We start from the raw sequence: 57671 nt of genomic DNA on the forward strand, positions 1-57671 counted from the left end.
CCGCTTACCAGGAGCAAAAAACGTAATGCAATTATTATGGGAAAAAGCAAAAGATTTCCTACAGCGCGCATTTACTGTAATCTTGTTGGCAACAATTGTCGTATGGTTCCTGCAAAGCTTTAACGTTCACTTGAATCTTGTAAATGATTCTGCAGACAGTATGCTGGCGATTATCGCTGGATGGCTTGTACCATTATTCAAACCGCTCGGCATGGGAGATTGGCGCATTTGTACTGCATTAATCAGCGGATTTATGGCCAAAGAAAGTGTTGTATCAACATTAGGTGTATTGTTCGGAGGAAGTATTAGCACAGTATTATCGTCAGCAACTGCTGCCTCCATCCTTGTATTCAGTCTGTTGTATACACCATGTGTAGCCGCAATTGCTTCTGTCAAAAGAGAACTTGGCAGCAGATGGGCAGTCGGCGTTGTAATCTGGCAGTGTGTAATTGCCTGGGTTGCTGCATGGATCGTACATGTGATTGGAATGGTAATTTAGAGCCTGGAAGAACCATTTGGGGACGGGGGTTAATGGCTTTTTGCTACGCAAAAAAGCCATTAACCCCCGTCCCCAACTGGCTCTCCCGTCCCCAACCGGCTCTCCAACTTATAGATACTTCTTAAGATTCTCTAAAACACACCTATACGCATTTGCATACATATGTACACCTTCTATCGTATACTCCTCTTTTAAATTTCCATTTGCATCTGTCAATCCATTATTCACATCGATATATGTATAGCCAAATTTATCGGCCAGTTTTTTGACTTCTTCGTTAGCTATCGGTATATTTGTATTATTTCGATTTTTAAACATCGTTCTACCCCATTCCCCCTCTGGCAACGGAGCATCCTCTTTTACAGGATAATATGCCATCATATACACCTGTGTTTCTGGCAATTTTTCTTTAATTTGCACCAGAATCTTCTCATAATTTGTTATGGTATGTGTAAGTGCTTCCTCAAAAGAAATCGACGGATTACTAATATCATTTGTTCCAATATTAATAAAAATCTTAGACGGCTCTGTACCAAACACCTGAACATCCATGTTTTCTAACATATCATCTGTTGTGAACCCGCCAACTCCGCGGTTGTAAATAATATAATCCATTTTCTCAGTCATTAACAATTCGTTTATCGGAAACTGTTCCATCAATGATGACCCTGTAAAAAGGATTTGTCCCTTTACAACCGTTTCATTTAAAATACGGTATTTGTCAATTTTATCTTTCTGCTCCTTCTTAAAAAAACCTTGAATCACATCTAACTCACTCATAATTTTCCTCCTTCATTTTCTTTAACTCCGGCATCACAATTGCCAGCATTGTAATAAAACACAAACTTCCTCCAATTACATTTGATATCGGTTCTGCTAAAAACACACCTCTTGTTCCCATGTGAAATGTATATGGAAACAAATATGTTAATGGCACGACTATAAATACTTTTCTAAGTAACGAAAAGAAGATTGCCTGTTTCTTTTTATTTAATGATTTAAATACCGTCTGTCCAATATATTGCAGATCCATAAATATAAATGCTGCAAAATACAACTTCAATGCTTCTACGGCATCTACCAGTAATTCTTTATCCGAACTGAAAATTCCGATTAAAAATTCCGGTGCAAAAATAATCACACTCCAAATGATTGCCGTATAAATAAGAATCATACAAGTCATTACTCTAATTGCTTTTCTAACACGTTTTGGACGCTGTGCTCCATAATTGTAGCTTAAAATTGGAGAGGTTCCTTCATTCATAGCATAAATTGGTGTCTCTACCATCTGCCGGATGCTTGATACAATTGTCATCACTGATATATAAACATCCCCTCCGATACCTGACAGCACACTGTTGCAACATATTGTTACTAAACTATTTGTCAGCTGCATAATAAATCCTGCACTACCAAGACTCACGATATTTTTTGCATCTGCTCCACATACTTTCCATTCTGCCTTGGAGAGCATTCGAACTTTTAGCTCCGATTTCTTTCTTAAAAAATAAAATACATATGCTGCTGATAAAGTCTGTGAAATAATCGTTGCAATTGCAGCTCCTTGTATTCCTAAATGCAATCCAAATATAAATAATGGATCCAAAATTAAATTGGCAACTGCTCCAATTGTTACAGACAGCATGCCTGATGTAGCATAACCTTGTGCATTAATAAACGGATTCATCCCTGTTGCAATCATGGATGGTACTGTTCCTATCAGATAAATCATCATATATGGATACGCATAAGATAACCCTTCCTCTGATGCACCAAATAATACCAGTATCGGACTTGCAAACAACATGCCGATTACCATCAATACCACTCCACAAATGCACATCATTGAAAATGATGTATTCATAATTGTTTCAGCCTTTTTTGTATCTCCTTTTCCTCTATTAATAGAAAATAAAGGGGCACCGCCACTTCCGAACAAGTTACTGAATGCTGTGATAATCACAATAATTGGAAAACATAAGCCCACCGCTCCGAGTGCTGTTGTTCCGACTTCTGGAATTCTGGCAATGTAAATTCGATCCACAATATTATACAAAAGACTCAATATCTGCGCCACCAGCATCGGTAAGGCCGCACCTAAAATATTTCCTGTAATTGTTCCGTGTTCAAAATCAATTCGTTTCATACTCTCATTCCTTTTTTGCTTTCTTTCCTTGACTCCAAGTATAACACAGATTAAAATATATAAAAAATATTGTTTTTATATAGCAATGCAACAATATTTATATGCCTTTTTCAATAGGAGAAAATTATATGGAAATCAAACAATTAGAATACTTTCATGCAATTGTAGATGAGGGAAATGTCAGTGCTGCCGCCAGAGCTCTGCACATGACACAACCACCATTAAGCTACCAGATGAAAATGCTGGAAGAAGAATTACAAGTACAGCTTTTTATCAGAGGTACAAAAAGAATTACTCTAACCGAAGCCGGTAAAGTGCTCTATGCCAGAGCCACCAGTCTGCTTACTATGACGGATATTACCAAACGTGAAGTAATTAAGGCAAGCCAGTCTGCTACTCTCCATATTGGTCTGACACCTTCCAGTGTTTCCATTATGTCTGATTACTTAGTTCGTTTTGCTTCAAAATATCCTGATATTCACTTTGATATACATGAAGGTTCTACATTCGCTTTAAAAAATGAATTAGAAAATGGCCTGGTAGATATTACAACACTTAGAACACCGATTGTGTTAAATGAATGCAACACCAGCGTTTTACTACAGGAGAATTTAGTAGCAATGGCAATCCCTGGCTTTTTTGATATTGGATATACAAATATTTCATTAAAAGAACTATCACAAAAATCCTTGATACTTTCTCATCGCTATCGCAAATATATTATATCTGCTTTTGAAGATAATGGATTAACTTGTGACATATACTGCGAATGTGAAGATGCCAGAACCGCCATAACTTTGGCCGAACATGGTTTAGGGGTTGCCATCCTCCCTTCTTCCATGAGAGAACTCAACCCCTGTCTTTATGCTTATTCTATTAAGGATACGAACCTCTCGACAGAAATTCTCCTTGCCTGGAGAGATGAGCGAATTCCGGTTGAGGTAGAAAAATTTTTATCTGAATTAAAATAACTTACAATTTCACGTCATTATGTTTTAAAATTTCTTTCACTTTTTCTTCTGTCATATCTGTAATCTTTGCAATTTCTACAAGAGGGTATCCTGAATTGCTCATATTTAATATGATTTTTCTTTTACCCTCCTGTAAAAGAAACTCTATTCTGTATTTGCACGACTGTGTTATAATATTTGCGAAAGGTGGAATTTTCATGAATACATACTATGCTACACATTATTTTAATTTCAAAAATATTGGAGTCTACCTGCTAGCCTCTCTTCTGGGACTTATCATTGTAATTACAATTGTCCTATGCATTGCTAAATTGCAAATGCATAAAAAGTTGCAAGATGATTCTTTAACTACTCGTAAAATACGTCGTTTAAATCGCGAACATCAGGCGAAAGAGCTCACTATTATCGAAAGTTTTTTTGAAATGGTATTTGCCAGCACTTCAATTCTCATCTTTTTATCATTATACTATATTCTTGATGAGCGAATTCCTGCAGTCTCTGTGTATTGGGAAAAATACCAGGATTTATTGTTGTTGCTGTTTCTCTGCTTCTCTGTCATCCTAAACGGATGGCTTGATATTGTACTTGTTCCTCTGGAAGAACTTGATTCCGATCAGAAGGCTTCCATACGTCTGGTTTCAACCTTCTATATTATATTGATTTTGCTATACATCAAATTCATTTACAATGATGATAACTATGATTCACTCATGATGTATTTTATTACACTCGCAGTCGGTCGTTTTATATACTTCGATTTTACAATGCACGATTTTTTAAGTACGATACACGGTTTTGTCCAACAACTTCCTCTACTGATATTAATGGGAGCATATTCTGGTTTCATTTGCTGGTTCGGGTTTTACAGTGGATTCCTACTCACATCAAATGGAGTAATTGTCAGTACTTTACTGGCACATTTATTTATGATCTGTTCTATCTATATTTTAGATAAAACAAAAGTTTTCCGACTCCTCTTGTAAGTTATTTTTAATTATTCACAGAGTTCACAAAATCATATTTGATTTTTCACATTTTCTTCACAGTTTTCCACGTTTTTCTCTTGACACGCGGTGCTATAATAAAACTGTAACAAGGAAATAGAACTTAACAAAACCTACTTATAGAAAAAAGTTGAAGGCTGCTAAGCGTGATTCAGTATTTGGAGGAAAAGATAAATGAATACTTTAAAAGCTGAAAAAAGAAACATGACAACAAAAGCCAAAAAACTTAGACGCGAAGGATTTGTAACCGGTAATCTGTTCGGTCGCGAGATGACAGAATCCATTCCATTGCAGATGGACAAACGTGCTGTTGACCAGCTTCTAAAAGACGAAGGAAAAGGTGGTCAGGTAATGCTCGAAGTTGACGGACAGACTTATGATGCACTTATTAAAGAGGTCGATTATAACCCATTGAAAGGTTATGTCGATGAGATTGATTTTCAGGCATTAGTAAGTAATGAAAAAGTTCACTCTACTGCTGAAGTACATCTGATTAATCTTGAGAAACTTGCCGCCGGTGTTCCACAGCAGATGCTGCATGAGATCTCATTCAAGGCACTTCCTGCTGCACTGGTAGAAAAAGTTGAAGTTGATGTCGGAGACCTAAAGGTCGGCGATACGATTCGTGTATGCGATCTGCCAATTGCTCAGGACAAAGACGTCGATCTGATGACTGATGCTGAAGCTACTGTAGTTACAATTACAGAGGTTCACGTATCTGCTGCCGATGCTGCTGAAGAAGCAGATGAGGAAGCTGCTGAATAATAAATACGAGATTTAAGCGCAGGGTAATTTATCCTGCGCTTAATATTTCTAAATATTTATATATTTTCTTTACTATCATCGTATAACTGATTTACAAATCGGCTAAACTCTGATTTTTTCCACACAACCGGCACCGGATACAAAGGATTTCCCTCTTTCTCTGCCCACCTGGCAATCTTTGAAATATCCTTTTTCTGAATCATATCCGGATATTTTGGAATCCCCATCTTTTCGTTCATCTTATCAATCCATTGAAGAAATGCCTCTGCCTTTGACTGTGTGCCAGCGTCCTCTGCTTCGATACCGCAGACATCACATAGCTCCGCTAATTTTTCATGCACAGCACTTCCATATGCCCTCATAACCTGCGTCAGTAACATCGCCATCGCCAATCCATGGGGGACATCATATAGTCCACTTAACGTATGACCTATTGCATGAACATATCCTACACTCCCTCTTGTAAATGCTCTTCCTGCATAAAATGCCGCCTGCTGCATCTTCTGTCTGGCTGTCAGATTCTCTCCATCCTGATACGCTGTATACAGATTGTCATAAATATATTTTACAGCCTGCCTGCATAAATCTCGCTCAAATTCTGTATTGTATTTATCATTCGTATACGCTTCTACTGCATGACATAATGCGTCCATTCCCGTTACTGCTGTAACAGAAGGAGGTAATGCAACTGTCAGTTTCGGATCTAAAATAACCACCTTTGGCATCAGACATAAATCGTTAATTGCTGCTTTATGATGTGTTTTTTCTTCTGTTATCACTGCCGCGATCGTAGTCTCCGAACCACTTCCGGCAGTTGTCGGAACTGCAATAAATAATGGGATCGGTCTTAATACCTTAAATACCCCCTGCAATTGTCTTATTGATTTTCTTGGACGGGCTATTCTCGCACCAATTGCTTTTGCACAATCCATTGGAGAACCACCACCGACTGCAATAATACAACTACACTTTTCTCGCTTAAATATCTCTACGCCGTGCTCTACTTCCGTATCTGTCGGATTTTGTGAAACGTCATCAAAAATATAATATGACAAATTTTCCTGCTGCAATCTTTTTTCTAATTCATCCAACAGCCCTCGTTTATGAATATTAGGTCCTGTCACGATTAAAACATTAGACAGCTTCTTTTTCTTTAAAAACTCTGGAAGCTGCAAAATAGATCCCGCGCCTTTTAATATCTTTGGCATACGCCAAGGAATTATATACATTGCAGCCTTCATACAATTTTGATATATGCGACAGTATATTTTTGTAAAATTGATAAGTCACATCCCCCTTCTTTTTTTGCTCTATCCTAGAGTAAACATTTATGTTAATATCATACGCTATAAAGAAGGGAGACGGCAACCGGATTTCCTGCCTTATGCAATAAAAGCGTTTACGTTATTGTTAAAAAATTTATATAGAATCGTTCCAATTCATCCTTCCATATCTCAGTGCCATTCCATAAATCTCTTTCTGCAGCTTAACAGACAATTGTCTTGTGTTAACTCTCCATTTCCAGTTCTTTCCGACTGTCGATGGCGTATTGATACGGCTCTTGTTATCCAGTCCTAAATAATCCTGCATCGGAATCACACAGAGTTTTGCACTACTTCTCATAATCAGGCTAATGAAAGACTTGTATAATTCCTTGTCCGGTGTTGCCTGATCACAAAGATATTCTCTTGCAAGTTTCTGTTCATCCTTCGTAATACTGCTCCACCATCCAACGATTGTCTCGTTATCATGAGTTCCTGTATATGCGACACTATTTACCGGATAATTATGTGGCAAATAATCATTCGCACATCCAGAATCTCTGGAATCAAATGCAAACTCCAGAACTTTCATTCCAGGAAATCCGCTGTCTCTTACCATATCTCGTACAGAATCCGTTACATAACCCAAATCTTCTGCAATGACCGGTTTCCATCCAAGTGCCTGCTCTACTTTACGGAACAAGTCAATTCCCGGTCCTTTTTCCCAATGTCCGCCAATCGCATTTTCTGCTTCATACGGAATAGAAAAATATTCGTCAAACCCACGGAAATGGTCAATACGTACGACATCATACATATTGAACACATAGCGAAGTCTTGAAATCCACCATTCGTAGCCGGTGCTTCTATGATAATCCCATCGATATAACGGATTTCCCCACAACTGTCCTGTTGCCGAAAATCCATCCGGCGGGCATCCTGCTACTGCTACCGGAACATTTTCAGAATCTAACTGAAACAGTTCTGGATGTGCCCATGCATCAGCACTATCCATCGCAACATAAATCGGAATATCTCCAATAATTTTAATACCTTTGCTGTTCGCATAATTCTTCAGCTTCATCCATTGTTCATGAAATTTAAACTGCATATACTGTTGAAATTCGATATCGTAATAGAGTTCTTCCCTGTAATAGTCCATTGCATTATTCCAACGAAGTCTGATATCCTCTGCCCACTTCGTCCACTCTACATCATCAAATCTTGCCTTTACTGCCATAAATAATGCATAATCTGCCAGCCACCAGTTATTTTCTGCAACAAATTTCTGGTAATCCGGATTCTCGCTGATATTACTTCTCTCATATGCTTTTCGAAGCAATGGGTAGCGCCCTTTATAAATTTTCTCGTAGTCTACTTTATTTTTTGTTGTCCCCCAATTTACTTTATCGCACTCTTCACGAGTCAGCACTTTTTCCTCAATCAGCTCATCCAGACTGATAAAATATGGATTCCCTGCAAATGTAGAGAAAGACTGATACGGCGAATCTCCGTAACTGGTCGGACCAAGAGGAAGTATCTGCCAGTAACTCTGTCCGGCTTCCCTTAACCAATCTACAAATTCATATGCACTTTTTGAAAAACATCCAATGCCGTATTCAGATGGCAAACTACTGATTGGCATTAAAATACCTGCAGCTCTTTCATTCATTTTTAATCTCCCTTTCTTTTAAAACCTTTAATTAAACTTCTATCATGACTCCATAGTGATCGGATACAACCGGATAAACCTTTCCATTACAAACAACCTTTGATGAATGAACTTGTTTCTCCTGATTACAGAAAATATAATCGAGTCTCTTTTCATTTTTCAGATTGCTTCTGCCATCGGATTCACGCCAGCCATCAATTTCTTCTTCCACCGTAATACCATCATCCTTTTCTTCTGCTAACACATATGTATCCTTCCATCCACTGTTACAGATTAATTCGTAACCTTCCCCTTTTATATTATCCAGACTGTTAAAATCTCCCATAAGCCATATCGTACTTTCTGCAAATTCTACATCACTAAGTATCTGTTGCATCTTTTTGTGCAACCGTTTGCATTAATTATAGTCAGAATTTTATGATATTTCAATTCTATTTTCTAATATCGCATTTCTTTCTCTTTTTTCCACAATTTACCATTCTTGTTTTTGTGCATTTTTCTAGTTTCATTTTTGTCATTTTGAAATATCATACAATTTATTATCTATGCTTTTGTTACTATTGCTCAACATTTCCGTCTTTTCATTTTCAGCTCTTTTGCATAACTCATGCAATTTCTTATGCAATGCATTTGACATTACTATTTTCTTTCTTTAAAATACTATTTATAACTTATACATGAAAACGAAAGGCTTTATTTATGACAGTGACAATTAAAGATGTGGCAGCTTTGGCAGGTGTATCTCCTTCTACAGTATCCAGAACCTGTAAAAACAACCCTTCTATCAGCAGTGAAACAAAAGAAAAGGTTCGAAAAGCAATGCTCGAGCTTGGATATGAACCAAATTTCCAGGCTAGTAACCTTGCTTCTCAAAATTCACGAACAATAGGGATTATCCTTCCTGCGTCTGCACGTGAAGTATACGAAAACTCATTTTATCTTGAAGCAGTTCGCGGTGTCAGTCATTACTGTAACCAAAAACAATACATGACAACAATTGTAACCGGACAGGACGAAAACGAAATATTACAAGCAGTCCGCTCCATGTCGAGAAGTGGTAAAGTAGATGCGTTTATCGTTCTGTATTCCAGAAAAGATGATCCTGTTATCGACTATTTATTTAATGAAGGATTGCTATACAGTCTGATTGGAAAAGCTACACAATACACAAATCAGAGTATATATATTGATAATGATAATCTGCTGGCAGGGCAGGAAGCAACTGAATACCTCTACCAGCTCGGTCATCGTCGCATTGCATATCTGGGTGCTGACAGCAATCTCATTTTCTCTGCTGACAGAAAATCCGGTTACCTGCTCGCACTAGCAAAACATGGACTTCCGATGCGGTCTGAATACTGTGTAGAAGTTGCAAATGTATCACAGAATAATACCGAAGAAATTTCTGCGTTATTATTACAATCTGAACCACCAACCGCAATTGTAGTAAGTGATGATATTCTTGCTGTTTCTCTGGAACGAGTATGTCTGCAGAACAAGCTGTCGATTCCGGAAGATTTATCAATCATCTCCTTTAATAATTCATTATTTGCAAGATTGACTTCTCCACAGCTCACATCCATTGACATCAATTCATGCCAGCTGGGAATTGAAGCAGCCTCACAGATTATTAATCATATTGAAAATCCCGGATTGGTTGCGACAAAGATTATCGTGCCACATCATTTGATTGAAAGAGACAGTTGCTGTAAGATTTCTGGAGAATAATTTTTCAGACTTTTATGCTCCCCTTATTAGATACACATCCTATTAGACTTTGTGGCCTGACCCACATAAGCAAAAATAGATAAGAGAGTTTCGATTTGCGTTAATGAAATCAAAACTCTCTTATCTACTATATTTTCTTCAAAAACTTTTCTTTCTGAATCTCCACTAATATAATATCGGGTCCGATTTTCCTGATACATGCAAATGGGATAATATATTCCGAGTCCACGCCAAATATCCCACATACTTTTCCTGGACCTGGAACGATAATTGCTTCTATCTGTCCACTGCACAAGTCAAAATCTATATCTACTACACATCCTAACACCTTACAATCGCAGGTATTAATTACTTCTTTTTCTCGTAATTCACATATGCGCATCGTGTCACTCCTGCATATATCACTTATATTATTATATGCAACAATAAAAATTTTGACACGGCAGCATTTTTTACAGTTCTAGAACAAATGATAAATAAAACTATTCCGCAACTCTAAAACTTTTCAGAATTTCTATTACTTCTTTTTCTTCTTTTTATATTATTTAATGCGTTTTTCATTTCTTTCAATGTAATTTATAAAATCTTCTATTATGATTTTTTCGTCATTGTCAAATTTAACATTTGGATTAAAGTAATATTGGAATTTGTCAATATCCTTACTGGAAGATTCAGCACCATCTTCCAATGATTCTGGATATATATCACTTGATATAATATTAACAGATGTCTCGTATTGTATGGATTTTAATATGCACTCAATTGTATTCTCTCTTTTACAAAATCTAAAACACGTCAATTCATATTTTCTATTTGGATTAGACTGCAATGTAACGCAAAGATAACTAAATATGTTTCTCGCATTTTCAAAGTTATCTTCCTGAAATGTCGTAATTCTTGGATTATGACGCAAAGATTTTCCTCGACCTTTTACATAATTAATCTGCTTCTCTTCCAATTGTTTTTCTAATTCTTTCTTCAAAACTCCTAATTTATCGGATATAGCTTGTGATATAGCTTCTGCCCTTTTCAAATCTTCAGGCATCAAATGATAATTTCCCGTGCTTTTATCCACCATAAAATTTTCTTTCTGTGACACTTTGTATGGCACATCTTCTATTTTGCCTTCTTCTACTACCCACAATTTGTACTCCATCTAAATTTTCTTCCCCTCTTTTAATTTATCACCAAATAATTATATATTCTTCCATTCCGCTTCCTTAAATCCAACCAACATCTTATCTTCCGTCACCAACAATGGCCTCTTCACTAGCATCCCATTTGTCGCCAACAATTTCAATTGTTCATCTTCACTCATCTTCGGAAGCTGGTCCTTCAGTTTCAGCTCCTTATACAGCATCCCACTGGTATTAAAGAATTTCTTTAACGGCAAGCTGCTCTTCTGATGCCATTCTTTCAACTCTTCATATGTTGGATTCTCTTCAACAATATGCCTCTCCGTATACTTTATCTCATGACTGTCCAGCCATTTCTTAGCCTTCTGACATGTAGAGCATTTTGGATACCAAATAAATAACATCTTGCTTTCCTCCCATCCTTAATTCATTTGATTTCATTATACTACATTTCTATTATCAAATCAGCCAACTTTTTATCATATAATTTTTTTCTAAAAAACAACTAGTGGCGACAGCTTTGAAGCTGCCACCACTTAAAATTATATAATTAATTTCTTATAAATTTTATATCTAATTTTCGATTATCCGCATAAACACTATACTTTCAAGTATTTTGAAGTATAGAAAAAACTCATTTTACCACGAATTTACCACGATTGAATGAGCCTTGATATGACCTATAAAATAACACCCAAAAGACATCATTACACCTAAATGGTGTCTTTTTAAAAAGCAGTCAATCCTAAAACTAACTGCTTTGTGTATATGGATATGAAATTGTAAACTAGAAGCTGTTTATTTTTTCTTTTTAGGTTTTGGCGTTGGTAGTTCATCATACATCACATCAAATACCCCCGTCAGAAAATCTTTATTATCAACTTCTTCCACCAATAACATTTCTTTGGCGTTTTCGTATGGAATTTCATAAGTAACTGTCGGCATATAAGAAATTGCAGACTTTGTTGGTTTTACAAGTAACCTATCATCATATATACCGCCAACGATTTTTCCACGATAATAAATAATAAATTCTCCCATCATTGCACGATATGTTATTTCTTGTAATTCTGATAATTGTTCTAAAACAAATTGTAAATAATCTTTACTTGAAGCCATTTCCAACCCTCCAATCTTGAATTTTATTATTCCAATGCTTTCTTTAAGTCCAGAACAAATTGCTTTTGTTGTTTTTTCAAATAGGTTTTTACAAAAGGTTTCATAAACCACTTTTTAGGTATCACATTTTCTGTAAAGTCTATTTGTGTTTCATTCCCTTTGTCTATAAAAACACCAATCCAATGACCTTTCATGTTGCTATTCTCCATATCAAATTCCCAGCGTTTATATGGTTCTGCAACGGTAACGGTAAATGTAGTAGCATATCCATTTTTTGTGTATTCAATAAATTGTTTGTCATTTATTATTTCTGTTTTGCTCAAATCACTTCGCCATGAGTTATATTTATCAACAGCTAAAACAATGTTCCAAACTTTTTGAATATCATTACTAATAATTGTATTTATATTTGAAATTGCCACTTTTTCATTTCCCCTTTTCAAACTGGAATTTGTCTTACAACAATTTATATATGCATAAAAAGCAATATATTTATGAAAACACCCTAAATCCAAAATCTACTCAATTCATTTTTCCTTACATAAAATGTTCTCGTATATTTCACTTCCTCACCAAGTGTTTCCCCTATCAAAACTTCAAAATCATTGATATCAAATTCTGGAAAGAATGTATCTCCATCTTCAATATTTAAATCTACTTCTGTGATATACATTTTATCTACTATTTGCAAAGCTTCCTTAAATAGTCCATATCCACCAGATATGTATACATCTCGTCCTTTAGCCAATAATAATGCATCTTCTAATGATTTAACTGAAACTAAATTATCTCCTTGATACTCTGTTGTGGTGGAAACAACAATATTCATTCTATTAGGCAACGGATGACCGATTTCTTCATAAGACTTTCGCCCCATAATAACCACATTACCCGTTGTTAACTCTCTAAATTGCTTTTGTTCTCCCTTTATTTTCCATGGTATATTACCATTCTTGCCTATAACATTATTCTTTGACCTCGCAACAATCAAACCTATCATCTATTTCATCCTCCATAATATGATGTCGTACCTGTGATTCCATCAAGTGCACCACATCTTAACAAACTCAAAATTATCTCGAACTAACCAGCTCGACAAATTCAAGTTTGTCGCTTTCTTCATATCCACATTATATCATTTTCATATCTGCACCACAATAAAATTTTATGCACCGATAATCTTACTGAACAGCTCTAACAAACACCATTTCATCACTCCAATCTGAAATTTAGGTATGAAAAAAGCAGTCAATCCTAAGACTAACTGCTTTGTGTATAGAGATATGAAATTGTGAAATAGAATTTGCCTATTTCAAATCAAAAAGAGAATTTTCATAGTCCTTTACATAGTATCGTATATTTTTACGCCCCTTTTGAATAATGGTATGTCCCTCTGCTTCTAATTTTTCTTTCTGTGCTTCAATACCATTTGGATATTTAGCATTTAATTCTCCGTTTGCTTTTAATGTTCTCCAATAGGGTGTTTCATCTTCGGAACGCTGATAACTCGCCCACGCTACAATAGAAACAAATATACCCGCTGTAATCGGCTCTGTAAAATCTGCACCACTCAATTTTGCAAAGTGTTCTCGTATTTTTCCAACCGTAATCACTTTACCATACGGAACTTTTTTCATTACTTTGTCATAGTCAATCGGGGGAGCAAAATACATTTTGTTTCCACCATATTTCTCAATACTTTTCTGGTCTATGATAATTTGAAATTTTGGCATATCCTTACTATCATGCAACATAGCATTAAAATCTTTTTTATCTTCATTTGCCATTTGTGCCACCTCCTACTTTAAGGATAGTCTGTTTCTTATTTCCATGCAATGAGGCTGTTTGAAAATTATTAACACTTTCAAATTTGTCGCTTTCTTCATATCCATATTATAACAGTTCCATATATCCGCCACAATAAAAATCAGCATACCCTTAGCATTTATGGAACAAAAATGCACACTTTTTCTTTCTTCCTCTTGATTACCCCACAACAGAAAAGAAAAAGCCCTGTCAAGAGCCTTGCCACCATTGGTGGTGCTTTGCACTCTTTACTGGGCTTTTTGTTTGCTGTATCTTCCATGCAAGAGGAAATTAAAGACCTCTGTTCCATTTCGCCTTTAGATAATCTTCATAGTCTGCTTCATTGAAGTCTACTTGTGGAGAAGTGTCGGGAATGTTGTTTCTGTTGTCTATATCCGCAAGCTGACGAAATATCCAATCATCATAAGGGTCATGGTATTTATACTCTTTGGGCTGTTCTCTGTATCGGTCTAACCCTCGCATTTCCTTATGTACTTTTATCATGCGTTCCAGTTTTTGACGCTGTATCAACTGCTTGATTTCCATAAGTTCTTCCAACTCCGTAACCTCATTGGTAATGTAGTTATGGATATACTGTATGAGTTTATATGCCTTGTAAAATGTGCATTCTTTTTCATCATCGAAAAATTCATTTTCAGACAGGTAATCTAAGGAAACATTGAAGTCTTGTTCCCGTTTGATAATATCCATGATATAGGGCTCGGTGTGGTCAATATACTTCCATTCTCCCGACAATAATTCATTGGGTGTTACTCCCAGCACGTCCATTATCTTTTCCAGCGTATCAAAGGTAGGATAATTCACGCCACGTTCAATCTTGGAAAGGCTCTGCATATTGATACCGATTTTGTCCGCAAGTTCCTGTTGTTTCATTCCTCTATGCTTTCTTATGGTCTGTATGTTCTCTCCTAAGAAACTGATTTTCTTTTCGTAATGCTCCATGACTTAGTATAAACACTCCTTTCATTGCTTTTCTTGGTATTTATAAGCATATCATACTTAATATATATCTAAAAGTCAACAAAAACTTCTTGACAAGTAATTCTAATGGCGTTATTATCGTATCAGATAGAGTGATTAAGCACGCTAGGGTCAATCACACGCTTGAGTAAGCATAGAAAAGATGTATTTTCATTTTGATAGCATGAATAAGCATAGACTATCAGACCGAAAATAAGGTTTCTGACTGGGGCTGTTCCGTTTAGCCACGAGCCTTACAAGGCTCGTGAGCGTTAAGAACGGATCAGACACAGGAAGAAAGGGAACGCCTTTAGGCGTTCATAAAGGGCGTATATGTAACACCGCCCTGCGCATACATGTCATAGTACCTAGAAACTGTGATAAATAAAGGAAAAAACACAATTTTTACCCCGCAAAAAACGGGACATACGAAAGGAGTAATGCACTATAACTACACACAAAAATTTATCCGTTAAGATTGATTACATCAGCATTGTATTTGAAACGGCAACTGCTGAAGATGTCATCATGCACATTTTAGGTTTACCGACTGACATTTTCAATGTCTATCCGGCAAGCATTAAATACAAAACCTATCAAGCACGCTGGCAGATTGGAGATATTTATGTATCGGGCGACGCAAGAAAAACAGAGGATAACCCACAAGGGTTAGGCTGTTATCTTGTTATGACCGGCAGAGGGTGTGATGATATTTTCCGTATTCTCGACAGTAGGAATTGTACTTTTGGGGATATGTTCAAACATTGTGAGCGAAGATACGGACAGGATAACTTCCACTTCACAAGGCTTGATATTGCCATTGATGATAAAAACGAAAAGCCATTTTTTACCATAGAGCAGATAAAGAAGAAATGCGAAAAAGAGGAATTTATCTCGAATAGTGAGGGCTACCACTTTGACGAAAGCAAGTTTGATGATTTCGACACCGCAAAGACTGTTTATATCGGTGCTGGTAAATCGGGATTGTCCTACCGCTTTTATGATAAGGATAAGGAAGTCTGTTCAAAACATAATAAGACGCTTGAGGAAGTCGGCAGTTGGAAACGGACAGAAATGCAACTGCGTGATGATAAGGCTCATGCTTTTGCCATGACATTCAAGGAAAGACCGCTGGAACTTGGAGAACTGGCTTTCGGTCTATTGGCAAACAACCTACGCTTTGTCGTACCAAACAGAAACGAAAGTAATAAGAGCAGATGGAAAACTTGTCGGTTTTGGGAACGCTTTTTAGGGGCTGTGGAAGTCTTAAAACTGCAAGTACCAAAACAGCAAAATTCCCTTGAAGAAACACAGCAATGGCTCACAGAGGGTGGCGTGATTTCCGCTGTCAAAAGTTTTTACTTCTTGGAAGAACATGACGCATTAGGCGGACTGGAAAAAGTGGGAACTATGCTTGATAAGGCAAGATACAGCAATTCCCTTTCCAGTAAATTAACCGCCCATTTACAGAGGATAAACCGCACCGACCTTATCCCCTATATCCAGTATGACACGAAACATGGGAAAGGGGGTATCTGATGAATAACAACGATATTCCCGTATGGGAAAAATACACCCTTACCATTGAAGAAGCGTCAAAGTATTTCCGTATCGGAGAAAACAAGTTAAGACGCTTAGCAGAGGAAAACAAGGACGCTGGCTGGCTCATTATGAATGGCAACCGCATACAGATTAAACGCCGACAGTTTGAACAGGTTATTGACAAATTGGACGCAATCTAATGCAAATGAGCCTTGTATGTGTTATGATGAACACAAGTCATATCAAGGCTCTTTCCAACAAGGAAAGGAGCAGACACCATGAAAGAAAAAAGACGGGATAACAAAGGTCGTATCCTGCATACTGGAGAGAGCCAACGAACAGACGGGAAATACTTATATAAATATGTAGACGCATTTGGAAACACAAAATATGTGTATGCTTGGAGATTGACACCCACAGACCCGACACCAAAGGGAAAACGGGAAAAACCCTCACTTCGTGAACTGGAACAGCAGATAAGACGGGATATTGAGGACGGTATCGACAGCACAGGCAAGAAAATGACGCTTTGCCAACTCTATGCCAAACAGAACGCACAGAGGGCAAATGTGAAGAAAAGCACAATAAAACAACGGGAACAACTCATGCGGTTATTGAAAGAGGATAAGTTAGGTGCTAGGAGCATTGATACGATAAAACCCTCTGACGCTAAAGAATGGGCGTTACGCATGAAAGACAAAGGCTTTTCCTACAATACCATTAACAACCATAAACGCTCGTTAAAAGCGTCATTCTATATCGCCATACAAGACGATTGCGTAAGGAAAAATCCCTTTGATTTCAAGTTAAGTGAAGTCCTAGAAAATGATACCAAAGAGAAAGTTGCATTGACAGAGGAACAGGAACAAGCCTTACTCTCATTCATCAAGACGGACAATGTGTATCACAAGTATTATGATGATGTGCTGATACTGTTAAAAACAGGACTTCGTATCTCGGAACTGTGCGGACTGACAGTAGCCGATATTGATTTCAAGAATGAAGTTGTGATTATCGACCACCAGTTACTAAAGAGCAAGGAACAAGGCTATTATATTGAAACGCCTAAGACGAAAAGCGGAATAAGGCAAGTACCATTAAGCAGAGAAACGATACAGGCATTTCAACGGGTTATGAAGAAACGCCCAAAGGCAGAACCATTTGTGATAGACGGACGGGGCAATTTCCTATTTGTCAATCATAAGGACAAGCCAAAAGTTGCGATTGATTACAACGCCTTATTTGTCCGTATGGTAAAGAAATACAACAAGCACCACAAGGACAATCCCTTGCCACATATCACACCGCATACGCTACGCCATACGTTCTGCACAAGGCTGGCAAGCAAGAACATGAACCCAAAAGATTTACAGTATATCATGGGGCATTCAAACATTAGTATCACAATGAATTGGTACGCTCATGCGTCCATAGATACCGCAAAATCAGAGGTTCAGCGTCTAATTGCATAGAAGTATTTACCACGATTTTAACCACGCTTGATAGCGAAAATATAAGAAGATAGACCTAGATATGTGAGGTTTACCACAAAAGCAAAATGCCCGTAGAGCCGATAAAATAAGGCTTTGCGGACATTTAAGAAGATATAAAAAGATAGTCAAAAAGACATATATAATTTTAAATTAATTATAACCAATCTTTAATATTTCCAACATAATTACCAGTATCCCCATCATAAATATTACCAGTATTATTATCTCTAATCCAACTTCCATTAGCTTCTGATCCCCATCCTTGTGTCCAATTATCACTTGGATAATATGAATTTGATGATCCATTAGATGATGAATCTCCTGAATAATTATTATTTCCATTACTATAGTTATAATTTTCTCCGCTATAATCATAATTGTAATTTCCAGAATTATCATAACTATAATCGTAAGATGAAGAACCATTATTTACATAAGAATCAGATGATGTAGTACTTGATTGTTGTTGAGCTTTAGCTGCTTCTTCAGCAGCCTTTTTAGCTTTTGCCTCTTCCTCTGCTTTCTTCTTTTCAGCATCTTCTTTTTCTTTCTTCTTAATTGCTTCTAATCTGTCATTATAGGATTTAATATTTTTGTCAATAGTGTTGTTATATTCCTCTAATTTATCTTTATCAACAATATTGTAATTTTCACTTTCAGTTTTAATTCTATCTTTTAATTCAGTTAAAGTTTTTACATAAGAAGAAAGTTTATCTTTATCATTAAAACTATTAATATCTTTACCAATTTCATCAGAAATAGTGCTAACGGTATCGTCATAATCTTTAACAAAAAAGTTTTTCATAGATTTAATTTTATTCGCATATTCTTTTTCACAAATTTCATCTACGCTTCCAGATTTTTTGTATTGGCTATATTCTTTTTCAAAAGATTTTAAAATTTCTAATTTTTTAGTTCTATCTTCTTCTTTTTCAAAGCTTTTGTATGTCTTTGAAATCTCCTTATTTTTTGTCTCGATTCTTTCAGCCCGAATTTTTTCTTGTTTTTGATCATATTTAACTTTTGCTGTGTAGCCTACAACGGCACAAATTGCCAAAACAACAATAATCGAAATAGGTATATACAATTTTTTATGTTCTTTAAATTTCTCTTTCATCATACTCTCCTTGTGTTTTCTTAAATCCTTAAACCACATTCCGACTATTTATCTTTATTTTAATTCTTCTTCCTCCCTAATAAAAATTTTTCATCTATAATTATATTTTTTATATCTATAGACAATTATATTACTTTTACATAAACATTACAATTCACAAAAGATATGTATTTATAACTTTTCAAACTCTCTACCACATTTAAATCCTTCACAAAAATATTCTTCTTGCACCTCCATCGCAATTCCAAATATTTCATCTCGAAATGCTTCCATTGATTGAATCGGTCCACTATAATATTTTCGAAATACCTTCATGATTTTTTCATCAATAAGTTTATTCTTTTCAGTAAATACATTTTCCGACTCTGCATAATATCGATAGATTTTCCTAATCAAATCTGCATTACTGTTTTCCGATATTTCTTTATCCATACAGTACCTCCCATTCCACTCAAGAATCTTCTATTCCTTCTATAATATCAAAAGTTTTTTCACGATTCCCGCCAATCGAATGGCTGATTCTTTTCAGCACGTATTAAATTTCCTTTTTCCGTCAATACTAATCTCTCATAATCTATCCCTTATTTTCATACGTAATATAAGGGAAGTTATCCCTTATTAATTGATTTTTCCCTTATTTTATTATATATTTTAAGGGAAAAGAAGGTGATTATAGAAATGCGTATATTTAATTATTCAAAGATCAAAGAGCAAAAATGGGATTCAGAAATACTTGGACTCATTGCTGCAATCTACAAAGAAGCTGGTAAACAAGAACTCTATTTAAAGCAGCGACCGGAGGAACTTGAAAAATTAGTCGAGATTGCAAAGATTCAAAGTACAGAAGCATCCAATGCAATCGAAGGTATCATGACAACCAACACTCGTATAAAGCAATTAGTGGAAGAAAAAACGACACCGAAAAACAGGGATGAGCAGGAAATCGCCGGCTATCGAGATGTTCTCAATATCATCCATGAAAGTTTCGATGCAATTCCTATTACTCAAGGTTACATTCTTCAGCTTCATAAAATTATGTATAGTCATATGAACAATCCTATGGCCGGACGTACAAAAAATAATCAGAACTATATCAGTGCTACTTATCCTGATGGTCACACTGAAATTTTATTTACGCCACTTGCTCCATATGAAACACCAGCAGCGTTAGAGCGAATCTGTGCAGAGTATAATCGAGTTATCGGGAATTTTGAAATTGAACCGCTCATTGCAATTCCAGTTTTCATCCACGATTTTCTCTGCATTCACCCATTCAATGATGGAAACGGACGAATGAGCCGACTGCTCACTACTCTGCTATTATATAGAAATGGATTTTATGTGGGAAAATATATTTCTCTGGAAGCAAAAATTGCGCAGAATAAGGACTTGTATTATAAAGCACTGAATCAAGCACAAATTGGATGGCACGAAGGTACCGAAGATACTGTTCCATTTATTAAATATATTCTTGGAACTATATTAGCTGCATATAAAGACTTTGAAGACAGATTTTCTATTATTGAAAAGAAGTTACCGGCAATAGATATGGTCCGAATGGCTGCCGAAAATAAAATTGGACGATTCACAAAGCAGGATATACACGAACTCTGTCCTTCTTTAAGTATTAGCTCTATTGAAAGCTCACTCAGAAAACTCGTAGCCACCGGCAAATTAAAACGCGAGGGTGCTGGACGAGCCACTTATTATATCCGTTTATTTTAATCTTAAATATCCTCATCATTTTTGATTTGCAAAAATGGTGAGGATAAACTTTTATCTTCTCATATGAATTTATTTGTCTCCGGTTTCTCATTTGTCCAAGTATTTGCCAATTTGCTTGTACAGATGCCTTTATGGCAACCGTTGTATCTGCACTGCCTTAATATTCGCTGTTGCAGATGCTTTTTTTGAGACCGATGTATCCGCAACTTACTTTTCTTTAAACTTGCAGATGCTTTTCATCCTGCCTGTCATATTAAATTGCATCTACATCACACGTTTTCGATAACGTGAGGATGTTACTCATTGAAATTATGCATCTTCAACCTACTCTTTCTATGCCTTGCGGATACTCTTCAGTAAAAATGTGCATCCTAGCTTGCTCTTTCTATGCTTTGCAGATACTCCCCACCGAAATTTTGCATCTTCAAATCTCCAAAATCCATTCTCTCAGATATCTTTCCCAATATCCTTTACGTTCTATTTACTTCACTGCCTAAGCCAATACATTACTTACCAAAAAATTGATATAAGAAATTCGAGCAAATATGGAGTAAGCGTTGGAGACACTTAGAGCGTAAATTTTTGTGTTAATGAATTTGAACGAACGTGTTTGAAGCTGCGTAGCAGCAAGTTTGAGTTCAAATTCATTTGCTTTTAGCAAAAATTTACGCTCTTATGTGTCTCCCGCTCATGGAATCTGAGCAAGAATTCTTATATCAATTTTTTGTAAGGAACGTATTGCCGCCCAGTGAACTAAATAGCAACTTAGTCCTCTACTTCAATCTTACGAATTGTCTTTTTCTGAATCTCATCTTTGATTGCATCGATAAATACATTCAAATCTTTCGAGCCTTCATCTCCGAGATATCTACTTCTTACAGAAACTTTCTGCTCTTCCTCTTCTTTTGCTCCAACAATCAACATGTATGGAACTCTGTTCAGACGAGCTTCGCGAATCTTATATCCCATCTTTTCTGAACGCTGATCAACAGAGCAACGGATGTTATTTGCTTTGAGTTCTGCTTCAACTTTGGCTGCATACTCATGATATTTATCTGAAATAGGAATTACACGAACCTGTTCCGGACATAACCATGTAGGGAACATACCTGCATATTTCTCAATCAGCCATGCCAGTGTTCTTTCATAACATCCGATAGATGTACGATGAATGATGCATGGACGTTTCTTCTCACCATTTTCATCAATATAATACATATCAAACTGTTCTGCAAGTAATGCATCCCACTGGATTGTGATCATTGTATCTTCTTTTCCGTATACATTCTTTGCATTAATATCTACCTTTGGTCCATAGAATGCTGCCTCTCCGACATCTTCTACAAATGGAATATTGAGTTCCTGAAGCATTGTACGAATATGACCTTCTGTTTCTTCCCAAACTTCTGGTTCACCAATGTATTTTTCTTTATTTGAAGGATCCCATTTTGAAAGATGATATGTTACATCTTCTTCTACGCCAAGTACCTGCAGACAGTACTGAGCTAATGCGATACAATCCTTGAACTCTTTTACCATCTGGTCAGGTCTTACAACCAAATGTCCCTCTGAAATTGTAAACTGACGAACACGAGTCAGACCATGCATCTCTCCAGAATCTTCATTACGGAATAATGTAGATGTCTCGCCGTAACGCAATGGCAGATCACGATAGCTGTGCTGTTCTGCTTTGTATACATAATACTGGAATGGGCATGTCATTGGACGAAGGGCAAATACTTCTTTATCTTTCTCTTCATCACCTAATACGAACATTCCATCTTTATAGTGATCCCAGTGTCCTGAAATCTTGTAGAGGTCGTTCTTAGCCATCAATGGTGTCTTAGTACGAACATATCCACGTCTGCTTTCTTCATCTTCGATCCAACGCTGTAACTCCTGCATAATGATCACACCATTTGGCATAATAAGCGGAAGTCCCTGACCGATTACATCTACTGTTGTAAATAATTTCATCTCGCGTCCGAGTTTATTATGATCACGTTTTTTTGCTTCCTCTAATTGTGTTAAATGCTCTTTGAGTTCGTCTTTTGTAGCGTAAGCTGTACCATAAATACGTGTCAGCATTGCTTTCTTCTCATCACCTCTCCAGTAAGCTCCTGAAGATGATAACAATTTAAATGCTTTCACACCTTTTGTACTCATCAAATGAGGTCCTGCACAAAGATCTACCCAATCTCCCTGTGAATAGAAAGAAATTTCAGCATCTTCTGGAAGATCTTCAATCAACTCAACTTTATAAGGTTCATTTTTCTCCTTGAAAAATGCGATTGCTTCTTCTCTTGATTTTGTAAATCTTTCAATCTTAGCACCTTTTTTGATGATTTTCTTCATTTCTTTTTCAATTGCATCCAAATCATCTCTTGTAAATGACTGACATTCAAAATCATAATAGAATCCTGTATCAATTGATGGTCCAATTGCAACTTTTGCATTTGGATAAAGGTTCTGTACAGCCTCTGCCATTATATGTGATGCTGTATGGCGAAGTGCAGCTAAACCTTTCTCATCTCTTGCTGTAAGAATATTAAGTTCACAGTCTTTATCCAAAACTGTTCTAAGGTCTACAACTTCACCATCTACTTCTCCGGCACATGCTGCTCGTGCAAGACCTTCGCTAATATCGTATGCAACATCAATTACTGTTTTTGCTTCTGAATACTCTTTTTTTGATCCATCTTTTAATGTAATAATCATCATTCTACCTCCTGTTTTGATATTCACTTCAAGCATTTAATACAGGGATTTTACATATTATAAAAACTTTTTCCTTAAAAATAGAAAAAACTTTATCTGTCCCTGCACTTACATGCAAGGGACGGATAAAGTCTGATTACTTTTATATCCGCGGTTCCACCCTTTTTGTTTTCAAGATGATAACAATTACATTGTTATCTAAAACCACTTCATTCATGATTATAACGGAATCACCGGACCGGATTAGGGCCACTCGGAGGTAGTCTTCAAATGATTCCCGTTAAGATGATTCCAGCATATTCATCTCTCTCTGAAACGTTCCACATTCTACTCGTCTCGTCATCGTGTTATCTTCTGACCCTCATTATAGCATTCAAATAAACTTTGTCAACTCAATTTCTTCAATTTTTTCATCTATTTTTCGTCTAAAATATTATGAAATCTTTTTATTCTTCACTATAACTTTTTACTCATCAAATTCTAAAATAACACTGTTTGCTTCCAATCCCATTTGGATATCTACCACTTTGCCATGACGTGTTTTTAATCTTTCATAACTTCGATAATTACCGCTCATTGCAATTGCATGTTCGATTGTATAATAATATGAACTAGGTAATTTTCCTTCAATTACATTTACTTCTTGTCCAATCTCAACCAATCCTGGTCTATCCATAGTAAATTCCATTCTTCTCATGACATTATCCTCCTGTAATATTTAATCTAATGTCTTATAAAATATAAAAAGACTTAAGCATTAGCTTAAGTCTTCTAATATAATGCGCGTGGCCGGACTTGAACCGGCACGGGATCGCTCCCGAGGGATTTTAAGTCCCTTGCGTCTGCCTATTCCGCCACACGCGCGCACTATATACATGGGACCTACAGGGCTCGAACCTGTGACCCTCTGCTTGTAAGGCAGATGCTCTCCCAGCTGAGCTAAGATCCCACATAACGACCCAGAAGAGACTCGAACTCTCGACCTCCGCCGTGACAGGGCGGCGCTCTAACCAACTGAGCCACTGGGCCTTATTAAATTAAATGGACCTTCGGGGACTCGAACCCAGGACCGATCGGTTATGAGCCGATTGCTCTAACCAGCTGAGCTAAAGGTCCATTATATGTCCCTTTCAGGAACAAAGCCGATGATCGGACTCGAACCGATAACCTGCTGATTACAAATCAGCTGCTCTGCCAATTGAGCCACATCGGCATATTGCCTATACTTTGAACAAATATACCTTTTATTCAATTGCACTTTGTGCAAATGACTCCAACGGGAATCGAACCCGTGTTACCGCCGTGAAAGGGCGATGTCTTAACCGCTTGACCATGGAGCCAAATTCTTTTTTTCACTTCTATCAGCGACCGAAATAAATATTACCATAATCTTTTTGTTTTTGCAAGTGATTTCTTTAAAAAAATTCACTTTTCTTATGATAATCATCTTTCATAAAAAAAGCCATAGTTAAAATACAGCTATGGATTCTTTTTAAGCTCCCCGAGTTGGGTTCGAACCAACGACCCTTCGGTTAACAGCCGAATGCTCTACCGCTGAGCTATCGAGGATTACCTTTATTGAAGTATACCTTCAAAACTGCATACAAAGTTTTTTTCATCCATCTTGTTCTCCTATCACCTGTTCTGGTTATGCCCTCGACCTATTAGTAACAGTCAGCTCCATGTGTTACCACACTTCCACCTCTGCCCTATCTACCTCGTCGTCTTCAAGGGGTCTTACTAACTTGACGTTATGGGATATCTTATCTTGAGGGGGGCTTCACGCTTAGATGCCTTCAGCGTTTATCCCTTCCCGGCTTGGCTACCCTGCCATGCATCTGGCGATGCAACAGGTACACCAGCGGCCAGTCCATCCCGGTCCTCTCGTACTAAGGACAGCTCCTCTCAAATATCCTACGCCCACGCCGGATAGGGACCGAACTGTCTCACGACGTTCTGAACCCAGCTCGCGTACCGCTTTAATGGGCGAACAGCCCAACCCTTGGGACCTACTTCAGCCCCAGGATGCGATGAGCCGACATCGAGGTGCCAAACCACTCCGTCGATGTGAACTCTTGGGAGTGATAAGCCTGTTATCCCCAGGGTAGCTTTTATCCGTTGAGCGATGGCAATCCCACTTTATACCACCGGATCACTAAGTCCTACTTTCGTACCTGCTCCACCCGTCGGTGTCGCAGTCAAGCTCCCTTCTGCCTTTGCACTCTTCGAATGGTTTCCAACCATTCTGAGGGAACCTTTGAGCGCCTCCGATACCCTTTCGGAGGCGACCGCCCCAGTCAAACTCCCCACCTGACATTGTCCCCCAGCCGGATCACGGCTGCTGGTTAGAAACCCAATACTGCAAGGGTGGTATCCCAACATCGACTCCACGGCAACTGGCGTTACCGTCTCCTAGTCTCCCACCTATCCTGTACATGCAATATCGAATCCCAGTATCAAGCTGGAGTAAAGCTCCATGGGGTCTTTCCGTCCTGGCGCAGGTAACCAGCATCTTCACTGGTATTTCAATTTCACCGGGTGCATTGTTGAGACAGTGCCCAAATCATTACGCCTTTCGTGCGGGTCGGAACTTACCCGACAAGGAATTTCGCTACCTTAGGACCGTTATAGTTACGGCCGCCGTTTACTGGGGCTTAAGTTCAAAGCTTCGCTTGCGCTAACCTCTCCCCTTAACCTTCCAGCACCGGGCAGGCGTCAGCCCATATACCTCACCTTTCGGTTTTGCATAGACCTGTGTTTTTGCTAAACAGTTGCTTGGGCCAATTCTCTGCGGCCATTCGCATGGCACTCCTTCTCCCGAAGTTACGGAGTCATTTTGCCGAGTTCCTTAACAATGCTTCTCCCGTCGGCCTTAGGATTCTCTCCTCATCCACCTGTGTCGGTTTACGGTACGGGTATGATATAAACAATAGCGGCTTTTCTTGGCAGTTAGCTCACGCTCTTCCCTACTCTTTTTCGGTCCGCATCACGTCTTCCCGTTGCCTGCCGGATTTTCCTGACAGACCGGTACCTCGCTTGCGCCGGGCTTTCCGTTCCCGGCTCGCGCTCTCTCCCTGCGTCCCCACAGTTCTGTTATATCATAGTACAGGAATTTCAACCTGTTATCCATCGACTACGTCTTTCGACCTCGCCTTAGGCCCCGACTTACCCAGCGCAGATCAGCTTTACGCTGGAAACCTTAGATATTCGGCCGGAAGGATTCTCACCTTCCTCTCGCTACTCATTCCGGCATTCTCTCTTCTTAAAAATCCACTGCTCCTTTCGGTACAGCTTCGTCTCTTTAAGAATGCTCCTCTACCAATTAACATTCGTTAATTCCTAAGCTTCGGTAGTGTGTTTCAGCCCCGGACATTTTCGGCGCAGGACCTCTCGACTAGTGAGCTATTACGCACTCTTTTAATGGATGGCTGCTTCTGAGCCAACATCCTAGTTGTCTTCGAAATCCCACATCCTTTTCCACTTAACACACATTTTGGGACCTTAGCTGTAGGTCTGGGCTCTTTCCCTTTTGACTACCCAACTTATCTCGTGCAGTCTGACTCCCATACATCATCTACGCGGCATTCGGAGTTTGATATCTCTTAGTAAGCTTTGACGCCCCCTTAAGAATTCAGTGCTCTACCTCCGCAAGACTCGTATGAGGCTAGCCCTAAAGCTATTTCGAGGAGAACCAGCTATCTCCGGGTTCGATTGGAATTTCTCCCCTATCCACACCTCATCCCCACCCTTTTCAACGGATGTGGGTTCGGTCCTCCATTGCCTTTTACGGCAACTTCAACCTGGACATGGATAGATCACCCGGTTTCGGGTCTACTCTGACTGACTTCACGCCCTATTCAGACTTGGTTTCCCTTCGGCTCCACACCTTCAGTGCTTAACCTCGCCAGCCAGCGTAACTCGCCGGACCGTTCTACAAAAAGTACGCGGTTCATCATATAAAGATGTTCCACAGCTTGTAAACATATGGTTTCAGGTTCTCTTTCACTCCCCTCCCGGGGTCCTTTTCACCTTTCCTTCACAGTACTATGCGCTATCGGTCACTAAGAAGTATTTAGCCTTACGGGGTGGTCCCCGCTCATTCCCACAAGGTTTCTCGTGTCTCGTGGTACTCTGGATACCGCCATGTCAACTCGTCTTTCGCTTACGGGGCTTTCACCCTCTCTGGCTGGCTTTCCCAAAACCATTCTGCTAGACTCATTGAATCAATTATGCGGTCCGAACCCCGGAGTGCACGCACTCCGGTTTGGGCTCTTCCGCTTTCGCTCGCCGCTACTCACAGAATCACATGTTGTTTTCTCTTCCTCCGGCTACTTAGATGTTTCAGTTCACCGGGTTCCCTTCCTAACGTTATGGATTGGCGTTAGGATACTTGAGGTTTGCTCAAGTAGGTTTCCCCATTCAGAAATCTCCGGATCAATGGATATTTGCTCCTCCCCGAAGCTTTTCGCAGCTTATCACGTCTTTCATCGGCTCTTAGTGCCAAGGCATCCACCATACGCTCTTATCAGCATAACCAACAGACAAGAAACACGGGTTGGTTTCTCATCGACACATACTAGCGTGTATGCGTTGGTAATAGGTCAATTTCTTTTAAGTCTGTTTTCTTCAGACTTTAGTTAATGTTTGTTAACATTACCTCGGATGTCTTGATTAGATATTTTTTAATCTTATCATCTATATTTCTTTGTATGCAATTTTCAAGGTACACTTTTGATTCCTTCTGGAATCAAGTGGAGAATACGAGATTCGAACTCGTGACCTCCTGCTTGCAAGGCAGGCGCTCTCCCAACTGAGCTAATCCCCCATATGTAATTCTTATTTTAAATTGTATGGGCTTAAGTGGGCCTTTCCTCCTCTATCCGGAAGGCTTCCTTAAATTGTATGGGCTTAAGTGGACTCGAACCACCGACCTCACGCTTATCAGGCGTGCGCTCTAACCAGCTGAGCTATAAGCCCATAGGATTTGGCGGCCACCTACTCTCCCACACCGTCTCCAGTGCAGTACCATCGGCCGTTTAGGTCTTAACCATCGTGTTCGGGATGGGAACGGGTGTTACCCCTAAACGCATCGCCACCAAAAGGCTTCATTATCAAGTTGTTTCTTGATAACTAAACAATAGACAACGATGCTTTACTTTTTTCTTCCTTAGAAAGGAGGTGATCCAGCCGCACCTTCCGATACGGCTACCTTGTTACGACTTCACCCCAGTTATCGGTCCCACCTTCGGCAGCTCCCTCCTTACGGTTGGGTCACTGACTTCGGGCGTTACTGACTCCCATGGTGTGACGGGCGGTGTGTACAAGACCCGGGAACGTATTCACCGCGACATTCTGATTCGCGATTACTAGCGATTCCAGCTTCATGTAGTCGAGTTGCAGACTACAATCCGAACTGAGACGTTATTTTTGGGATTTGCTTACCCTCGCGAGTTTGCCTCCCTTTGTTTACGCCATTGTAGCACGTGTGTAGCCCTGCTCATAAGGGGCATGATGATTTGACGTCATCCCCACCTTCCTCCAGGTTATCCCTGGCAGTCTCTCCAGAGTGCCCGGCCAAACCGCTGGCTACTGAAGATAGGGGTTGCGCTCGTTGCGGGACTTAACCCAACATCTCACGACACGAGCTGACGACAACCATGCACCACCTGTCTCCGGTGTTCCGAAGAAAAGCTCCCATTACGGAGCGGTCACCGGGATGTCAAGAGCAGGTAAGGTTCTTCGCGTTGCTTCGAATTAAACCACATGCTCCACCGCTTGTGCGGGTCCCCGTCAATTCCTTTGAGTTTCATTCTTGCGAACGTACTCCCCAGGTGGACTACTTATTGCGTTTGCTGCGGCACCGAATGGCTTTGCCACCCGACACCTAGTAGTCATCGTTTACGGCGTGGACTACCAGGGTATCTAATCCTGTTTGCTCCCCACGCTTTCGAGCCTCAACGTCAGTCATCGTCCAGTAAGCCGCCTTCGCCACTGGTGTTCCTCCTAATATCTACGCATTTCACCGCTACACTAGGAATTCCGCTTACCTCTCCGACACTCTAGAAAAACAGTTTCCAATGCAGTCCCGGGGTTGAGCCCCGGGTTTTCACATCAGACTTGCCTCTCCGTCTACGCTCCCTTTACACCCAGTAAATCCGGATAACGCTTGCCCCCTACGTATTACCGCGGCTGCTGGCACGTAGTTAGCCGGGGCTTCTTAGTCAGGTACCGTCATTTTCTTCCCTGCTGATAGAAGTTTACATACCGAAATACTTCTTCCTTCACGCGGCGTCGCTGCATCAGGGTTTCCCCCATTGTGCAATATTCCCCACTGCTGCCTCCCGTAGGAGTTTGGGCCGTGTCTCAGTCCCAATGTGGCCGGTCGCCCTCTCAGGCCGGCTACTGATCGTCGCCTTGGTAGGCCGTTACCCCACCAACCAGCTAATCAGACGCGGGTCCATCTCATACCACCGGAGTTTTTACCCCTGCACCATGCGGTGCTGTGGTCTTATGCGGTATTAGCAGTCATTTCTAACTGTTATCCCCCTGTATGAGGCAGGTTACCCACGCGTTACTCACCCGTCCGCCGCTCAGTCACAATACTCGTCATTCCGAAGAAATCCAAGTAAAGTGCTTCGCTCGACTTGCATGTGTTAAGCACGCCGCCAGCGTTCATCCTGAGCCAGGATCAAACTCTCGTTAAAAGTGTTTGTTCTAGTCAAGATTAACTCTAGCTAATCTATCCTTTTACTGTTGTTTTGGTTTGTTATAAACCATTCTTAAAAATGTTTCTCTTAAAGAAATTTTCAAGGATCTGTTGTCTATTGTTTAGTTATCAATGTTCTTTGTTTTGTTGTCGTTTGCGACAGCTTATTTAGATTATCACATCTTTCGCTGTTTGTCAACAACTTTTTTAATTTTATTTTTTGCTTTATCGCTTCAAGTTCATTCTCTCGATGTCTTGTTTGCGACAGCTCAGTTATAATAACACATACTTTTCTATGTTGTCAACCATATTTTTACATTTTTTTACATTAATTTTTACACTACGTTAAAACTACATTTCTATTGTCAATTCTTACAACAATTGATATAAAAATACACCTTTACTGTCCCTCTCCATTCTAAATAGTCACAAAGCGTGCGCTAGAACACTTGTTCTATCATCCAAAATATGTTATCCTCTTTCTATATGATAATTCAAAATTTTTAATTTATACAGATGAACAACTAAACATCATATAATATATCAGATGTGAGATGACTCCCACCTCTGTAGGTGGCGAATAACAAATCAGTATCAGTGGTGGGAGTCAATCCCCATCTGATGTAGCCTCCGGCAGGATCGCAGAGATGCGCAGAAGAAGTATGTCATGCATTGCATGACGCGCATCTCGCAGCAAGAATGCAGAGGCATTCTTGAAATAACTTATAGGAGAAACTTACATATGGATGGCTATAAATTTGAATCTCAATGTGCCACAATTTTAAAAAAGAAACATTTTAAGAAAATCGAAGTAACAAAAAGCTCTTGTGATCAAGGGATTGACATTATCGCATATAAACACGGAAAAAAATATGGCATACAGTGTAAATATTACACTTACCCCGTTGGTAATAAAGCAATCCAGGAGGCTTATGCAGGAGCAAACTTTTATGATTGTGACAAAGTAATTGTTATGACCAATATAACATTTACAAAATCTGCAATTGAATTGGCCGAAAAACTGGATGTAGATTTATGGAGTAATTGTCCTACTAACCGTTTCTATAGCATCCCTTTCCGTTTAATGGAAATTTTTAACCTTGCACTTTTAATTTACGGAATTTTAGCATTATTTTCTGCAAAATATTCATCCATTCATTTACCGATTTCGATTGATACGATTACACTCATTTTTGTTCTTTCTGCTTCCATATTCGGCTTATTAGGATGGAGGTTTGTTTTATGCAATCTGGTTGCTACTATATCCTGCCTTTATCTTGCGCTTCATTTAATAGTATTACCAGCACTAACTTCAGCAAGGTATACATATTTGTTTCTTCTTGCTTTTGTTCCATCTGGAATATACCTGGTACATGCAATATGGCTTTATCTCAGTCGAAAAGTTTTCGACTGAGATACCTTTCTCTTCTTTTCTAATTCAACTCCTTCGGCACATTTAATATCTTTATTTCAATTTTATTATTCAAACCAGATATCTGAATCTGTAGATGAAACACTTATCACTCCCGCTTTAAGAAGCGCCATCACGTCTTCTTTTTCCCGGATCATCCCACCGGCAATTACCGGCACTGACAATATGGGACAAATATTTTCTATCACTTTCGGCATCATTCCAGGCAGCACTTCTACAACATCCGGTTTTGCTGCATTTACCTGAGTTTTTAGATTTTCACACGCCATAGAATCTATCAGAAATACTCTCAGCACTGTAAGCAATCCTAATTCCCTTGCTCTATGTATAATTGTTGGTTTTGTAGAAATAACACCATCTGCCTCTGTATATTTTCGGATAAAATCTGCCGCAATGTTTTTAGAAGCCAAACCATGTATCAAATCCAAATGTACCACAGCCAGTTTTCCTGCTTTCTTCACTTTGGAAACAATTTCAGAAATTGTACATATATCTCCATACAAAATAAATACAACCTGGCTTTCACTTTTGAGGCAGGCATCTACACCTTCGTCATCCTTCACTGCAGTGATCACCGGCGATGCTTCTAACGCATTTAAAAATTTATAATCCATATATTACTCCTCATTTGACTTTGAATCATACCTGTTCAATAGAATTATCTTTTATTATACGTTACCAGCTTTGTATTCGTCTAGGTTTATGCTTCATTATACTCCACATTTCCGGCAGCAACGATATTGACTCCTGTATCTGCTACATTTTCCAAAATAATATCTCCTATATGAACCGGAGCTTTCATTGTCACTCCACGAAGTGCAGCAATGCACTCAAAAATTTTATCCTTCGGTATATCTTGTTCTGTTTTCACATTGATCATCGGTACTTTTCCTCCGTCAACCCGGACTGTAGTAGTTACAATACGAGTTGGATTCGTTACCTCTTTCCTTGCATAGGACTCTCCGCGCGGACATGTATTTCCCGTGACAGACAAAACTTTCCCATCTTCCATTTCTACAACAATCGGACATCCCATTGGGCATCCGATACAAATTAACTCTTTTCTTTTCATTTCTTATGCCTCCTCAATCCGAATGGTGATTTTCTTTGTTTCTGGGTATTCTTCCAGTTTCTTTTTCTTTAATATCACCTGTTCCATTTCTCCGGGTGCCATTACCTGGCGTTTTTTCTTCATTATGAGTTGTTCGTTGAAATATACCGCAACCACTTTATTTTTAAACACATCTCCAACACGAAATCGAACTGTCAAATTTTCTTCCATTTCAGAAGGTCTCACAAAAGATGGGACTGTATAGCGTACTCCACCTTCTGGATTGATTGAAAGCATTGGCGCCTGCACATCCTTTTCTCCTGCTTTTATATAAGCGGCCGCATTTTTCCCTGCTGCCGAAGCTTCCTGCGATACGAAATCTACCAAATCATGCACATGCAATACATTTCCACAAGCAAATATACCATCCACACTGGTTTCCAGTGAATCATTTACAATAGGACCTGAAGTAATCTGCGAAAGCTCAACACCTGCACTTTTTGACAGTTCATTTTCCGGCAAAAGTCCGCAAGAAAGAAGCAATGTATCACAAGTATATCTTTCTTCTGTTCCCGGAATTGGTTTGCGGTCCGGTCCTACTTGCGCAATCGTGACAGCTTCCACGCGATTTTTTCCTTCGATATCAATAACTGTATGACTTAACTTCAATGGAATATCGAAATCATCAAGACACTGTACAATATTTCTCTTCAATCCGCCGGAATAAGGCATTAGCTCTGCAACCACCTTGACCTTCGCACCTTCCAGCGTCATTCGTCTTGCCATAATCAGCCCAATGTCACCCGATCCTAAAATGACCACTTCTTTTCCCGGCATAAGTCCTTCCATATTCACAAGATGCTGAGCAGTTCCCGCAGAATAAATTCCGGCCGGACGATATCCCGGAATATTCAATGCTCCTCTGGAACGCTCACGACATCCCATTGCCAGGATAATTGCCTTTGCCTGCAAAAGCAAAATTCCGTCCTCTCGATTTGTAACTGTTACTACTTTTTCCTGCGAAATATCCATGACCATTGTATTTAATTTATACTCAATACCACGCCCTTCTACTTGCTCAATAAAACGAGCTGCATATTCCGGACCTGTCAATTCTTCCTTAAATGTATGCAATCCAAACCCATTATGAATGCACTGCTGTAAAATACCACCAAGGCTCTTATCTCTTTCTAAAATCAATATACTATCTATCCCATTATCTTTTGCTGCAACTGCTGCCGCAAGACCTGCCGGACCACCGCCGATTATGATTAAATCATATGCTTTCATTTTATTCATCCTCCAGTTCTTTATTTTCACCTAATATAAATTCTGAGCCAACACCATTCTTTCCAATCTTATCAATTGACATTGGAACTTCTTTTTTCAGAATCTCCATAACCTTCGGAGAACAGAATCCAGATTGACAGCGTCCCATACCGGCTCTTGTCCGACGTTTCACTCCATCCAAAGAACGCGCACCTAGCGGACGGTGAATTGCATCCAGAATTTCTCCTTCTGTGATCATCTCACATCGGCAAATAATATTTCCATAAGCCGGATTTTCTTTAATTAACTGATTTCTTTCTTCCAAAGAAAGCGTATCCGGGTCTAATATTCCATGTCTAATTGGATTAAAATCAAGCTTTTCTTCTGCATTCAAAATATCACTCACAAGCTCTGCAACTGCAACACCGATTGCCGGTGCTGAAGAAAGTCCTGGCGATTCAATACCTGCTGCATTGATTAGTCCTTGTACATCCGGTGCTTCACCAATAATAAAATCATCGTCATCTTCGTGTGCACGAAGCCCTGCAAAAGACGTAATCACTTGACGAAATGGAACATTCTTAACACTGCGAGAAGAAACTTTTGCAATCTGATCCAATCCATCCATCGTAGTATTTACAGCATCTTTATCTTCGACATTTACTGCTGTAGGACCCACAAGTAAATTGCCGTGAACTGTCGGTGTAACAAGTACCCCTTTTCCCATCTTCGATGGAAGCTGGAAAATCGTACTCTTTACATAATCTCCGACCGTCTTATCCAAAAGCATGTACTCACCTTTACGTGCAGTAATATGAAGTTTTCTGTCTGAAAGCTGATTATTGATTTCATCTGCATAAACTCCGGCAGCATTGACAACAATCCTTGTCTCAATCATCTCATCACCACCATTATCAATATGATGAACCTGAATTGCAAATCCTGCTTCTGTCTTTTCCAGCTTTTCTACTTTTGTATTCAAAAAGAATTGAACACCATTCTCATATGCATTTTCCGCATATCCCATCGTCATATGAAATGGACAGACAATGCCTCCTGTCGGAGCCCACAATGCACTTGTTACATCATCTGCCAAATTTGGCTCTTTTTTCAGCAATTCTTCTCTATTTAAAATTTGAAGATCTGGAACACCATTTTTCTTTCCTCTTTCCATTAATATTTGAAGTCCTTCCGGGTCTTGCTCTTTCGTACACACAACCAACGAACCGTTTCTTTTAAATGGAATATCCAATTCTTCTGCGATTTGATCCATCATGGAATTTCCTATTACATTTAGTTTTGCTTTTTCTGTTCCCGGTACTGCATCAAATCCAGCATGAATGATCGCACTGTTTGCTTTGGATGTTTCATTGCAGACATCCTCTTCCTTTTCAATTACACACGCTTTTAATTTATATCTGGAAATTTCACGCGCAATTGCACTTCCTGTCACTCCCGCACCAATAATAACAACATCAAACATATTCATTTCTCTCCTTTATCACACAAAAAAAGCAAGGCAAATAAAACGACTGCCTGTCGTTTCATCTACCTTGCTCAAATCTCTGGTATCAAATATTTATCTATCTCTTATTCTAGCACATTTTTTTCAAGAAGCAAGTCTGATTTAATACTCTATTTCTTTTAAAATCTTATCAATCATTCTTGCATTCGCAAGTGAAACTTCTTCTTTTCCACTCCGTTACAGTTTTGACAAACTACTTTCCAGGCACAACCGCCCATACCCCACCTGATTATTCGGATACTCCCGAAATCCCGGCAGCTCCCTTGCTCCTTTCCTTAAATATGCCTTCACTTTCTCTCCATACAAATACGGATCATTGCCTTTTACAATTCCCCATTCCATCAGCAGGGCTGCGCTTCCTGTCACAAACGGAGTCGCAAATGAGGTCCCTGATACTTCTTCATATCCACCTCCTGCTCTCACAGTCGTCACCTTAACTCCCGGTGCCACTAAATCAGGTTTAAATGCCGCTGTTCCTTCCCGTCGCTCCAACGCCCCTCGACCGGAAAAATCTGCATATGTGAATGTCAACGCATCATATGCTCCTACTGTTATCACTCTCTCTGCAGTAGATGGAATTGTAATAGTATCTGAGCTATTTGGAAATAAAAAAGCTGTTCCTATATTCAATGTACTCTGACTTGGCAGCCACATCTGATATTCTCCTGATACAATTTTCTTTGGTGCCAGGATAATCCGCCACACCCCTGCATCTATATATGTTTGCTTTGGCAAAAAATCAAAATAGATTTCCTGTCGCACACTATAAGGATTGGGTTCTCCATAATATAATAAAATTTCCGTATTTCCAACCTCAAAACGTTGGGTCCCTAAGATTGATGAAATAGGTCCGACACTCACCCCTGATGGATTGACCAATGATATCTCTATTTCATCTACATAAGATTTCCATATCTGTACATTCATCGTCCGTTCTCTTATCTGAACTCCCAGTTGTATTTCTTCTTCTCTGTTTTCTGTCATTTTTCCCTCAGTATGTCCTGCTGTCGTCCCCTCATTTCCTGCCCCAACACAAATCACTGTCTTCCAGACATTTGATATCTCATCTAAAAACCTCTCTAGCAGGGATGTTCCATCATGAGAGCCATAAGTATTTCCAAAGCTAATGTTAATAGCAACCGGCATTTGATATTCAATCGCTTTTCGTACTGCGTAATCTACGCCCTGCATTAATTCGGTCGTTCTGGGAAATCCATCTTCACTTGCACTCCTCATCTTCACAACAATCAGCTCACTCTCCGGGGCCACACCGGCTAATGCCCCGCCACTTGCTCTTCCATTTCCCGCGGCAATACCGGCCACTGCTGTTCCATGTCCTGATATATCCTGTGTTGCCACAATTGACTGTCTGTTTATAACATTTTGTTGGTTTAGGGCATCGTCAATCTGTTCTCTGGTATATTCCACTCCGATTGTATATCCATCCGGCGGTCTTTCTCCCTCCCTTGGAATCAATGACTGATCCCACAACGCACGTATCCTTGTAGTTCCATCCGCATTTTGAAAATCCGGATTCGCATAATCAATTCCTGAATCTATCACAGCTATCAGCACGCCCTGTCCATACAAAGAAAGACGAGTACTCTGCACCGCCTGGATGCAGGATACTCGTCTTCCATTCGCCACTTGAAAAAACAATCGTTTTGGTTTTTCAACATAATTCACTTCTATAATCTGTGTTAGTCTTTCTATCAACGATTCTTTTATTGTTATGATTGCATATCCATTTTGTAATTCAACAACACTTTCAGCAAGTTCACGAACTTTAGCCAGACTGCCTGTATATTGCACGATCAATGTCCATTCTTTGTCAATTGGCTCATATCCAACATCCAGATTCAAAGAATTTTCTCGTTCTGATGCAGTCGCATCTAATGCAAGGTTTAACAGATTCTCAAGTTTTTGGCTCGCCATAATGAACTACTCCCATTGATTTTCTATTACCTTCTATTTTATTCTTCCACACATTCCATAATGATTTCCTCACACCTCTCATATCCAAGCTGTGAGCTGTTCAGACACAGTGTATAGTTACTTGCCTTTCCCCATCTCTGTTCCGTATAGAAGTTATAATTTATCATACGTCTTTTATCCACATCTGCCATCATTTTTACTGCTTCCTGTTCACTTACATTGTATAAACGGCTGATCCGCTGTGTTTTTTCCGGCATATTACCATGAATAAACACATTAAGTACATCGTCTCTATCTTGCAGTATAAAATCTGCATTTCTTCCGACTATCACACAAGATTCTTTCTCTGCCAGTTCTAAAATAACCTTCCTCTGTGCCTCATACACGATATCCTCTATCGATTTTCCTGTAATGTCACGTCCTGCAAACGCATATGCAAATAAACCTTTCTTCGGTGATAACTCTGCACTTTCCTGAATATATTCCGGTGATAAGCCGGACTCCTCTGCAATCTGACTGATGATGTTTTTATCGTAATATGCAATTCCAAGTTTCTTTGCTACTTCCTCCCCGATAAAGCGACCACCACTTCCAAATTCTCTACTAATCGTAATAATTCTTCTTTGCATTATCATGTCTCCCTTAATTTAAAACATTTACTTTCGTTTTCCTGATCTTCTTCAAAAATACATCCCCTACGGCACATGCTATAATCTCTGTTATTGGAAATGCCCACCAGATCAGCAAGATTCCGACCTGTCCATTTCGAACAATCATAGAAAATACACCCGCAAGCGGCAATATAATAACAAGCTGTCTTAAAAGTGAAATTATCAGCGATTCCATACCACCATCCAATGCCTGATAAATTCCCTGATATGCTACATTGATTCCTGCAAATATAAAACTGATTGATATAATTCTCATCGCACCAATAAAATACTCTCTTGACTGTCCGGCGTTGAATAGAGTTGCAAATGCATTTGGAAAAATTTCTGTAATAGCTACACCCAAAATCATAAGTACAATGGTGTACAAGAGCCCGTATTTCATTCCGTCTTGAATTCTCTTTTTGCTGCGCATTCCATAAGCAAAAGCTATTATCGGTGTAATCGCATCTCTCAGTCCAAAAGCCAGGAATAACACGAACTGCTGAACCTTATAAAACAGTCCATATGCCGTCTGTGCTGATGGATTAAATTTCAAAATAAGATTCATTACATATACCATAATAGACATCAACGCCTGGGCTATGATAGCCGGAAGTCCAATTGCATATATTTCCTTTATAATTGCCAGTTCAGGCTTCATGTTTTTTATTCCATGACCAAATTCTTTATTTAATTTTATATGAAAAATAAACAACAATACAGCAGATGCTACCTGACCAATTACGGTCGCATATGCAGCACCTTTTACTCCCATTTCCGGAACCGGGCCAATTCCATAAATCATAATCGGATCCAGAACAATGTTTACAACCGCTCCTACTACCTGACCAATTGTAGAATAAAGAGAGCGTCCTGTAGCCTGCAGTAATTTTTCAAATAATGAAAAGAAAATAATTCCAAATGAAATCACGCAGCATATTCTTAAATAACTGATTCCCATCGCAAGAACTTCTGCATCGACTGTCTGTGAAGAAATATACGCTTTCACGCCAAATATACCAAATAACAAGCAGATCACATAAATAATTACTCCAAGAAACAGACTGTTTCCTGCAACTTTTGCAGCTTTTTTATGATTTCCCTGTCCAAGTGTTCTTGCGAGAAGTGCATTTGTTCCCACTCCCGTTCCGATTCCTATTGCAACCATAAGCATCTGAACCGGAAATACTAATGTCAGTGCATTTAATGCTGATTCACTCCCCACTCTCATGTTTCCAACAAAAGCACTGTCTACAATATTATAGACCGCCTGCAATGCCATGGATAAGATCATCGGGATTCCCATCTGGATCATCAGCTTATTCACCGGCATATCCTTCATCTTGTTACTCTCCGCCATTTTATAATAATTCCTCCTTTTTTCTGCACAAAAAAAATGTGCACTTATCATATAAGTTGGACTTACGCTGATAAGCTACACACTTCTTTTTGCAAATATATTTAAGAATGTCTCAACATTCTTGCTGTATGGTGGGAGTCATCTCCCATCTGATATAAAATAAAAAACGAGTAACAAAAACTGGATTTACGCTAGTTTGCTACTCGTTTGATTGTAATTATATGGTTTGTTTTTGAAAAAGTCAAACAATTTTTATTGCTTTTTTGCAGTAAATCTTCCCATAAACTATTTAATAAAAAGTTTGACCCAAATACTTTTTAGACATTATCACTACTGTCTTAGTTAAACCCAATCAATCTTCTGGCCACAACATATGCCATTGAAGATACTTTTCTTCCTGAGCGTCCCGGCAGATTCATTGTCTGTCCCAAAATTCCATACCGTATCTTCATAAATGCTCCATAATCCTTTTGCTTTAAATACTGCCAGAGTTCTTTCTTCTTCTCCAGATTTTCTTTTTTCTTAGAACGAATACATAAAATTGAAGATACTGTCATCATGATTGCAAGATAATTCAACATGTACTTTCTTAGTTTTTTACTCTGGATCCTGCGCAGCTCGTACATATCGATCATCGTCTTTGTCACGAAAATCTGCTGGTCTATCCTACTGATCATTACCTTCTCATTGACAGACTGATCTTCTCTTCCAATAAAATAACGGTAGAAATCTACATTCATATAATACAATGTCCGTACATGTGGAAGTGGGTAATATACATAAATATTGTCTACATAAAATGTATGCTTTGGCAAAGTCAACTGACAAAGCTTCAACATATCTGTACGATAAATAACGGAATGCATCAAAATATACTGTCCGATACGGAATTGTCCAATCTCATCCCATTTTAAAATCTGATTTTCCGGAAGTACATTGTCATAACGGATTACTTTTTTATGCTCCATTCCAACTTTCTCATATACATAGTTTGCAATGAGCATGTCTACTTCCTGCTCTTCTTCTTCAAAATTTTTGAGTACATTCAGAATTTTCATCAAAGAAATCCGATCTACCCAGTCATCACTGTCTACCACTTTAAAATATTTTCCGCTTGCATGTGATAATCCGGCATTTACAGCATCCCCATGTCCACCGTTTTCTTTATTAATAAGCTTAACGATTCCCGGATACTTTTCTTCATATTCTTTACCAATCTCAGCTGTGCGATCTTTTGACCCATCATTTACAATGAGAATTTCAACATCTTCGCCTCCCGGAAGAATGGATTCGATTGCCTGTGCCATATAAGCTTCCGAATTGTAACACGGAATCGCAAATGATATATATTTCATTGTTCTACCCCTATCCTTTTTCTTTTATACTCCCACAAGTATACCCCAGATTCTCTTATTTTCCAACAAATTTCTTATAATATGTCTCTTCTGGCTTGTCAACTCATATTTCCAATGTTACTATAAGGGCATGAATTTTAGGAATTTTTTTATAATTATTTTTGTCGGTTACAATATACATATGTATCATATCCGGCAACAAATCATTTCATTGGAGGACATATAGTATGAAGAAAAATGCAATTGTCGGTCAGTCCGGCGGACCTACCGCAGTAATTAATGCCAGCCTGTACGGAGTTGTCTACGAAGCTTTGAATCGCGAGGATGTATTTGGTAATGTTTATGGCATGATCAACGGGATTGAAGGTTTCCTGCACGACCAGCTGATGGACATGAAACCTCTGGATACATCCGGAGAACTTGAATTGATCAAGACAACACCGGGCTCTTATCTTGGTTCCTGCCGATATAAACTGCCGGAAGATTTAAGCGACACTGTTTATCCAAAATTATTTGAAAAATTTGAAAAATATAACATTGGATACTTTTTCTATATTGGTGGAAATGATTCCATGGATACAGTCAGCAAGCTTTCCCGCTATGCTGCATCAATCAACAGTGATATTCGTTTTATGGGACTTCCTAAAACAATCGATAATGACCTTGTACTCACCGATCATACACCTGGTTTTGGAAGTGCTGCCAAGTATGTTGCTTCCACAGTAAGAGAAATTGCTATTGACGCTTCTGTTTATGACAACAAACAATCTGTTACCATTGTAGAAATTATGGGACGTCATGCCGGATGGCTTACTGCTGCCAGTGCATTGGCAAGAAAATTTAAAAATGATAATCCAGTGTTGATCTATCTGCCGGAAGTTGCATTTGACCAGGATGCATTTATCGAAAAAATAAAATCAAGTCTTGAGACAACTTCCAACCTGGTTGTTTGTATTTCAGAAGGTATCCACACTGCAGACGGAACATTTATCTGTGAGCTTGGCAGTGAAGTCGGCGTAGATACATTCGGTCATAAGATGCTGACTGGTTCCGGAAAGTATCTGGAGAATCTGGTTAAAGAGCGTCTTGGAGTTAAAGTACGTTCTGTTGAGTTAAATGTATCTCAGCGTTGCTCTAGTGCAATGCTCTCCAAAACTGACCAGAAGGAAGCCATCGCTTCCGGTTCTTTCGGTGTCACTGCCGCAATAAAAGGCGAAACCGGAAAAATGGTCGCATTCAAACGCCAGTCTCCTCTCACACTTGATGCAGACTATGTGTTAAATTATGCAACAGAAGATGTGAATGAAATCTGTAATAAAGAAAAGACTGTCCCTCTGGAATGGATTTCCGAAGATGGCTCTGATGTTACAGAAGCTTTTCTTGCATATGCAAGACCTCTTGTTCGTGGAAATGTTCTGGTTCCAACTGATGAAGATGATCTTCCGAAATTTGCATACCGTAAATAATCAAAAAAAGAATGTGCCGCGGCACATTCTTTTTTTGATTATTTTTATTTCTCTTTACGTCTTTTTAATCTGCGGACAATTTTTCGAATCAGGAAAATAAGCAGAACAATAAGTAAAATAATTACGATAACAACTCCTACTATCATCACAAAATACTTATTCGGATGCTTTACCAGATCAATTATATTTTTACTGTCATCTACAACTTTACGTCCATGTGTTGTTGCATAATACTCTGGAACATTTGCAATTCCATCTCCATCTGTATCATCAAAAGACTGCATATATCTTGCGATTGCATCCCAGGCTTTTAATTCTCTGTCGCCTTCCATGATTGCCTGATCTTCCAGGTTTTCTATCGGATTTCCATCCTTATCTTTCGGCGTGATTGCCAGTAAGCCATATGACATACCCATCACTGACCCAAGCATTTGTCCTGTATAAAGGTCTGTCACTACATGATATAATTTATCATCTTGAATCTCTACTCTTTCACCATCTGCATCTGTCAGATAGCAATCTGTAACTTTATTTAAAATCATTCTGTGTGGGTTAAATGTAAAGTTTAACCCGCTGCAATACAGTCTTGCGGTTGTCATAAAATCCGAAATTGAAGCATCTAATTCCGCTGCCAGCTTTAATTCTTTGCCCGTCAGATACGCACTGATCAAAGGATATCCGGCAAGTCCGTCTTTTCCGATTCCCAGTGAAAATGAATTATAAACTGCCTCTACTGTAATATCGCCTTTTGTATACGTATCTCGGACTGTTCCACTAGGAACAACAGCCACGTCTACTGCATCTCCATCATAATATTTTGAATTTTCGACAGCATATACATAAGCATCTGACATGATATTTCCAAGATTTAACTCTTCATGCTTTGTACCCATATCTTGCAAACTATTGAATTCCACATTATTTTCCGCAAGAATTTCCTCTCTTGTATACCCAAAATTAGAAAGATATTTTTCATCTACTGTATCCATCAATGCATCAATCTTCTGTTGTGTTTCTTCATCTGCTTTTATCTCATCTGATACTGGAATTAATTTATACGATGTTAAATCCCATCGGCCATCTTCTTTCTGTGTCAGCGAAAGCGAACCAAGATTTCTTCCGTATTCCCCACAGGATACAATATATGTATTTCCATGTTGAATTGGCTCGTCTAACTGAGAATGTGTATGTCCACTAATAATCAAATCAATATCCGGCACTGCTTTTGCAATAAGCTCATCCTCAGACTTATCTTCATCATCCCAGGTTCCACTATGAGATACACAGGCAATCATATCCACTTTCTCATTTTTCTTAATTTCTTCTACTGTTTGCTTTACTGCTTCTATCGGATCTTTAAAAATCAGTTCACATGTCGGTGCACATGTCAATGCGTCTTTTCCAAACACCCCCAGCACAGCAATCTTTACATCACCTTTTTGAACCACCACATAATCTTTTACACCATATGTCTCAAATGCTGATTTTATCTGGCTTTGTCCCTCGCTTAAACCAGCGTCTTCCATCGCATCCCAATCTACATTACACACTACCAGATTCGGTACTGTTTCACCGGAATTCTTTGCCGCTTCCAGCATATTTGCAAGACCCTTGGAGCGATAATCAAATTCATGATTTCCCAGTGTCGTCACATCGTATCCGAGATACCCTAACATACGAAGTTCAGCTGCCTCTGTATCATATACTGCCTGAATCAGCGTTCCCATCGAAAAATCCCCACCATCCAACAAAAGCGTATCCGGATTGTTCTTCTTTTGCTCATCAATCAATGTCTTGATTTTCGCAAAACCTCCCACTTCTTCCTTCTCACCATTTATAACTGTTGAGAAGCTGTTTAAATGCGAGTGTGTGTCGTGGGTAAATAATACATCCAGTTTCTTTGCCCCATCCGCTGCCTGAACTGAAAATCCCAACAGCAATGGAATCAGCATTGTGACCGAAAGTATATATACCACTACCTTCTTCCATTTTTTCATATTGCATTTACCTGCCTCTTTTTATATTATTTATTAATTTTATCATTTAATTGAGGCAATAGCAATAGACCAACAGGGGAACCAACAGGGATGGGGATGAACCAATGGGGACGGATGAACCAATGGGGACGGGGATAAGTGGCTTTTTGCCTGAGCAAAAAGCCACTTATCCCCGTCCCAATAACATTTAGTTAAGCTTTTTTCAATTAATAGTTGACAAAATCGTAAAAATGTGCGGCACCTTACTGATTATTATAATCAGTAAGGTGCCCTTTGAAGTTAGATATATTTTTACTTCAAGGAGGTACCACACATGTACATGACACCAGCAACTATTCGAAAACGTTTCTTCTCTGTTCTTGAAACAGCAGAGAAAAATATTCATTTGTATGTTAATACTCCAGGTTCAGATATGACCAGACACAGACTCTGTCCTTTTTCTGACACGGTAAAATCTACTCTCTGCCTCACCATGAATAGGACAAATACAGAATTATTTAACTTTTTTATGTCCCAAAACAAGAAAGTTCCATCTAAATCAGCTTTCACACAACAGCGAAAAAAACTAATTGCTGATTTTTTCCCGTATCTTTTAAAATCTTTTAATGAAAAAATTCCTTTTACCAAAACGTATAAAGGGTTTCATCTTGTTGCAGTAGATGGTTCTGATATTAATCTTCCTACTAATAAAAATGATTTTGAATATCGTATAAAACAGGCTCGAAGTGACAATGTGTTTTTTCAGATGCATTTGAACACTTTGTTTGATATCTGTGAAAACAGGTATATTACTGCTGTTACCCAACCACGCCCTAAAATGAATGAAACACAGGCTTTCTGTCATATGGTCGATCACTGTAATCTGCCAGAAAATACGATACTTATCGCAGATAGAGGATATGCCTCGCTAAACACAATGGCTCATTTAATTGAAAAAAAGAAATTTTTTCTCATTCGCTGGAAATCTCCGTCTGCACCATCTGCTTTTCTGAAAGATATTTTGCCAGCTGAAACAGAATCAGATAGAGAGATTGTTTTGGACGTAACAAGATCGAAAAAAAACAAGCATCTTTGTCATGGGGATAAAATGAAAATAGTAAAAAATAAAAGAACCTTCGAGCCGATTCCGATTGATGATAAGAAAAGTGTATATACCATGAAAATTCGATGCACCTGTATACAACTTGAAAATGGAAACTACGAATATTTGATTTCTAATTTACCATTAAAAAATTTTTCTGCACTGGATCTACGAGAACTTTACTGGAAAAGATGGTCTATTGAAACTTCTTTCCGACGCTTAAAATATGCGCTTTCACTAGTGTATTTACATTCGGTTAATCGGGAACTGATTATTCAAGAAGTATATGCAAAACTTATTATGTATAACTTTGCCTCACTTCTTCACACCTTTGCTACAGAAGAAAAAAAGAAAGAGCAAGGAAAGAAAAAAAGGAAATATGAATACAAAATATCCTTTGAAGATGTTCTTCCTATTGCACGAAGATTCATAAAACATCGAATGACGAATGATATAGTAAAAGCTCTAATGCTACGACATCAAACAGCTATTAGGGTGAAACAACAGACCGCTCGACAGGTCAGATCACAAACTGTAAAGCCGTTAAACAATAGAGCTTAACACAAGATATATTATATTGTATTAATCAGGCAGAAGCAAGGCTCTGCCTGATTATGGTGCAAAAAAATATTTTCTTATAAAAATCATCTACTTTTATGATAATAATACTTTTTAAAAGCTTAGGGAAGAGAACTTCAATAGGTTCATACTATGATGAAAAAAGCTTAACTAAATGTTATTGTCCCCGTCCCCATTGGTTCATCCCCATCTCTATCCAGGAACATTCTTTTTTCGGATTACCGGTTCCGGTGCTGTTTTCTGATACCTGCAGATACTAAGCAGTAATCCAAGCAAAATATAAGAAGCCAGGATTCCTGATCTTTCCGTCCCAAAAAATGGACAGTAGATTCCCATCTCACCAACTCCACCCAGATTCTCTAAGATAAAAACAATTGCCTGAATCAGGAACAACGCCGTGCATCCTGTTCCCATCACCATTCCAAGCTGGTTCTTCTGATTTAACGAAATCTTGGCAAACCGAAGAATCAGAACTACCAGACAAAGAACCAACAGAATACCTGCTAGGATTCCGTAAGCAGCTACCACACTTGCAAGCAGATGGACTCTTCCGTCTACGTATGTCAGAAGTTCTTTAAACTGCGGATTGCCATGAAATGCTGAGCTTCCGGAAATCATTTCCCGAATCACATTGACTCTTGGGAAATCTACTGCATAATCACCGATCGAGAAAATAGCCGCTATACGCTCTTTCTGGTAAGCCATGCCAAAACACCAGATGCCTCCTGCAAGCAGTACCGGTATCAGAACAACAACTACTCCGATTCCCGTAAGTACTGCTTTTTTACAAACCTGAAACCAGCCTTTGTAAACAGCCGCCGCCAAAACCACACAATAAACCACTTCCAGTATCATTGCCGCAATCAGGCTCTGGCATCTTATGATCAGAAAATAAGACGGAATGATCATCCAGAGGATTGCCTTTAAAATTCCTCGGTATCCCTGACCTCTGTAACTATATAATATCGCTGCAAACAACGGAATTGTCAGCCAGAGCAAATCAATCAGATTCAATACAATATTTCCGAAAGGCATTATGATATATCTTGTTGACCCATACATTTTCGCACCGGCGACCTGCAGTCCAATGAAAAGTAACACCTGATATGCGATCAAGATTGGTTTTGCATAAACCGCAATCCTCGTATAATCCATATAGCAAATGCCGATCATCAGCACAAGTCCGAGTAAAAGTGCCGGCAGTTCCAGAGATGTATGCCAGCTCGATGACGCTCCTACCCAGAACAATTCTTCTGTTTTTCCCGCACTCTGCTCAATACCTAAAACGGTCTGATACATAACACTTCGTAAAAGATAGCCTGCAAGACTTAATCCAACGATCAGTGCGATCATCCCCCACGCCATTGTCGGCCGGTGGATTCTGTCCATCTCAAGCCCGACTTCTACCGGATCTCCCATCTCTCGAATCGCAGCTTCTTCCGCTTCTGTCTGACCCATTCCCTCACCTAGGAATTCTGCTTTCTGATCCTCAATGTGATCATTGATTTCCTGTTCTATCGTCGCTCTTGCCATCTTACAGCGAATCTGTTCTGTTAATATATGCAAATACTCCTCTCGTCTCATCAAACATCACCCCTTCTAACAAACCGCTGCATTTAGCACATTCACTACAGCTGATGAATAAATTTCCCACTCTTCTTTCTTCTCTGCTAAAACTTTCCTCCCAGTTTTCGTAATACTGTAATACTTACGGACCTTGCCGCCAACCTCTTTCTCATAGACCGTCAGATATTTCTTATCTTCCATCCCATGAAGTAATGGATATAATGTTCCTGCCTTTAATTCAAATACATTCTGGGACTTTTCTCTTAAGGTCTCGATCATCTCGTAACCATACATATCCTTTTCAGATAAAAGCTTTAATAACAACATCGTTGTGCTTCCTGATACCAGACTTCTATCAACTGCCATAACAATTCCTCCTAATCTTCTGATTTCACGTTAACCGTACACTTCTTAACATTCTCATTGCAAAATGACGCGCACCTCTGCAATCCTGCCGGAGGCTATATCAACTGGGGGATTGACTCCCAGCTGATATATCGGTTATCTATATATCTTAGCTTGATTATATATCGACTATCTATATATGTCAATAAAAGAATCCTCAATTCTTTACATTTTCAATATATAAAAAAAACAAACAGACAGTAATTGTAAGCTAGCAACAAAAAAAAGACCAATGAATACAATCATTGATCTTTTCCTACAGTGAGCGTGCGGGGATTCGAACCCCGGACAACTTGATTAAAAGTCAAGTGCTCTACCACCTGAGCTACACGCCCATATTAAATTATTTTGATTAACCGAACTTGTATAATCGGCAAATTTTCTTTTGAAAAGGGTGGGTAGTGGGACTCGAACCCACGATATCCGGAACCACAATCCGACGCGCTAACCAACTGCACCATACCCACCATACCGAGCCTGGGGGGATTCGAACCCTCGACCTACGGCTTAGAAGGCCGTTGCTCTATCCAGCTGAGCTACAGACTCATATCATATTCCCCTTTTCTCTGGTTTCCTACGAAAACTCCGTAAGAAAAGCGGGTGATGGGAATCGAACCCACGTATCCAGCTTGGAAGGCTGGTGTTCTACCATTGAACTACACCCGCAAAGTCGGGGTGACAGGATTCGAACCTGCGACCTCCTGGTCCCAAACCAGGCGCTCTAGCCAAGCTGAGCCACACCCCGATATTAACATTTTTATTCAGATTTGCATCATTCTTATGAACTCTATGCCACAAATCTGGCTTACTGCGGATGACAGGACTTGAACCTGCACGTCGTAAACACTAGATCCTAAGTCTAGCGCGTCTGCCAATTCCGCCACATCCGCATATCTCCTCTAATATGTGATGGAGAAAAAAATAGAACAAACAGCACACTGCTTGTTCCAGTGAGCGTGCGGGGATTCGAACCCCGGACAACTTGATTAAAAGTCAAGTGCTCTACCACCTGAGCTACACGCCCTCATAAAACTATCCTAATTATTCAGGTAAAACTGGGCTAGCTGGATTCGAACCAGCGAATGCAGGAGTCAAAGTCCTGTGCCTTACCGCTTGGCGATAGCCCATCAAAGACTTCTATCGACACCGCTTATTTAACTGGTGTTTCATCCATTCTTAAGAAAAGGGTGGGTAGTGGGACTCGAACCCACGATATCCGGAACCACAATCCGACGCGCTAACCAACTGCACCATACCCACCATACCGAGCCTGGGGGGATTCGAACCCTCGACCTACGGCTTAGAAGGCCGTTGCTCTATCCAGCTGAGCTACAGACTCATATCATATTCCCCTTTTCTCTGGTTTCCTACGAAAATTCCGTAAGAAAAGCGGGTGATGGGAATCGAACCCACGTATCCAGCTTGGAAGGCTGGTGTTCTACCATTGAACTACACCCGCAAAGTCGGGGTGACAGGATTCGAACCTGCGACCTCCTGGTCCCAAACCAGGCGCTCTAGCCAAGCTGAGCCACACCCCGATATTGTGCTTTGTTTCCGTCTCATCCGTAAGACAAGAGTTATTATATTGCAAGGAAAAGGAAAAGTCAACACCTTTTTTTATTTTTTTTATTTTTTTTATTTTTTCTTTTTCTGGTGTCTAATGTATCTATATCCTGGGTTTATTCACTGTCGTAGATGTTCTTTGGGCAACTGATGTATCTGCACTGCCTTGATATTTGCTTCCACAGATACTCTTTTTCAGGCCAATGTATCTACAACTTGCTCTTCTTTGAACTTGCAGATGCTTTTCAGCCTGCTTGGCCTGTATAATTGCATCTGCATCTTGCCTTTTCTAGAACTTGAGGATACTTCCTTCGCAAATTTTGCATCTACATCACACGTTTTCGATAACGTGAGGATGCTCCTCAGTAAAATTACGCATCCCCAACCTACTCTTTCTATACCTTGCAGATACTCTCCAGTAAAATTCTGCTCTTTCATTCATCAAACACGCGATAACGTACTGTAAGAAAACATCAGATATGTATTTCCCGCTGACGGAGTCTGACAAAAATTCATATCTGATGTTTCTTATAAGACCTTATCACTACTTAATACCCTAAATATCAAGATAACGCTCTTCAAAATTCATCTTCCCATCCGGTTTCACATCAAGAAGCATATAACTTCCCTTTCTTCCAATCTGTCTTGGGTACGACAGACTTCCCGGATTAAGAAGCGTAATTCCATCTTTCTGTTCAAAATACGGTTGATGCGTATGCCCGAACATTACAATATCCGCGCCTCGCACCTTTCCTTCTTCGAGAATCTGCTCTTTTGTCATAGATACAGAATAATTATGCCCATGCGTAATAAATGCTTTTTTATTTCCTATATAGAACTCATCCTCTCGTGGCAGCTGTGAAAAAAAATCATTATTTCCTGCCACAATATGTTTTTCACATTCTACTACTGCTTCAATATAATCTTCTCCACCCTCTACATCACCAAGGTGGATAAACATATCAATTTTGCCTGCATCTTCCAGTGCCCGATCAAGATTGTAATGTTTTCCATGTGTATCACTGACAATTAATACTCTCATTCTGTTACCTTTCCGTATTTCTTTTCAATCATTTCACGCATTTTACGAAGTGCTTTCCCTCTATGGCTCAATTCATTTTTCATCTCCGGATCCATCTGGGCTGTTGTACATTGACACTCCGGATAATAGAAAATCGGATCGTAACCGAATCCATTTTCCCCCATAATTTCATGCGCAATTCTTCCCTCAATAGTTCCTCTGGCTGACTCTACTGCCCCATCAGGGAACACAGCGCAAATAACACATACAAAACGTGCAGTACGTTTCTCATCCGGAACGCCTTTCAATTTGTCCAGCAACAGATTATTTTTAATATCATAAGAAGTATCTTCTCCCGCAAAACGAGCCGAATAAACACCGGGAGCTTTATCCAGATAATCAATTTCCAATCCTGAATCATCTGCCAGAATAATATCATTTGGCAAATGTTTCGCAATTGCTCTTGCTTTAATCTCTGCATTTGCTTCAAATGTCTCTCCGTCTTCTACGATATCTTCCTCAATTCCTAATTCCTTCATCGAATAGATTGGCATTCCCAAATCTTCCAGTATCATACGGATTTCTTTCATCTTATTTTGATTTCCTGTTGCAAAAACAATTCTTCTTTCCATGTTTACGCCTCTCCTTCGTTCTTTACAGTACGTTTTGGTGGTCTTGGTCCAATAAACTGATAAAAATATGTCTTCAACATACCGTTATAAATCTTTCTATTCTTATCTGCTTTTCTTCCAAAATATCGTTCTGTATCTTCATAGCTTGTAATCATATAGGCAGACCAGCTATCCAGCTTCTGAAAACTTTCCCCAAATTCACTGTACAACTTCGGAAGTGCCTCTTTTTCTTCAAGACGCTCTCCATAAGGCGGGTTCGTAATTACAAATCCATATTTTTTCGGATGCCTAAGCTCACTGACCGGTCTTTGCTGGAAATGTATCAAATGTGCAACACCTGCATCTTCTGCATTTTGTCTTGCAGCACGAATCACATCTGCATCAATATCATATCCCTGAATATCCACTTCGATATCATCATTTACTAATTCATTTGCCTCATCAATCGTATCATACCACAGCTTTTTCGGAATCAGATTCGTCCAGCTTTCTGCTGTAAATGAACGATTCATTCCCGGAGCGATATTGGCAGCCATCATTGCCGCCTCTATTGGAAATGTTCCACTTCCGCAAAATGGATCTACAAGAATTCTGTCTTTCTTCCATGGTGTAAGCATGATCAATGCTGCTGCCAGCGTCTCCGTAATCGGTGCTTTACTTGAAAGCTGACGATATCCTCTCTTATGCAGAGATACTCCCGATGTATCAAGACCGATTGTCACAACATCCTTCATTAAGAATACACGCACCGGATAAGATGCTCCTGTTTCCTCAAACCATTTTTTATGATATTGTATTTTCATTCTCTCAACCATCGCTTTTTTCATAATAGACTGAATGTCCGATGGACTGAACAATTTACTTTTTACCGAAGCGGCCTTTGTAACCCAGAATTTTCCATCCGCAGGAATATAATCCTCCCATGGCAGGCTCTTTGTTTTTTCAAATAATTCATCAAATGTTCTCGCTTCAAATTCGCCAACCTTCAGCAAAATTCTTTCCGCTGTTCTTAAAAATACATTTGCACGGCAAATTGCCTCAGCATCTCCTATAAATGTAACCCTTCCATCTTCTACTTTTGAAATCTCATATCCAAGATCTATGATTTCCCTTTTCAGAACTGATTCCAGGCCAAAATGACAAGGGGCAATTAATTCTACTCTCTTCATTCGTTCCTCCACATCTAAATACATGCTTTTTTATGTGTGTTTATCTCAGTCGAGAAGACTCCCACCTCTTTCAGGTGGTGAGTAACAGCAAATTTGTCTCAGTGGGAGTCCAATCTCCGACTGAGATAAACGCTCCGCGAGGATGCGCAGTGATTCTGTAAAGAATGTGTCAGCTTACGCTGACCAGAATCACGCGCCAAGTCTCGCGGCTGCTCGACTTGAATTTGTTACTGTTCACTCTCAATGAACTGTAAACCCATTTTACTATAAAAAAAGGACATAGTAAAGATTTCGCTTTATTCCTTCACAACCTTTACCATGCCCTTATTCATTTGTTACTGTGAACAGTAACATCCATTTTACATTTACTTATAGGAAATCACAATCAGCTGCTTTTATTCTGATTCTCTACCTAATAGTTATCTCTTACATCATATGCATTTTTGCTCTGTGTATTTGATGCATTCTTATTTTTGGAATTTACACTATTTTTACTCTGTGTATTCGATGCATTCTTGTTCTTTGATGATGTGTTACTTGTATTTTTGTTCTGTCCATCTGAAACATCATTTCTACTTGTTTTTGGGTCACTATAATTTTTTGTCATTGTTTTTTCCTCCTAAAATATTGGTACATTGCTATTATGTCTTTTTCCGCAAATATTATTCTCAACTTTATATATATCTTTTATTTTTCACTCTTTTTCCTTTTTTTCCATATTTTGTCAAACTTTTCATGTTTTACTTGCATTTTTGAAAACTGTATATTATACTTAAACTCGTAGAAAGTTCACTTTCTACAACCCCTTATTAATTATTTATACTCCCCTCAAAAGACCGATGGCTCCCCCATCGGTCTTTTATCGTTTGAACAAAGAATGTGCAAGGCACATTCTTGCGCCTGCGGCGGTCGCTTGCGACACCTACAGAGGTGGGAGTCATCTCACATCTGATATAAAAAGCCCGGTATCGCTTCTTTCAAAGAAATACCGAACTTTCATGTGTTTCACTTTATTCTATTGTTCACGATCGGAGCCTTCCTATCAATCGAATAATGATCATTACGATCAACAATGGTATCAAAACCGGTGCCAGAAAACTTACAATTCCGCTGATAATTGCTACCACCAATACAACAATCATCACAATAAATAAAATCAATAATAATTTCTTCCACCATGTATCAATTCCAAAAACATGAACATTTTGTCTGACATAGGAATCCTCTTGTTCCGGTTCCGAATAATAACTTTTATGTCCGGACTCATATACGATTTCCTCATCCGTGCCATCCGATGCAGCAATAATAGTTTTTGCAAGAATCCATGGATCCCCTAGCATCTGGAGCACTTCTTCCTCAGTCTTTCCTTTCTGCAGTTCTTCAGATATATATTGATTATAATATGCCACATTTTCCTGAACTACATGCTCCTGCACATTTCCTTGCAAAGCACTTCGCAGCTGTTCTAAAAATTCTGCTCGCGTCATATTTTTCCGCCTCCTTCACTTTCGTTTAGAATAACATACTCTCGTATGCTTTCCAATAAAAGTTTTCTTAATTTTTCATAATATCGAAAATGTTTTTCCAAATCTTTTTATCGAAAGCCTTCTTCCTGCGGTTCATCATACAACACAGCATTTTTTTCTTCTCCCTTAATTGATTTTTCTTTCATCTGCAATATTAATTTATCTCTCTGCTGGCGAAATACATTTGCCTGAATTGTCATAAATGTCCCATATCCTATTAATGATAATGTTATAATTCCCATCACTGCATATTTTCTTACCTGCTGCCTGCTTCGTTCTTTTATAACCGGTATGTCCCTCTTCACCTGCGAAAAATCATCATACTGTCTTTGTGCATTTTCTCCGATGCACTTATCTATTATTTTTCCTATCTGATATGTTTCCTTTCTGGTCAACGCAGGTTTAATCTCCGTATTTGCCATAATAAACTGAACTGTCTTCCCATATCCGTATGAATCCATAGACACCTGCACATTCTGTTTCATCCGCACGATTGGCTTTACAAAATGACTTCTTACCGCCCGCTTCTGCAAATTTTTCATAACAAAAGCATTGCTTTCTGCCTCCAGATCCAATAGAAGCAATTTATCTTCTGCTGTCACAAGCACACTATACGGATTTAAGTAACGATAGCCTTTATTATTTCTGCATCTTTGATATTGCTCTAATTGTACAACCAATTCCTTCAACCAGGAAAATAACATTGCTTTCTCAATAACAGGCTCTCCCCGTAGTCTTTGTAACAGTAATTGTCCTTTCACGCAATCCATTGTTGGCCAGCATCTTCCTCCATGCTCCACAAAACGAATCACTTCATAATTTGCCTCGATGTTAATCTCCCCTTTCATATTCTATATCAATTGTTCAAACTTGAAATTAGCTCGAATAATAAGCAAGATTACTGTATTCAGTAATAGATTTTTAAAATGTTTAGACTGTACTATTCACATCATCTTGTAAATAGTCTTTTAATCTCAGTCAAAAAGACTGAGATTAACGCTCCGCGAGGATGCGCAGTGATTCTGATAGGAATCTGTCAGCTTCGCTGACCAGAATCACGCGCCAAGTCTCACGGACGTTCGACTTGAATTTATAATCAGAGTATTTGTATCATACTTTATTTGCATACCTTTTGCAATCTCTTTCTATAAATTCGCATAGAAAATATACAGTAAATTCTTCTCAAAATCCCACTCAAAATTTTTTTGTAATTTTTTTATTTTTTCTATTGACAAAATCATTCTTATGCACTATACTAATTTTTGTTGTGAGCGACAAGTTCAACAGCATGTGCGATTAGCTCAGCTGGATAGAGCGTCTGGCTACGGACCAGAAGGTCGGGGGTTCGAATCCTCTATCGCACGTATTTAACCGTCTCTTCGGAGGCGGTTTTTTTGTATTCGATTGCAATACCATCCCTTCTAGAAAATATAGGCTGTGAATTTTTGTTCAGATTCCGTTAGAGGGAAATACATAAGGGTGTAAAATTTTGCTAAAAGCAATGAATTTGAACTCAAACTTGCTGCTTCGCAGCTTCAAACACGTTCGTTCAAATTCATTAACGCAAAATTTTACACCCTAAGTATTTCCAGCTCTTCCTTCATATTCACTAAAATTCACAGCCTATATTTTCTATCAGTACGTTATCACAAACTTCATAAACAAAAGCGGAACCTTATTGGCAAGCGCTGGAAGGATTGTATGTGATAGACTTTCAGTGCCTGTTTTACAGCAACATGCTGGAATAAAGTATATCTTCTCCCGTCCCCGTTCCGACCGCACCTAGTATTCATAGTGCCGCTTTCTATTTTATCTCAGTCGAGAAGACTCCCACCTCTTTCAGTTGGTGAGTAACAGCAAATTTGTCTCAGTGGGAGTCCAATCTCCGACTGAGATAAACGCTCCGCGAGGATGCGCAGTGATTCTGTAAAGAATATGTCAGCTTACGCTGACCAGAATCACGCGCCAAGTCTCGCGGCTGCTCGACTTGAATTACTTCCTGTGCCATTACACGACTTGCAGAAATTATTATATATGGACTTCAGGCGAATTGGAATGAGTCTTAGAAGTAGTTAGAGAGTTTATCTTTGTTCTTAGCAAAGATAAACTCTCTTATCTACTTCTTGACGAATGAAACCTGAGCAAGAAGTCCATATATAATAATTTCCGCAAGGACCGTATAGCCAGTCAATCTCGTAAATTAAATAGAAAATCTTTCTGCCTGACTCTGGATCAGCTCTGCATCATCAAAATAATTAATCTTCATTGCAGCCTTTACTTCACTCAATGTCTGAGCTGCACGAGCTTCTGCTTTTTCACTACCTTTTTTAAGAATCTCATATACATATGGAATATCTTTCTGATACTCTTTTCTACGATTGCGGATTGGCTCAAGCTCTGCCTGAATTACATTATTTAAGAAACGTTTTACCTTCATATCCCCAAGACCACCTCTGGTGTAATGATCTTTTAATTCCTGTAAGCATGCATACTCTGGCAGGAATTCTTCAAAATACTCTGGTCTGCAGAATGCATCCAAATATGTGAATACTGTATTTCCTTCCAATTTACCCGGATCTGATACTTTAATATGTGTAGGATCTGTAAACATGCTAAATACTTTTTTCTGAATCTCATCCGGCTCTTCTGACAGATAAATACAGTTTCCAAGTGATTTGCTCATCTTTGCCTTACCATCAATTCCCGGCAGACGCAGACATGCCTGATTCTCAGGAAGTAAAATATCTGGCTCGATCAAGGTATCCCCATATACAGAATTAAACTTTCTTACAATCTCTTTTGTCTGTTCAAGCATCGGAAGCTGATCTTCACCAACCGGAACTGTTGTAGCTTTAAATGCTGTAATATCTGCTGCCTGGCTGATTGGATATGTAAAGAATCCAACCGGGATACTCGCCTCAAAATTACGCATCTTAATCTCTGATTTTACTGTAGGATTTCTCTGTAATCTTGATACTGTTACAAGATTCATATAATAAAATGATAATTCACATAATTCTGGAATCTGTGATTGAATAAACAATGTCACTTTCTCAGGATCGAGTCCACATGCAAGATAATCTAATGCAACCTCGATAATGTTCTGACGCACTTTTTCCGGATTGTCCGCATTATCTGTCAATGCCTGTGCATCTGCGATCATGACAAACATATCGTCAAATCCTCCCTGATTCTGTAATTCCACTCTTCTTCTTAAGGAACCTACATAATGTCCCACATGTAATCTACCTGTAGGTCTGTCCCCTGTCAACATAATCTTTCCCATTATTCTTTAACTTCCTCCTAGTAACTTTATTTCACAAATAATGTCTGGCGTACCGGCTTTCTGACCCCATTCGCCTCTGGTGCATATACAAACTGATACAATGTATATGCCATCAAAAATCCTGCCATAACATCAAGCACTGAATGCTGTTTTAAAAACATTGTCGCCATAATGATCAATGCAGTCAAAATATATGCTCCCATACATATCGCTTTATGCTCATTTAACTTCTTGCTATTCTTGATTGCTATACACGCAGCAAGAGAATTAAACACATGAAGACTTGGGAATACATTTGTCGGTGTATCTGTCTGATACAACATCTTTACCAGATCAACAAATATATTATCTCTCTCAAATACAACCGGACGGATTGCAAGTCCATTCGGCATAATTGTTGATATGATCAAAAA

47 protein-coding genes, 22 tRNA genes, 3 rRNA genes and 1 pseudogene (2 of these 73 only partly in view) are annotated in these 57671 nt (G+C 38.9%); 13 read left to right on the plus strand and 60 right to left on the minus strand.

Annotated features, from left to right (window positions below):
* Nucleotides 1-499, plus strand: the end of a protein-coding gene (feoB, locus tag H8S40_RS11760) for a ferrous iron transport protein B (RefSeq protein WP_186865283.1). It extends 1838 nt beyond the left edge of the window; 499 of the gene's 2337 nt are visible here — the last part of the coding sequence; its start codon lies beyond the left edge, outside the window; its stop codon occupies nt 497-499.
* Nucleotides 500-607: 108 nt separating this feature from the next.
* Here the strand turns inward: feoB and H8S40_RS11765 are convergent, their stop codons facing one another.
* A complete protein-coding gene (locus H8S40_RS11765; protein WP_186865284.1) occupies nt 608-1279 on the minus strand; it encodes a GDSL-type esterase/lipase family protein in 672 nt (223 codons plus the stop codon).
* Nucleotides 1272-2645, minus strand: a complete 1374-nt coding sequence (locus H8S40_RS11770) for an MATE family efflux transporter (RefSeq protein WP_186865285.1) — start codon at nt 2643-2645, stop codon at nt 1272-1274. The genes H8S40_RS11765 and H8S40_RS11770 overlap by 8 nt, the downstream gene beginning before the upstream one ends.
* Nucleotides 2646-2773: 128 nt before the next feature.
* Between H8S40_RS11770 and H8S40_RS11775 the strand changes: the two genes are divergently transcribed.
* The 3 genes from H8S40_RS11775 (at nt 2774) to H8S40_RS11785 (ending at nt 5385) form a co-directional block, all read left to right on the plus strand.
* Nucleotides 2774-3616, plus strand: coding sequence for a LysR family transcriptional regulator (locus H8S40_RS11775; RefSeq protein ID WP_186865286.1), 843 nt, complete (start codon nt 2774-2776; stop codon nt 3614-3616).
* 197 nt (nt 3617-3813) lie between these two features.
* On the plus strand, nt 3814-4599 hold the full coding sequence (locus H8S40_RS11780; RefSeq protein WP_186865287.1) for a hypothetical protein: 786 nt from the start codon (nt 3814-3816) through the stop codon (nt 4597-4599).
* A gap of 195 nt (nt 4600-4794) precedes the next feature.
* Complete coding sequence (locus tag H8S40_RS11785; protein WP_022075824.1) at nt 4795-5385, plus strand: 50S ribosomal protein L25; 591 nt, start codon at nt 4795-4797, stop codon at nt 5383-5385.
* A gap of 56 nt (nt 5386-5441) precedes the next feature.
* Here H8S40_RS11785 and H8S40_RS11790 read toward each other — a convergent pair whose 3' ends face one another.
* From H8S40_RS11790 to H8S40_RS11800, 3 genes and pseudogenes are all read right to left on the minus strand, one after another.
* Nucleotides 5442-6614 (minus strand): iron-containing alcohol dehydrogenase, encoded by a 1173-nt coding sequence (locus H8S40_RS11790; RefSeq protein ID WP_243238237.1) that lies wholly within the window; start codon nt 6612-6614, stop codon nt 5442-5444.
* A gap of 190 nt (nt 6615-6804) precedes the next feature.
* Nucleotides 6805-8322 (minus strand): annotated as a pseudogene (gene malQ / locus H8S40_RS11795) (4-alpha-glucanotransferase); the annotation flags it as partial.
* A gap of 28 nt (nt 8323-8350) precedes the next feature.
* Entirely contained in the window at nt 8351-8695 is a 345-nt protein-coding gene (locus H8S40_RS11800; protein WP_186865289.1) for an exonuclease/endonuclease/phosphatase family protein, read from the minus strand.
* A 323-nt stretch (nt 8696-9018) separates the two neighbouring features.
* Here H8S40_RS11800 and H8S40_RS11805 point away from each other — a divergent pair, with 323 nt between their 5' ends.
* Nucleotides 9019-10047, plus strand: a complete 1029-nt coding sequence (locus tag H8S40_RS11805) for a LacI family DNA-binding transcriptional regulator (protein ID WP_186865290.1) — start codon at nt 9019-9021, stop codon at nt 10045-10047.
* A 127-nt stretch (nt 10048-10174) separates the two neighbouring features.
* On the opposite strand, the gene H8S40_RS11810 is transcribed toward H8S40_RS11805, so the two are convergent.
* The 8 genes from H8S40_RS11810 to H8S40_RS11845 all read right to left on the minus strand — a co-directional run bounded on the left by H8S40_RS11810 (nt 10175) and on the right by H8S40_RS11845 (nt 15071).
* Complete coding sequence (locus H8S40_RS11810; RefSeq protein ID WP_022075833.1) at nt 10175-10429, minus strand: PRC-barrel domain-containing protein; 255 nt, start codon at nt 10427-10429, stop codon at nt 10175-10177.
* Between the two features lie 159 nt (nt 10430-10588).
* Nucleotides 10589-11203 (minus strand): hypothetical protein, encoded by a 615-nt coding sequence (locus tag H8S40_RS11815; RefSeq protein WP_186865291.1) that lies wholly within the window; start codon nt 11201-11203, stop codon nt 10589-10591.
* A gap of 39 nt (nt 11204-11242) precedes the next feature.
* Nucleotides 11243-11587, minus strand: a complete 345-nt coding sequence (locus tag H8S40_RS11820; RefSeq protein WP_186865292.1) for an arsenate reductase family protein — start codon at nt 11585-11587, stop codon at nt 11243-11245.
* A gap of 394 nt (nt 11588-11981) precedes the next feature.
* Nucleotides 11982-12302, minus strand: coding sequence for a TfoX/Sxy family protein (locus H8S40_RS11825; RefSeq protein ID WP_186865293.1), 321 nt, complete (start codon nt 12300-12302; stop codon nt 11982-11984).
* A gap of 26 nt (nt 12303-12328) precedes the next feature.
* Nucleotides 12329-12724, minus strand: coding sequence for an SRPBCC family protein (locus tag H8S40_RS11830; RefSeq protein WP_010775277.1), 396 nt, complete (start codon nt 12722-12724; stop codon nt 12329-12331).
* Nucleotides 12725-12807: 83 nt separating this feature from the next.
* Nucleotides 12808-13302, minus strand: a complete 495-nt coding sequence (gene dfrF, locus H8S40_RS11835; protein ID WP_002322211.1) for a trimethoprim-resistant dihydrofolate reductase DfrF — start codon at nt 13300-13302, stop codon at nt 12808-12810.
* A 307-nt stretch (nt 13303-13609) separates the two neighbouring features.
* Nucleotides 13610-14089 (minus strand): MGMT family protein, encoded by a 480-nt coding sequence (locus H8S40_RS11840; RefSeq protein ID WP_002322212.1) that lies wholly within the window; start codon nt 14087-14089, stop codon nt 13610-13612.
* A gap of 310 nt (nt 14090-14399) precedes the next feature.
* Complete coding sequence (locus H8S40_RS11845) at nt 14400-15071, minus strand: helix-turn-helix domain-containing protein (RefSeq protein WP_002322214.1); 672 nt, start codon at nt 15069-15071, stop codon at nt 14400-14402.
* A gap of 495 nt (nt 15072-15566) precedes the next feature.
* Here H8S40_RS11845 and H8S40_RS11850 point away from each other — a divergent pair, with 495 nt between their 5' ends.
* The 3 genes from H8S40_RS11850 (at nt 15567) to H8S40_RS11860 (ending at nt 18103) form a co-directional block, all read left to right on the plus strand.
* Nucleotides 15567-16628, plus strand: a complete 1062-nt coding sequence (locus H8S40_RS11850) for a replication initiation factor domain-containing protein (RefSeq protein WP_256151268.1) — start codon at nt 15567-15569, stop codon at nt 16626-16628.
* Complete coding sequence (locus H8S40_RS11855) at nt 16628-16831, plus strand: excisionase (RefSeq protein ID WP_002607397.1); 204 nt, start codon at nt 16628-16630, stop codon at nt 16829-16831. Before H8S40_RS11850 ends, H8S40_RS11855 begins: the two co-directional genes overlap by 1 nt.
* A 78-nt stretch (nt 16832-16909) precedes the next feature.
* The gene (locus H8S40_RS11860) at nt 16910-18103 is read left to right on the plus strand and encodes a site-specific integrase (protein WP_009243728.1); all 1194 of its coding nucleotides are present in this window, start codon (nt 16910-16912) and stop codon (nt 18101-18103) included.
* A gap of 175 nt (nt 18104-18278) precedes the next feature.
* Here the strand turns inward: H8S40_RS11860 and H8S40_RS11865 are convergent, their stop codons facing one another.
* Together H8S40_RS11865 and H8S40_RS11870 are read right to left on the minus strand one after the other, a co-directional pair.
* A complete protein-coding gene (locus H8S40_RS11865) occupies nt 18279-19241 on the minus strand; it encodes a hypothetical protein (RefSeq protein WP_207723266.1) in 963 nt (320 codons plus the stop codon).
* A gap of 171 nt (nt 19242-19412) precedes the next feature.
* Nucleotides 19413-19673 (minus strand): hypothetical protein, encoded by a 261-nt coding sequence (locus H8S40_RS11870; RefSeq protein WP_186865295.1) that lies wholly within the window; start codon nt 19671-19673, stop codon nt 19413-19415.
* A gap of 246 nt (nt 19674-19919) precedes the next feature.
* Between H8S40_RS11870 and H8S40_RS11875 the strand changes: the two genes are divergently transcribed.
* A complete protein-coding gene (locus tag H8S40_RS11875; RefSeq protein ID WP_186865296.1) occupies nt 19920-20966 on the plus strand; it encodes a Fic family protein in 1047 nt (348 codons plus the stop codon).
* Between the two features lie 765 nt (nt 20967-21731).
* Here the strand turns inward: H8S40_RS11875 and thrS are convergent.
* The 14 genes from thrS to H8S40_RS11945 all read right to left on the minus strand — a co-directional run bounded on the left by thrS (nt 21732) and on the right by H8S40_RS11945 (nt 30388).
* On the minus strand, nt 21732-23687 hold the full coding sequence (thrS, locus tag H8S40_RS11880; RefSeq protein ID WP_366482513.1) for a threonine--tRNA ligase: 1956 nt from the start codon (nt 23685-23687) through the stop codon (nt 21732-21734).
* 463 nt (nt 23688-24150) lie between these two features.
* Nucleotides 24151-24381: a hypothetical protein gene (locus H8S40_RS11885; RefSeq protein WP_022075835.1), complete on the minus strand. Its 231-nt coding sequence runs from the start codon at nt 24379-24381 to the stop codon at nt 24151-24153.
* 83 nt (nt 24382-24464) lie between these two features.
* A tRNA-Leu gene (locus H8S40_RS11890) sits at nt 24465-24548 on the minus strand.
* Between the two features lie 12 nt (nt 24549-24560).
* Nucleotides 24561-24633: transfer RNA gene (locus H8S40_RS11895), tRNA-Val, on the minus strand.
* A gap of 6 nt (nt 24634-24639) precedes the next feature.
* A tRNA-Asp gene (locus tag H8S40_RS11900) sits at nt 24640-24713 on the minus strand.
* A 13-nt stretch (nt 24714-24726) separates the two neighbouring features.
* Nucleotides 24727-24800: transfer RNA gene (locus tag H8S40_RS11905), tRNA-Ile, on the minus strand.
* Nucleotides 24801-24824: 24 nt separating this feature from the next.
* A tRNA-Thr gene (locus H8S40_RS11910) sits at nt 24825-24897 on the minus strand.
* A 55-nt stretch (nt 24898-24952) separates the two neighbouring features.
* Nucleotides 24953-25024, minus strand: a tRNA-Glu gene (locus H8S40_RS11915).
* A gap of 157 nt (nt 25025-25181) precedes the next feature.
* Nucleotides 25182-25253: transfer RNA gene (locus H8S40_RS11920), tRNA-Asn, on the minus strand.
* 75 nt (nt 25254-25328) lie between these two features.
* A 23S ribosomal RNA gene (locus H8S40_RS11925) occupies nt 25329-28220 on the minus strand.
* A gap of 216 nt (nt 28221-28436) precedes the next feature.
* Nucleotides 28437-28509, minus strand: a tRNA-Ala gene (locus tag H8S40_RS11930).
* A 78-nt stretch (nt 28510-28587) separates the two neighbouring features.
* A tRNA-Ile gene (locus tag H8S40_RS11935) sits at nt 28588-28661 on the minus strand.
* A gap of 5 nt (nt 28662-28666) precedes the next feature.
* Nucleotides 28667-28784: ribosomal RNA gene (gene rrf / locus H8S40_RS11940) — 5S ribosomal RNA — on the minus strand.
* 71 nt (nt 28785-28855) lie between these two features.
* Nucleotides 28856-30388, minus strand: a 16S ribosomal RNA gene (locus tag H8S40_RS11945).
* Together the 16S, 23S and 5S rRNA genes with 9 tRNA genes alongside form the textbook arrangement of a ribosomal RNA operon.
* A gap of 744 nt (nt 30389-31132) precedes the next feature.
* On the opposite strand from H8S40_RS11945, the gene H8S40_RS11950 reads away from it, so the two are divergent.
* The gene (locus H8S40_RS11950) at nt 31133-31804 is read left to right on the plus strand and encodes a restriction endonuclease (protein WP_118725323.1); all 672 of its coding nucleotides are present in this window, start codon (nt 31133-31135) and stop codon (nt 31802-31804) included.
* Between the two features lie 65 nt (nt 31805-31869).
* Here H8S40_RS11950 and H8S40_RS11955 read toward each other — a convergent pair whose 3' ends face one another.
* The 8 genes from H8S40_RS11955 to H8S40_RS11990 form a co-directional block, all read right to left on the minus strand.
* Nucleotides 31870-32436, minus strand: coding sequence for a glycerol-3-phosphate responsive antiterminator (locus H8S40_RS11955; RefSeq protein ID WP_118737914.1), 567 nt, complete (start codon nt 32434-32436; stop codon nt 31870-31872).
* Nucleotides 32437-32522: 86 nt separating this feature from the next.
* Complete coding sequence (locus tag H8S40_RS11960; RefSeq protein ID WP_186865297.1) at nt 32523-32894, minus strand: DUF1667 domain-containing protein; 372 nt, start codon at nt 32892-32894, stop codon at nt 32523-32525.
* A 3-nt stretch (nt 32895-32897) separates the two neighbouring features.
* Nucleotides 32898-34163 carry an NAD(P)/FAD-dependent oxidoreductase gene (locus tag H8S40_RS11965; RefSeq protein ID WP_186865298.1) on the minus strand — a complete coding sequence of 422 codons (1266 nt, stop codon included), beginning with the start codon at nt 34161-34163 and terminating at the stop codon, nt 32898-32900.
* A gap of 1 nt (nt 34164) precedes the next feature.
* Nucleotides 34165-35625, minus strand: coding sequence for an NAD(P)/FAD-dependent oxidoreductase (locus tag H8S40_RS11970; protein WP_186865299.1), 1461 nt, complete (start codon nt 35623-35625; stop codon nt 34165-34167).
* A gap of 219 nt (nt 35626-35844) precedes the next feature.
* Nucleotides 35845-37602, minus strand: a complete 1758-nt coding sequence (locus tag H8S40_RS11975; protein WP_186865300.1) for a S8 family peptidase — start codon at nt 37600-37602, stop codon at nt 35845-35847.
* Between the two features lie 38 nt (nt 37603-37640).
* A complete protein-coding gene (locus H8S40_RS11980; protein ID WP_186865301.1) occupies nt 37641-38231 on the minus strand; it encodes a cytidylate kinase-like family protein in 591 nt (196 codons plus the stop codon).
* A 13-nt stretch (nt 38232-38244) separates the two neighbouring features.
* Nucleotides 38245-39612, minus strand: coding sequence for an MATE family efflux transporter (locus H8S40_RS11985; RefSeq protein ID WP_186865302.1), 1368 nt, complete (start codon nt 39610-39612; stop codon nt 38245-38247).
* A 338-nt stretch (nt 39613-39950) separates the two neighbouring features.
* Entirely contained in the window at nt 39951-40967 is a 1017-nt protein-coding gene (locus H8S40_RS11990; RefSeq protein WP_186865303.1) for a glycosyltransferase family 2 protein, read from the minus strand.
* A 227-nt stretch (nt 40968-41194) separates the two neighbouring features.
* Here H8S40_RS11990 and H8S40_RS11995 point away from each other — a divergent pair, with 227 nt between their 5' ends.
* On the plus strand, nt 41195-42433 hold the full coding sequence (locus H8S40_RS11995; RefSeq protein ID WP_186865304.1) for a 6-phosphofructokinase: 1239 nt from the start codon (nt 41195-41197) through the stop codon (nt 42431-42433).
* A gap of 44 nt (nt 42434-42477) precedes the next feature.
* On the opposite strand, the gene H8S40_RS12000 is transcribed toward H8S40_RS11995, so the two are convergent.
* On the minus strand, nt 42478-44430 hold the full coding sequence (locus H8S40_RS12000; protein ID WP_186865305.1) for a bifunctional metallophosphatase/5'-nucleotidase: 1953 nt from the start codon (nt 44428-44430) through the stop codon (nt 42478-42480).
* Nucleotides 44431-44743: 313 nt separating this feature from the next.
* On the opposite strand from H8S40_RS12000, the gene H8S40_RS12005 reads away from it, so the two are divergent.
* Complete coding sequence (locus H8S40_RS12005; protein WP_186864359.1) at nt 44744-46072, plus strand: IS4 family transposase; 1329 nt, start codon at nt 44744-44746, stop codon at nt 46070-46072.
* 210 nt (nt 46073-46282) lie between these two features.
* Here H8S40_RS12005 and H8S40_RS12010 read toward each other — a convergent pair whose 3' ends face one another.
* The 20 genes from H8S40_RS12010 to H8S40_RS12105 form a co-directional block, all read right to left on the minus strand.
* Nucleotides 46283-47674, minus strand: coding sequence for a permease prefix domain 1-containing protein (locus H8S40_RS12010; RefSeq protein ID WP_243238336.1), 1392 nt, complete (start codon nt 47672-47674; stop codon nt 46283-46285).
* Nucleotides 47675-47689: 15 nt separating this feature from the next.
* Nucleotides 47690-48022, minus strand: a complete 333-nt coding sequence (locus tag H8S40_RS12015; protein ID WP_118725357.1) for a PadR family transcriptional regulator — start codon at nt 48020-48022, stop codon at nt 47690-47692.
* Between the two features lie 301 nt (nt 48023-48323).
* Nucleotides 48324-48396 (minus strand) — tRNA-Lys (locus tag H8S40_RS12020).
* Between the two features lie 58 nt (nt 48397-48454).
* Nucleotides 48455-48528 (minus strand) — tRNA-His (locus H8S40_RS12025).
* 5 nt (nt 48529-48533) lie between these two features.
* Nucleotides 48534-48607, minus strand: a tRNA-Arg gene (locus tag H8S40_RS12030).
* Nucleotides 48608-48656: 49 nt separating this feature from the next.
* A tRNA-Gly gene (locus H8S40_RS12035) sits at nt 48657-48727 on the minus strand.
* 4 nt (nt 48728-48731) lie between these two features.
* Nucleotides 48732-48806: transfer RNA gene (locus H8S40_RS12040), tRNA-Pro, on the minus strand.
* Between the two features lie 64 nt (nt 48807-48870).
* A tRNA-Leu gene (locus tag H8S40_RS12045) sits at nt 48871-48951 on the minus strand.
* A 61-nt stretch (nt 48952-49012) separates the two neighbouring features.
* Nucleotides 49013-49085, minus strand: a tRNA-Lys gene (locus H8S40_RS12050).
* Nucleotides 49086-49116: 31 nt separating this feature from the next.
* A tRNA-Gln gene (locus H8S40_RS12055) sits at nt 49117-49188 on the minus strand.
* A 59-nt stretch (nt 49189-49247) separates the two neighbouring features.
* Nucleotides 49248-49321: transfer RNA gene (locus tag H8S40_RS12060), tRNA-His, on the minus strand.
* A gap of 5 nt (nt 49322-49326) precedes the next feature.
* Nucleotides 49327-49400 (minus strand) — tRNA-Arg (locus H8S40_RS12065).
* A 49-nt stretch (nt 49401-49449) separates the two neighbouring features.
* A tRNA-Gly gene (locus H8S40_RS12070) sits at nt 49450-49520 on the minus strand.
* Between the two features lie 4 nt (nt 49521-49524).
* Nucleotides 49525-49599, minus strand: a tRNA-Pro gene (locus tag H8S40_RS12075).
* A gap of 581 nt (nt 49600-50180) precedes the next feature.
* The gene (locus tag H8S40_RS12080) at nt 50181-50666 is read right to left on the minus strand and encodes a metallophosphoesterase family protein (RefSeq protein ID WP_118737926.1); all 486 of its coding nucleotides are present in this window, start codon (nt 50664-50666) and stop codon (nt 50181-50183) included.
* Nucleotides 50663-51277: an XTP/dITP diphosphatase gene (locus tag H8S40_RS12085; RefSeq protein WP_118737927.1), complete on the minus strand. Its 615-nt coding sequence runs from the start codon at nt 51275-51277 to the stop codon at nt 50663-50665. The genes H8S40_RS12080 and H8S40_RS12085 overlap by 4 nt, the downstream gene beginning before the upstream one ends.
* 2 nt (nt 51278-51279) lie before the next feature.
* Nucleotides 51280-52446: a THUMP domain-containing class I SAM-dependent RNA methyltransferase gene (locus tag H8S40_RS12090; protein WP_022075044.1), complete on the minus strand. Its 1167-nt coding sequence runs from the start codon at nt 52444-52446 to the stop codon at nt 51280-51282.
* A gap of 412 nt (nt 52447-52858) precedes the next feature.
* A complete protein-coding gene (locus H8S40_RS12095; RefSeq protein WP_118725070.1) occupies nt 52859-53053 on the minus strand; it encodes a hypothetical protein in 195 nt (64 codons plus the stop codon).
* Between the two features lie 415 nt (nt 53054-53468).
* Nucleotides 53469-53933: a DUF1700 domain-containing protein gene (locus H8S40_RS12100; protein WP_118725071.1), complete on the minus strand. Its 465-nt coding sequence runs from the start codon at nt 53931-53933 to the stop codon at nt 53469-53471.
* Between the two features lie 107 nt (nt 53934-54040).
* Nucleotides 54041-54820: a hypothetical protein gene (locus H8S40_RS12105; RefSeq protein ID WP_118725072.1), complete on the minus strand. Its 780-nt coding sequence runs from the start codon at nt 54818-54820 to the stop codon at nt 54041-54043.
* A gap of 442 nt (nt 54821-55262) precedes the next feature.
* Between H8S40_RS12105 and H8S40_RS12110 the strand changes: the two genes are divergently transcribed.
* Nucleotides 55263-55336: transfer RNA gene (locus H8S40_RS12110), tRNA-Arg, on the plus strand.
* Between the two features lie 836 nt (nt 55337-56172).
* Here the strand turns inward: H8S40_RS12110 and trpS are convergent.
* On the minus strand, nt 56173-57258 hold the full coding sequence (gene trpS / locus H8S40_RS12115) for a tryptophan--tRNA ligase (protein ID WP_022074484.1): 1086 nt from the start codon (nt 57256-57258) through the stop codon (nt 56173-56175).
* Nucleotides 57259-57284: 26 nt separating this feature from the next.
* Nucleotides 57285-57671, minus strand: partial view of a phosphatase PAP2 family protein gene (locus tag H8S40_RS12120; RefSeq protein ID WP_118725073.1) — the 3' portion only. Its footprint extends 291 nt past the window's final position; the window shows 387 of its 678 coding nt (coding positions 292-678); the start codon falls outside the window, past its right edge; it ends in the stop codon at nt 57285-57287.

Source organism: Ruminococcus hominis, from assembly GCF_014287355.1.
GTDB lineage: Bacteria > Bacillota > Clostridia > Lachnospirales > Lachnospiraceae > Schaedlerella > Schaedlerella hominis.

Excerpts from the sequence above, each read along its gene's own strand:
- H8S40_RS11765 (WP_186865284.1), bottom strand. The coding sequence starts at position 1,279 with ATGAGTGAGTTAGATGTGATTCAAGGTTTTTTTAAGAAGGAGCAGAAA.
- H8S40_RS11770 (WP_186865285.1), bottom strand. The coding sequence starts at position 2,645 with ATGAAACGAATTGATTTTGAACACGGAACAATTACAGGAAATATTTTA.
- H8S40_RS11775 (WP_186865286.1), top strand. The coding sequence starts at position 2,774 with ATGGAAATCAAACAATTAGAATACTTTCATGCAATTGTAGATGAGGGA.
- H8S40_RS11780 (WP_186865287.1), top strand. The coding sequence starts at position 3,814 with ATGAATACATACTATGCTACACATTATTTTAATTTCAAAAATATTGGA.
- H8S40_RS11785 (WP_022075824.1), top strand. The coding sequence starts at position 4,795 with ATGAATACTTTAAAAGCTGAAAAAAGAAACATGACAACAAAAGCCAAA.
- H8S40_RS11790 (WP_243238237.1), bottom strand. The coding sequence starts at position 6,614 with ATGTATATAATTCCTTGGCGTATGCCAAAGATATTAAAAGGCGCGGGA.
- H8S40_RS11800 (WP_186865289.1), bottom strand. The coding sequence starts at position 8,695 with ATGCAACAGATACTTAGTGATGTAGAATTTGCAGAAAGTACGATATGG.
- H8S40_RS11805 (WP_186865290.1), top strand. The coding sequence starts at position 9,019 with ATGACAGTGACAATTAAAGATGTGGCAGCTTTGGCAGGTGTATCTCCT.
- H8S40_RS11810 (WP_022075833.1), bottom strand. The coding sequence starts at position 10,429 with ATGCGCATATGTGAATTACGAGAAAAAGAAGTAATTAATACCTGCGAT.
- H8S40_RS11815 (WP_186865291.1), bottom strand. The coding sequence starts at position 11,203 with ATGGAGTACAAATTGTGGGTAGTAGAAGAAGGCAAAATAGAAGATGTG.
- H8S40_RS11820 (WP_186865292.1), bottom strand. The coding sequence starts at position 11,587 with ATGTTATTTATTTGGTATCCAAAATGCTCTACATGTCAGAAGGCTAAG.
- H8S40_RS11825 (WP_186865293.1), bottom strand. The coding sequence starts at position 12,302 with ATGGCTTCAAGTAAAGATTATTTACAATTTGTTTTAGAACAATTATCA.
- dfrF (WP_002322211.1), bottom strand. The coding sequence starts at position 13,302 with ATGATAGGTTTGATTGTTGCGAGGTCAAAGAATAATGTTATAGGCAAG.
- H8S40_RS11840 (WP_002322212.1), bottom strand. The coding sequence starts at position 14,089 with ATGGCAAATGAAGATAAAAAAGATTTTAATGCTATGTTGCATGATAGT.
- H8S40_RS11845 (WP_002322214.1), bottom strand. The coding sequence starts at position 15,071 with ATGGAGCATTACGAAAAGAAAATCAGTTTCTTAGGAGAGAACATACAG.
- H8S40_RS11855 (WP_002607397.1), top strand. The coding sequence starts at position 16,628 with ATGAATAACAACGATATTCCCGTATGGGAAAAATACACCCTTACCATT.
- H8S40_RS11860 (WP_009243728.1), top strand. The coding sequence starts at position 16,910 with ATGAAAGAAAAAAGACGGGATAACAAAGGTCGTATCCTGCATACTGGA.
- H8S40_RS11865 (WP_207723266.1), bottom strand. The coding sequence starts at position 19,241 with ATGAAAGAGAAATTTAAAGAACATAAAAAATTGTATATACCTATTTCG.
- H8S40_RS11870 (WP_186865295.1), bottom strand. The coding sequence starts at position 19,673 with ATGGATAAAGAAATATCGGAAAACAGTAATGCAGATTTGATTAGGAAA.
- H8S40_RS11875 (WP_186865296.1), top strand. The coding sequence starts at position 19,920 with ATGCGTATATTTAATTATTCAAAGATCAAAGAGCAAAAATGGGATTCA.
- thrS (WP_366482513.1), bottom strand. The coding sequence starts at position 23,687 with ATGATGATTATTACATTAAAAGATGGATCAAAAAAAGAGTATTCAGAA.
- H8S40_RS11885 (WP_022075835.1), bottom strand. The coding sequence starts at position 24,381 with ATGAGAAGAATGGAATTTACTATGGATAGACCAGGATTGGTTGAGATT.
- H8S40_RS11950 (WP_118725323.1), top strand. The coding sequence starts at position 31,133 with ATGGATGGCTATAAATTTGAATCTCAATGTGCCACAATTTTAAAAAAG.
- H8S40_RS11955 (WP_118737914.1), bottom strand. The coding sequence starts at position 32,436 with ATGGATTATAAATTTTTAAATGCGTTAGAAGCATCGCCGGTGATCACT.
- H8S40_RS11960 (WP_186865297.1), bottom strand. The coding sequence starts at position 32,894 with ATGAAAAGAAAAGAGTTAATTTGTATCGGATGCCCAATGGGATGTCCG.
- H8S40_RS11965 (WP_186865298.1), bottom strand. The coding sequence starts at position 34,163 with ATGAAAGCATATGATTTAATCATAATCGGCGGTGGTCCGGCAGGTCTT.
- H8S40_RS11970 (WP_186865299.1), bottom strand. The coding sequence starts at position 35,625 with ATGTTTGATGTTGTTATTATTGGTGCGGGAGTGACAGGAAGTGCAATT.
- H8S40_RS11975 (WP_186865300.1), bottom strand. The coding sequence starts at position 37,602 with ATGGCGAGCCAAAAACTTGAGAATCTGTTAAACCTTGCATTAGATGCG.
- H8S40_RS11980 (WP_186865301.1), bottom strand. The coding sequence starts at position 38,231 with ATGCAAAGAAGAATTATTACGATTAGTAGAGAATTTGGAAGTGGTGGT.
- H8S40_RS11985 (WP_186865302.1), bottom strand. The coding sequence starts at position 39,612 with ATGGCGGAGAGTAACAAGATGAAGGATATGCCGGTGAATAAGCTGATG.
- H8S40_RS11990 (WP_186865303.1), bottom strand. The coding sequence starts at position 40,967 with ATGAAATATATATCATTTGCGATTCCGTGTTACAATTCGGAAGCTTAT.
- H8S40_RS11995 (WP_186865304.1), top strand. The coding sequence starts at position 41,195 with ATGAAGAAAAATGCAATTGTCGGTCAGTCCGGCGGACCTACCGCAGTA.
- H8S40_RS12000 (WP_186865305.1), bottom strand. The coding sequence starts at position 44,430 with ATGAAAAAATGGAAGAAGGTAGTGGTATATATACTTTCGGTCACAATG.
- H8S40_RS12005 (WP_186864359.1), top strand. The coding sequence starts at position 44,744 with ATGTACATGACACCAGCAACTATTCGAAAACGTTTCTTCTCTGTTCTT.
- H8S40_RS12010 (WP_243238336.1), bottom strand. The coding sequence starts at position 47,674 with ATGAGACGAGAGGAGTATTTGCATATATTAACAGAACAGATTCGCTGT.
- H8S40_RS12015 (WP_118725357.1), bottom strand. The coding sequence starts at position 48,022 with ATGGCAGTTGATAGAAGTCTGGTATCAGGAAGCACAACGATGTTGTTA.
- H8S40_RS12080 (WP_118737926.1), bottom strand. The coding sequence starts at position 50,666 with ATGAGAGTATTAATTGTCAGTGATACACATGGAAAACATTACAATCTT.
- H8S40_RS12085 (WP_118737927.1), bottom strand. The coding sequence starts at position 51,277 with ATGGAAAGAAGAATTGTTTTTGCAACAGGAAATCAAAATAAGATGAAA.
- H8S40_RS12090 (WP_022075044.1), bottom strand. The coding sequence starts at position 52,446 with ATGAAGAGAGTAGAATTAATTGCCCCTTGTCATTTTGGCCTGGAATCA.
- H8S40_RS12095 (WP_118725070.1), bottom strand. The coding sequence starts at position 53,053 with ATGACAAAAAATTATAGTGACCCAAAAACAAGTAGAAATGATGTTTCA.
- H8S40_RS12100 (WP_118725071.1), bottom strand. The coding sequence starts at position 53,933 with ATGACGCGAGCAGAATTTTTAGAACAGCTGCGAAGTGCTTTGCAAGGA.
- H8S40_RS12105 (WP_118725072.1), bottom strand. The coding sequence starts at position 54,820 with ATGAAAGGGGAGATTAACATCGAGGCAAATTATGAAGTGATTCGTTTT.
- trpS (WP_022074484.1), bottom strand. The coding sequence starts at position 57,258 with ATGGGAAAGATTATGTTGACAGGGGACAGACCTACAGGTAGATTACAT.